Source organism: Sphingosinicella sp. (genome assembly GCF_041916975.1).
Taxonomy (GTDB): Bacteria; Pseudomonadota; Alphaproteobacteria; order Sphingomonadales; family Sphingomonadaceae; genus Sphingosinicella.
On sequence record NZ_JAYRYK010000001.1, the window covers coordinates 2,874,539 to 2,927,645 of the forward strand.

Annotated in this window: 63 protein-coding genes and 1 riboswitch (2 of these 64 cut by a window edge); of the genes, 45 read left to right on the plus strand and 18 right to left on the minus strand. The window is 65.5% G+C overall.

Going from position 1 to position 53,107, the window contains the following annotated elements:
- The 17 genes from rplP to ACE3TJ_RS13625 all read left to right on the plus strand — a co-directional run.
- Window positions 1-236: the 3' portion of a 50S ribosomal protein L16 gene (gene rplP / locus ACE3TJ_RS13545; protein ID WP_121047252.1), read on the plus strand. It extends 184 nt beyond the left edge of the window; 236 of the gene's 420 nt are visible here — the last part of the coding sequence; the start codon falls outside the window, past its left edge; its stop codon occupies window positions 234-236.
- Between the two features lie 15 nt (window positions 237-251).
- On the plus strand, window positions 252-461 hold the full coding sequence (gene rpmC / locus ACE3TJ_RS13550; RefSeq protein WP_374596989.1) for a 50S ribosomal protein L29: 210 nt from the start codon (window positions 252-254) through the stop codon (window positions 459-461).
- 11 nt (window positions 462-472) lie between these two features.
- Complete coding sequence (rpsQ, locus tag ACE3TJ_RS13555) at window positions 473-709, plus strand: 30S ribosomal protein S17 (protein WP_121047254.1); 237 nt, start codon at window positions 473-475, stop codon at window positions 707-709.
- Between the two features lies 1 nt (window position 710).
- A complete protein-coding gene (gene rplN, locus ACE3TJ_RS13560) occupies window positions 711-1,079 on the plus strand; it encodes a 50S ribosomal protein L14 (protein ID WP_374596992.1) in 369 nt (122 codons plus the stop codon).
- Complete coding sequence (gene rplX, locus ACE3TJ_RS13565; RefSeq protein WP_121047256.1) at window positions 1,080-1,403, plus strand: 50S ribosomal protein L24; 324 nt, start codon at window positions 1,080-1,082, stop codon at window positions 1,401-1,403.
- Entirely contained in the window at window positions 1,396-1,980 is a 585-nt protein-coding gene (gene rplE, locus ACE3TJ_RS13570; protein ID WP_374596994.1) for a 50S ribosomal protein L5, read from the plus strand. The genes rplX and rplE overlap by 8 nt, the downstream gene beginning before the upstream one ends.
- A 31-nt stretch (window positions 1,981-2,011) precedes the next feature.
- A complete protein-coding gene (gene rpsN / locus ACE3TJ_RS13575) occupies window positions 2,012-2,317 on the plus strand; it encodes a 30S ribosomal protein S14 (RefSeq protein ID WP_121047258.1) in 306 nt (101 codons plus the stop codon).
- A 16-nt stretch (window positions 2,318-2,333) separates the two neighbouring features.
- Window positions 2,334-2,732, plus strand: coding sequence for a 30S ribosomal protein S8 (gene rpsH, locus ACE3TJ_RS13580; protein WP_374596997.1), 399 nt, complete (start codon window positions 2,334-2,336; stop codon window positions 2,730-2,732).
- Window positions 2,733-2,743: 11 nt separating this feature from the next.
- Window positions 2,744-3,277: a 50S ribosomal protein L6 gene (rplF, locus tag ACE3TJ_RS13585; RefSeq protein WP_374596999.1), complete on the plus strand. Its 534-nt coding sequence runs from the start codon at window positions 2,744-2,746 to the stop codon at window positions 3,275-3,277.
- Window positions 3,278-3,279: 2 nt separating this feature from the next.
- Complete coding sequence (rplR, locus tag ACE3TJ_RS13590; protein ID WP_374597001.1) at window positions 3,280-3,636, plus strand: 50S ribosomal protein L18; 357 nt, start codon at window positions 3,280-3,282, stop codon at window positions 3,634-3,636.
- 1 nt (window position 3,637) lies between these two features.
- Window positions 3,638-4,339 carry a 30S ribosomal protein S5 gene (rpsE, locus tag ACE3TJ_RS13595; protein ID WP_121047262.1) on the plus strand — a complete coding sequence of 234 codons (702 nt, stop codon included), beginning with the start codon at window positions 3,638-3,640 and terminating at the stop codon, window positions 4,337-4,339.
- Window positions 4,340-4,345: 6 nt separating this feature from the next.
- A complete protein-coding gene (rpmD, locus tag ACE3TJ_RS13600) occupies window positions 4,346-4,522 on the plus strand; it encodes a 50S ribosomal protein L30 (protein WP_374597004.1) in 177 nt (58 codons plus the stop codon).
- Between the two features lie 79 nt (window positions 4,523-4,601).
- Window positions 4,602-5,081, plus strand: coding sequence for a 50S ribosomal protein L15 (gene rplO / locus ACE3TJ_RS13605; protein WP_374597006.1), 480 nt, complete (start codon window positions 4,602-4,604; stop codon window positions 5,079-5,081).
- Between the two features lie 108 nt (window positions 5,082-5,189).
- Entirely contained in the window at window positions 5,190-6,539 is a 1,350-nt protein-coding gene (gene secY / locus ACE3TJ_RS13610) for a preprotein translocase subunit SecY (RefSeq protein ID WP_374597008.1), read from the plus strand.
- Complete coding sequence (locus ACE3TJ_RS13615) at window positions 6,536-7,183, plus strand: adenylate kinase (RefSeq protein ID WP_374597010.1); 648 nt, start codon at window positions 6,536-6,538, stop codon at window positions 7,181-7,183. Before secY ends, ACE3TJ_RS13615 begins: the two co-directional genes overlap by 4 nt.
- Before the next feature lie 43 nt (window positions 7,184-7,226).
- Window positions 7,227-7,736 (plus strand): SRPBCC domain-containing protein, encoded by a 510-nt coding sequence (locus ACE3TJ_RS13620; RefSeq protein ID WP_374597012.1) that lies wholly within the window; start codon window positions 7,227-7,229, stop codon window positions 7,734-7,736.
- A 5-nt stretch (window positions 7,737-7,741) separates the two neighbouring features.
- Complete coding sequence (locus ACE3TJ_RS13625; RefSeq protein WP_374597014.1) at window positions 7,742-8,119, plus strand: winged helix-turn-helix domain-containing protein; 378 nt, start codon at window positions 7,742-7,744, stop codon at window positions 8,117-8,119.
- Window positions 8,120-8,126: 7 nt separating this feature from the next.
- On the opposite strand, the gene ACE3TJ_RS13630 is transcribed toward ACE3TJ_RS13625, so the two are convergent.
- A complete protein-coding gene (locus tag ACE3TJ_RS13630) occupies window positions 8,127-8,621 on the minus strand; it encodes a homogentisate 1,2-dioxygenase (protein ID WP_374597016.1) in 495 nt (164 codons plus the stop codon).
- Window positions 8,622-8,708: 87 nt separating this feature from the next.
- On the opposite strand from ACE3TJ_RS13630, the gene ACE3TJ_RS13635 reads away from it, so the two are divergent.
- On the plus strand, window positions 8,709-10,784 hold the full coding sequence (locus ACE3TJ_RS13635) for a TonB-dependent receptor plug domain-containing protein (protein ID WP_374597018.1): 2,076 nt from the start codon (window positions 8,709-8,711) through the stop codon (window positions 10,782-10,784).
- Here ACE3TJ_RS13635 and ACE3TJ_RS13640 read toward each other — a convergent pair.
- Window positions 10,768-12,042 carry an MFS transporter gene (locus tag ACE3TJ_RS13640; RefSeq protein ID WP_374597020.1) on the minus strand — a complete coding sequence of 425 codons (1,275 nt, stop codon included), beginning with the start codon at window positions 12,040-12,042 and terminating at the stop codon, window positions 10,768-10,770. The genes ACE3TJ_RS13635 and ACE3TJ_RS13640 overlap by 17 nt on opposite strands.
- A gap of 264 nt (window positions 12,043-12,306) precedes the next feature.
- Here ACE3TJ_RS13640 and rpsM point away from each other — a divergent pair, with 264 nt between their 5' ends.
- From rpsM to ACE3TJ_RS13680, 8 genes are all read left to right on the plus strand, one after another.
- On the plus strand, window positions 12,307-12,675 hold the full coding sequence (gene rpsM / locus ACE3TJ_RS13645; protein ID WP_271257745.1) for a 30S ribosomal protein S13: 369 nt from the start codon (window positions 12,307-12,309) through the stop codon (window positions 12,673-12,675).
- A gap of 24 nt (window positions 12,676-12,699) precedes the next feature.
- The gene (rpsK, locus tag ACE3TJ_RS13650; protein WP_121047270.1) at window positions 12,700-13,089 is read left to right on the plus strand and encodes a 30S ribosomal protein S11; all 390 of its coding nucleotides are present in this window, start codon (window positions 12,700-12,702) and stop codon (window positions 13,087-13,089) included.
- An 82-nt stretch (window positions 13,090-13,171) separates the two neighbouring features.
- Window positions 13,172-14,218 carry a DNA-directed RNA polymerase subunit alpha gene (locus tag ACE3TJ_RS13655; protein WP_374597023.1) on the plus strand — a complete coding sequence of 349 codons (1,047 nt, stop codon included), beginning with the start codon at window positions 13,172-13,174 and terminating at the stop codon, window positions 14,216-14,218.
- Window positions 14,219-14,323: 105 nt separating this feature from the next.
- A complete protein-coding gene (gene rplQ, locus ACE3TJ_RS13660) occupies window positions 14,324-14,743 on the plus strand; it encodes a 50S ribosomal protein L17 (protein WP_374597025.1) in 420 nt (139 codons plus the stop codon).
- Between the two features lie 84 nt (window positions 14,744-14,827).
- On the plus strand, window positions 14,828-15,964 hold the full coding sequence (locus tag ACE3TJ_RS13665; RefSeq protein ID WP_374597027.1) for an iron-containing alcohol dehydrogenase: 1,137 nt from the start codon (window positions 14,828-14,830) through the stop codon (window positions 15,962-15,964).
- Window positions 15,961-16,404 carry an acyl-CoA thioesterase gene (locus ACE3TJ_RS13670; protein ID WP_374597029.1) on the plus strand — a complete coding sequence of 148 codons (444 nt, stop codon included), beginning with the start codon at window positions 15,961-15,963 and terminating at the stop codon, window positions 16,402-16,404. The genes ACE3TJ_RS13665 and ACE3TJ_RS13670 overlap by 4 nt, the downstream gene beginning before the upstream one ends.
- A 48-nt stretch (window positions 16,405-16,452) precedes the next feature.
- Window positions 16,453-17,091, plus strand: coding sequence for a hypothetical protein (locus ACE3TJ_RS13675; RefSeq protein ID WP_374597031.1), 639 nt, complete (start codon window positions 16,453-16,455; stop codon window positions 17,089-17,091).
- A gap of 59 nt (window positions 17,092-17,150) precedes the next feature.
- On the plus strand, window positions 17,151-17,699 hold the full coding sequence (locus ACE3TJ_RS13680) for a DUF924 family protein (RefSeq protein WP_374597033.1): 549 nt from the start codon (window positions 17,151-17,153) through the stop codon (window positions 17,697-17,699).
- 5 nt (window positions 17,700-17,704) lie between these two features.
- Here ACE3TJ_RS13680 and metA read toward each other — a convergent pair whose 3' ends face one another.
- Both metA and ACE3TJ_RS13690 read right to left on the minus strand, forming a co-directional pair.
- Window positions 17,705-18,625 (minus strand): homoserine O-succinyltransferase, encoded by a 921-nt coding sequence (metA, locus tag ACE3TJ_RS13685; RefSeq protein WP_374597036.1) that lies wholly within the window; start codon window positions 18,623-18,625, stop codon window positions 17,705-17,707.
- A 43-nt stretch (window positions 18,626-18,668) separates the two neighbouring features.
- A riboswitch (SAM-I-IV-variant riboswitch) is annotated at window positions 18,669-18,774 on the minus strand.
- An 83-nt stretch (window positions 18,775-18,857) separates the two neighbouring features.
- Window positions 18,858-19,493 carry a discoidin domain-containing protein gene (locus ACE3TJ_RS13690; protein ID WP_374597038.1) on the minus strand — a complete coding sequence of 212 codons (636 nt, stop codon included), beginning with the start codon at window positions 19,491-19,493 and terminating at the stop codon, window positions 18,858-18,860.
- 164 nt (window positions 19,494-19,657) lie between these two features.
- Between ACE3TJ_RS13690 and ACE3TJ_RS13695 the strand changes: the two genes are divergently transcribed.
- The 9 genes from ACE3TJ_RS13695 (at window position 19,658) to der (ending at window position 28,629) form a co-directional block, all read left to right on the plus strand.
- Window positions 19,658-20,086, plus strand: a complete 429-nt coding sequence (locus ACE3TJ_RS13695; protein WP_374597040.1) for a hypothetical protein — start codon at window positions 19,658-19,660, stop codon at window positions 20,084-20,086.
- 91 nt (window positions 20,087-20,177) lie between these two features.
- Entirely contained in the window at window positions 20,178-21,737 is a 1,560-nt protein-coding gene (guaA, locus tag ACE3TJ_RS13700) for a glutamine-hydrolyzing GMP synthase (RefSeq protein ID WP_374597042.1), read from the plus strand.
- 73 nt (window positions 21,738-21,810) lie between these two features.
- Window positions 21,811-23,403, plus strand: coding sequence for an amidohydrolase (locus ACE3TJ_RS13705; protein WP_374597044.1), 1,593 nt, complete (start codon window positions 21,811-21,813; stop codon window positions 23,401-23,403).
- Entirely contained in the window at window positions 23,400-23,861 is a 462-nt protein-coding gene (locus tag ACE3TJ_RS13710) for an AAC(3)-I family aminoglycoside N-acetyltransferase (RefSeq protein ID WP_374597046.1), read from the plus strand. The genes ACE3TJ_RS13705 and ACE3TJ_RS13710 overlap by 4 nt, the downstream gene beginning before the upstream one ends.
- A gap of 17 nt (window positions 23,862-23,878) precedes the next feature.
- Complete coding sequence (locus ACE3TJ_RS13715) at window positions 23,879-24,223, plus strand: ArsC family reductase (RefSeq protein ID WP_374597048.1); 345 nt, start codon at window positions 23,879-23,881, stop codon at window positions 24,221-24,223.
- A gap of 38 nt (window positions 24,224-24,261) precedes the next feature.
- A complete protein-coding gene (gene panB, locus ACE3TJ_RS13720) occupies window positions 24,262-25,137 on the plus strand; it encodes a 3-methyl-2-oxobutanoate hydroxymethyltransferase (RefSeq protein ID WP_374597050.1) in 876 nt (291 codons plus the stop codon).
- 60 nt (window positions 25,138-25,197) lie between these two features.
- Window positions 25,198-25,941, plus strand: a complete 744-nt coding sequence (locus ACE3TJ_RS13725; RefSeq protein WP_374597052.1) for a tetratricopeptide repeat protein — start codon at window positions 25,198-25,200, stop codon at window positions 25,939-25,941.
- Window positions 25,941-27,266, plus strand: coding sequence for a PQQ-binding-like beta-propeller repeat protein (locus tag ACE3TJ_RS13730; protein WP_374597054.1), 1,326 nt, complete (start codon window positions 25,941-25,943; stop codon window positions 27,264-27,266). The genes ACE3TJ_RS13725 and ACE3TJ_RS13730 overlap by 1 nt, the downstream gene beginning before the upstream one ends.
- A gap of 4 nt (window positions 27,267-27,270) precedes the next feature.
- Entirely contained in the window at window positions 27,271-28,629 is a 1,359-nt protein-coding gene (gene der / locus ACE3TJ_RS13735) for a ribosome biogenesis GTPase Der (RefSeq protein WP_374597056.1), read from the plus strand.
- Here the strand turns inward: der and ACE3TJ_RS13740 are convergent.
- Together ACE3TJ_RS13740 and ACE3TJ_RS13745 are read right to left on the minus strand one after the other, a co-directional pair.
- Window positions 28,626-29,651: a glycerophosphodiester phosphodiesterase gene (locus tag ACE3TJ_RS13740; protein ID WP_374597058.1), complete on the minus strand. Its 1,026-nt coding sequence runs from the start codon at window positions 29,649-29,651 to the stop codon at window positions 28,626-28,628. The genes der and ACE3TJ_RS13740 overlap by 4 nt on opposite strands.
- 24 nt (window positions 29,652-29,675) lie before the next feature.
- Window positions 29,676-30,095: a PEP-CTERM sorting domain-containing protein gene (locus ACE3TJ_RS13745; RefSeq protein ID WP_374597060.1), complete on the minus strand. Its 420-nt coding sequence runs from the start codon at window positions 30,093-30,095 to the stop codon at window positions 29,676-29,678.
- Window positions 30,096-30,393: 298 nt separating this feature from the next.
- Here ACE3TJ_RS13745 and msrA point away from each other — a divergent pair, with 298 nt between their 5' ends.
- Complete coding sequence (gene msrA, locus ACE3TJ_RS13750; protein ID WP_374597062.1) at window positions 30,394-30,930, plus strand: peptide-methionine (S)-S-oxide reductase MsrA; 537 nt, start codon at window positions 30,394-30,396, stop codon at window positions 30,928-30,930.
- Between the two features lie 33 nt (window positions 30,931-30,963).
- A complete protein-coding gene (locus ACE3TJ_RS13755) occupies window positions 30,964-32,136 on the plus strand; it encodes an acyl-CoA dehydrogenase family protein (RefSeq protein ID WP_374597064.1) in 1,173 nt (390 codons plus the stop codon).
- A 3-nt stretch (window positions 32,137-32,139) separates the two neighbouring features.
- Here ACE3TJ_RS13755 and ACE3TJ_RS13760 read toward each other — a convergent pair whose 3' ends face one another.
- The 4 genes from ACE3TJ_RS13760 to ACE3TJ_RS13775 all read right to left on the minus strand — a co-directional run bounded on the left by ACE3TJ_RS13760 (window position 32,140) and on the right by ACE3TJ_RS13775 (window position 35,919).
- A complete protein-coding gene (locus ACE3TJ_RS13760) occupies window positions 32,140-33,648 on the minus strand; it encodes a flavin-containing monooxygenase (protein ID WP_374597066.1) in 1,509 nt (502 codons plus the stop codon).
- A 62-nt stretch (window positions 33,649-33,710) separates the two neighbouring features.
- Window positions 33,711-34,133 (minus strand): hypothetical protein, encoded by a 423-nt coding sequence (locus ACE3TJ_RS13765; protein ID WP_374597068.1) that lies wholly within the window; start codon window positions 34,131-34,133, stop codon window positions 33,711-33,713.
- Window positions 34,134-34,231: 98 nt separating this feature from the next.
- Window positions 34,232-34,918 carry an aquaporin Z gene (gene aqpZ, locus ACE3TJ_RS13770; protein WP_374597070.1) on the minus strand — a complete coding sequence of 229 codons (687 nt, stop codon included), beginning with the start codon at window positions 34,916-34,918 and terminating at the stop codon, window positions 34,232-34,234.
- A gap of 71 nt (window positions 34,919-34,989) precedes the next feature.
- Window positions 34,990-35,919 carry an L-threonylcarbamoyladenylate synthase gene (locus ACE3TJ_RS13775; protein ID WP_374597072.1) on the minus strand — a complete coding sequence of 310 codons (930 nt, stop codon included), beginning with the start codon at window positions 35,917-35,919 and terminating at the stop codon, window positions 34,990-34,992.
- A 74-nt stretch (window positions 35,920-35,993) separates the two neighbouring features.
- Here ACE3TJ_RS13775 and ACE3TJ_RS13780 point away from each other — a divergent pair, with 74 nt between their 5' ends.
- The gene (locus ACE3TJ_RS13780; protein ID WP_374597074.1) at window positions 35,994-37,739 is read left to right on the plus strand and encodes an acyl-CoA dehydrogenase; all 1,746 of its coding nucleotides are present in this window, start codon (window positions 35,994-35,996) and stop codon (window positions 37,737-37,739) included.
- A 205-nt stretch (window positions 37,740-37,944) separates the two neighbouring features.
- Window positions 37,945-38,553: an outer membrane protein gene (locus ACE3TJ_RS13785; RefSeq protein ID WP_374597076.1), complete on the plus strand. Its 609-nt coding sequence runs from the start codon at window positions 37,945-37,947 to the stop codon at window positions 38,551-38,553.
- A gap of 79 nt (window positions 38,554-38,632) precedes the next feature.
- Here ACE3TJ_RS13785 and ald read toward each other — a convergent pair whose 3' ends face one another.
- Window positions 38,633-39,736: an alanine dehydrogenase gene (gene ald, locus ACE3TJ_RS13790; protein WP_374597078.1), complete on the minus strand. Its 1,104-nt coding sequence runs from the start codon at window positions 39,734-39,736 to the stop codon at window positions 38,633-38,635.
- Between the two features lie 131 nt (window positions 39,737-39,867).
- On the opposite strand from ald, the gene ACE3TJ_RS13795 reads away from it, so the two are divergent.
- Both ACE3TJ_RS13795 and ACE3TJ_RS13800 read left to right on the plus strand, forming a co-directional pair.
- Window positions 39,868-40,314, plus strand: a complete 447-nt coding sequence (locus tag ACE3TJ_RS13795; RefSeq protein WP_374597080.1) for an Lrp/AsnC family transcriptional regulator — start codon at window positions 39,868-39,870, stop codon at window positions 40,312-40,314.
- A 163-nt stretch (window positions 40,315-40,477) separates the two neighbouring features.
- Window positions 40,478-42,388, plus strand: a complete 1,911-nt coding sequence (locus ACE3TJ_RS13800) for a potassium transporter Kup (protein ID WP_374597082.1) — start codon at window positions 40,478-40,480, stop codon at window positions 42,386-42,388.
- Here ACE3TJ_RS13800 and ACE3TJ_RS13805 read toward each other — a convergent pair.
- Entirely contained in the window at window positions 42,385-42,789 is a 405-nt protein-coding gene (locus ACE3TJ_RS13805) for a GFA family protein (protein WP_374597084.1), read from the minus strand. The two genes, ACE3TJ_RS13800 and ACE3TJ_RS13805, sit on opposite strands and share 4 nt — an antisense overlap.
- A gap of 81 nt (window positions 42,790-42,870) precedes the next feature.
- A complete protein-coding gene (locus ACE3TJ_RS13810; protein ID WP_374597086.1) occupies window positions 42,871-44,685 on the minus strand; it encodes a DUF885 family protein in 1,815 nt (604 codons plus the stop codon).
- A 28-nt stretch (window positions 44,686-44,713) separates the two neighbouring features.
- On the opposite strand from ACE3TJ_RS13810, the gene ACE3TJ_RS13815 reads away from it, so the two are divergent.
- Window positions 44,714-46,186, plus strand: a complete 1,473-nt coding sequence (locus tag ACE3TJ_RS13815; protein WP_374597088.1) for an MFS transporter — start codon at window positions 44,714-44,716, stop codon at window positions 46,184-46,186.
- Window positions 46,187-46,412: 226 nt separating this feature from the next.
- Window positions 46,413-47,186 carry a cold-shock protein gene (locus ACE3TJ_RS13820; protein WP_374597090.1) on the plus strand — a complete coding sequence of 258 codons (774 nt, stop codon included), beginning with the start codon at window positions 46,413-46,415 and terminating at the stop codon, window positions 47,184-47,186.
- Window positions 47,187-47,272: 86 nt separating this feature from the next.
- Here the strand turns inward: ACE3TJ_RS13820 and ACE3TJ_RS13825 are convergent, their stop codons facing one another.
- Entirely contained in the window at window positions 47,273-47,602 is a 330-nt protein-coding gene (locus tag ACE3TJ_RS13825; protein WP_374597092.1) for a YjhX family toxin, read from the minus strand.
- 208 nt (window positions 47,603-47,810) lie between these two features.
- Between ACE3TJ_RS13825 and ACE3TJ_RS13830 the strand changes: the two genes are divergently transcribed.
- A complete protein-coding gene (locus ACE3TJ_RS13830) occupies window positions 47,811-48,152 on the plus strand; it encodes an ArsR/SmtB family transcription factor (RefSeq protein WP_374597094.1) in 342 nt (113 codons plus the stop codon).
- Complete coding sequence (locus ACE3TJ_RS13835; protein ID WP_374597096.1) at window positions 48,149-49,045, plus strand: SRPBCC family protein; 897 nt, start codon at window positions 48,149-48,151, stop codon at window positions 49,043-49,045. The genes ACE3TJ_RS13830 and ACE3TJ_RS13835 overlap by 4 nt, the downstream gene beginning before the upstream one ends.
- Here the strand turns inward: ACE3TJ_RS13835 and ACE3TJ_RS13840 are convergent.
- The 4 genes from ACE3TJ_RS13840 to ACE3TJ_RS13855 form a co-directional block, all read right to left on the minus strand.
- Window positions 49,035-49,580 (minus strand): PAS domain-containing protein, encoded by a 546-nt coding sequence (locus ACE3TJ_RS13840; protein ID WP_374597098.1) that lies wholly within the window; start codon window positions 49,578-49,580, stop codon window positions 49,035-49,037. The two genes, ACE3TJ_RS13835 and ACE3TJ_RS13840, sit on opposite strands and share 11 nt — an antisense overlap.
- Before the next feature lie 75 nt (window positions 49,581-49,655).
- Window positions 49,656-50,663, minus strand: a complete 1,008-nt coding sequence (locus tag ACE3TJ_RS13845; RefSeq protein ID WP_374597100.1) for a fumarylacetoacetate hydrolase family protein — start codon at window positions 50,661-50,663, stop codon at window positions 49,656-49,658.
- Window positions 50,660-52,066 (minus strand): M20/M25/M40 family metallo-hydrolase, encoded by a 1,407-nt coding sequence (locus tag ACE3TJ_RS13850; protein ID WP_374597103.1) that lies wholly within the window; start codon window positions 52,064-52,066, stop codon window positions 50,660-50,662. Before ACE3TJ_RS13850 ends, ACE3TJ_RS13845 begins: the two co-directional genes overlap by 4 nt.
- Window positions 52,067-52,077: 11 nt before the next feature.
- Window positions 52,078-53,107 carry the 3' portion of a homogentisate 1,2-dioxygenase gene (locus ACE3TJ_RS13855; protein WP_374597105.1) on the minus strand. The gene runs 98 nt beyond the window's last position, so only the last 1,030 of its 1,128 coding nucleotides appear in the window; its start codon lies off the right edge, out of view; the stop codon is at window positions 52,078-52,080.

Sequence of the window (53,107 nt, forward strand, 5' to 3'; positions counted from 1 at the left end):
GCCGTCTCTGGATCCGCATTTTCCCGGACGTTCCGGTTTCCCGCAAGCCTGCCGAAGTCCGCATGGGCTCGGGCAAGGGCGCGCCGGAATACTGGGTTGCCCGCGTGAAGCCGGGCCGCGTGATGTTCGAGCTCGATGGCGTCAGCTACGAGGTCGCCGCCGGCGCCTTCGAACGCGCTGCCGCTAAGCTCCCGATCAAGACGAAGCTGATCGCTCGTCTTGGCGACCAGCACTAAGGAAGGGATGCAGCCATGAAGCACGCAGACCTCAAGACCAAGACTGACGACCAGCTCTCCGCTGATCTCGCACAGCTGAAGAAGGAGCAGTTCAACCTGCGCTTCCAGGCGGCGACCGGCCAGCTGGAAAAGGCGAGCCGCGTGCGCGAGGTGCGTCGCACCATCGCGCGTATTCGGACGCTGCAGAACGAACGCGGTCGCGTCAGCGCCGCTGCCGAAGCCTGAAGGGAATAACGATGCCGAAACGCGTCCTCGTCGGGCAGGTAGTCTCCGACAAGACCGACAAGACGGTGGTTGTGAAGGTCGAACGCCGGGTTCAGCACCCGCTGTACGGCAAGATCATCCGCCGCTCGAAGAAGTATCACGCGCACGATGAAGCCAATGCCTTCAAGGCCGGCGACACCGTGCGGATCGAGGAATGTGCGCCGATCTCCAAGCTGAAGACGTGGCGCGTCACGGAAAAGGTGAGCTGACATGATCCAGATGCAGACGAACCTCGACGTCGCGGACAACAGCGGCGCGAAAAGGGTGCAGTGCATCAAGGTGCTCGGCGGTTCGAAGCGCCGTTTCGCCACCGTCGGCGACGTGATCGTCGTCTCGGTGAAGGAAGCGACGCCGCGCGGCCGCGTGAAGAAGGGTGACGTGCACCGCGCCGTCATCGTTCGCACCGCGAAGGACATCCGCCGCGCCGATGGCACCGTGATCCGCTTCGATTCGAACGCAGCCGTGCTCATCAACAAGAGCGAGGAGCCGATCGGCACCCGCATCTTCGGGCCGGTGGTGCGTGAACTGCGCGCCAAGAAGCACATGAAGATCATCAGCCTTGCGCCGGAGGTCCTCTAAATGTCCGCAGCGAAGATCAAGAAGGGTGACCGCGTCGTCGTCCTGTCCGGCAAGGACAAGGGCAAGCATGGCGATGTCGTGAAGTCGCTCCCGAAGGACGGCAAGGTCGTCGTGTCGGGAATCAACATCGTGGTTCGCCACGTGAAGCCGAGCCAGGCCAATCCGCAGGGCGGGCTGGAGCGTCGCGAGGCGCCGATCCACGCGTCCAAGGTGGCGCTCGAGGATCCGAAGACCGGCAAGCCGACCCGCGTCGGTTTCCGTATCGAGAAAGACGGCAGCAAGGTGCGTGTCGCCAAGCGGTCGGGTGAGGTGATCAATGGCTAAGGCAGAACGCGTGAAGCCGCGCCTTCAGAAGGTGTATGAAGAGCAGGTGCGCGCCGCGCTCACCGAGCGCTTCGGCTACAAGAACGCGATGGAAGTCCCGGGCATCGAGAAGATCGTGCTCAACATGGGCGTGGGCGACGCGACGCAGGACAAGAAGCGCATCGATGCGGCGCTTGCCGAGATGATGCAGATCGCCGGCCAGCGTCCGGTGGTCACGAAGGCTCGCGTCTCGATCGCGCAGTTCAAGCTGCGCGAGGGGATGCCGATCGGCGTGAAGGTGACGCTGCGGTCCGACCGCATGTGGGAATTCCTCGATCGCCTGATCAACATCGCGCTGCCGCGCGTGCGCGACTTCAGGGGCGTGAATCCGAAGTCGTTCGACGGCCGTGGCAATTACGCGATGGGCGTCAAGGAACAGATCGTGTTCCCCGAGATCAACTATGACCAGGTCGAGAAGGTCCGGGGCATGGATGTGATCATCACCACCACCGCGAAGACGGACGAGGAAGGCCGCGAGCTGCTGCGTGCGCTCAACATGCCCTTCACCGACCGCGACGAAACCCAGAAGGCCGCGTAAGCGCGGTCGCTATAGGAGCTGAACTTAAGTCATGGCGAAACTGAGTTCGATCAACAAGAATGAGCGTCGGAAGAAGCTCGTTAAGCAATACGCGGGCAAATACGCCCGCCTGAAAGCGATCGCGAACGACGAGAGCAAGGATGAGACGGAGCGTCTGATGGCGCGCCTGAAGCTTGCCGAGATCCCGCGCAACGCAAACCCGACGCGCATCCGCAACCGGTGTGAACTCACCGGCCGTTCGCGTGCGTATTATCGCAAATTCCGCTTGAGCCGCATCATGCTCCGGGAACTGGCCAACAAGGGCCTGATCCCGGGTGTGACGAAGTCGAGCTGGTAAGGAAAGGATCGATCCCATGTCGATGACCGATCCGCTGGGCGATATGCTGACCCGCATCCGCAATGGTCAGCAGGCCCGCAAGGACTCTGTTCTCACCCCCGCCTCCAAGCTGCGCAGCCACGTTCTCGACGTGCTGCAGCGCGAAGGATTCATCCGTGGCTATGCTGCCGCCGACACCGGCCAAGCGATGCGCGAGATCCGTATCGATCTCAAGTATTTCGAAGGCCAGCCGGCGATCCAGCACGTGCAGCGCGTCTCGAAGCCGGGCCGCCGCGTCTATTCGGGCGCGAAGGATCTGCCGCGCGTCCGCAATGGCCTCGGCATCACCATCGTTTCGACGCCGAAGGGCGTTCTCTCCGACGCGGAAGCGCGTGAGCAGAACGTTGGCGGCGAAGTGCTCTGCCAGGTCTTCTAGGGGTATTCACGATGTCACGCATTGGAAAAAGACCCGTGAGCGTACCTGCAGGCGTCACCGCGACGCTGGCCGATGGCCGGCTGTCGGTGAAGGGTCCGAAGGGTGAGCTCAGCATCGTCACGCACGACGACATCAGCTACGCGGTCGAGGACGGACGCATCTCGGTGGGTCCGGCGAACAGCACGCGCCGCGCCCGCGACTTCTGGGGTATGCAGCGCACGCTCGTGCAGAACCTGGTGACCGGCGTCACCGAGGGCTTCACGAAGACGCTGGAGATCACCGGCGTCGGCTACCGCGCGAACGCGCAGGGCAGCACGCTGAAGCTGCAGCTCGGCTACAGCCACGATGTCGACTTCGCGATCCCCGAGGGGATCACGGTGAAGACGCCCGATCAGACCACGGTCGAGATCTCGGGCATCGATCGCCAGAAGGTCGGCCAGGTGGCTGCAGAGATCCGTCGCTGGCGGAAGCCGGAGCCCTACAAGGGCAAGGGCATCAAGTACCGCGGCGAGTTCATCTTCCGCAAAGAAGGCAAGAAGAAGTAGCGATGGGCAAGAAACTCACACCATTCGAACAGCGCCGCCGCCGCGTGCGGACGGGGCTTCGGCTGAAGGCCGGCACGCGTCCTCGCCTGTCGGTGCACCGCTCGTCGCAGCACATCTACGCGCAGATCATCGACGACGCCGCGGGCAAGACGATCGCTTCGGCCTCCACGCTCGACAAGGACGTGAAGGGCCAGGCCGGCGCGACCGTGTCGGCAGCGACCGACGTCGGCAAGCGTCTCGCCGAACGTGCGAAGGCAGCGGGCATCACGCAGGTTGTTTTCGATCGTGGCGGCTTCCTGTTCCACGGCCGGGTGAAGGCGCTCGCCGAGGCGGCGCGCGAAGGCGGATTGGAGTTCTAGTATGGCTGACGAAACCCAGATCGACGCCCCCGAGGCGGATACCGGCGAGACCGAAGGTCGTGGTCGTCGTGGCCGTGGCGGACAGGGCCGTGAAGGTGGTGGACGTGGACGTCGCGACGATCGCGGCGGTCGCGGCAATCGCCGTGAAGCGCGTCAGGAGCCGGGCGAGGAGCTGATCGAAAAGCTCGTCCACATCAACCGCGTCTCGAAGACGGTGAAGGGCGGCAAGCGCTTCGGCTTTGCTGCGCTCGTCGTCGTCGGCGACGGCAAGGGCCGCGTCGGCTTCGGCCACGGCAAGGCCCGCGAAGTGCCGGAAGCGATCTCGAAGGGCACCGCCGCCGCCAAGAAGGCGATGGTCCGCGTGCCGCTGCGCGATGGCCGCACGCTGCACCACGACGGCTTCGGCCACTTCGGCGCGGGCAAGGTCTACGTGCGCTCCGCGCCGCAGGGCACCGGCATCATCGCCGGCGGTCCGATGCGCGCCGTGTTCGAAAGCCTTGGCGTTGCCGACGTCGTCACGAAGTCGGTTGGCACCAACAACCCCTACAACATGATCCGCGCGACCTTCGAGGCGCTGAAGGAACAGGCTTCTCCGAAGGCTGTTGCCCAGCGCCGCGGCAAGAAGATCGCCGACCTCATCGGCCGTCGCGGCGATGTGTCCGGCGCTGCCGTGCAGGTCGAAGCCGACGCGGTCACGGAGTAAGTCATCATGGCGAAGATCAAGCTCAAGCAGGTGGGTTCGCCCATCCGCCGCACCAAGGACCAGCGCGCAACGCTCGTCGGGCTCGGCCTCAACAAGCTCCACCGCACGTCGGAGCTGGAGGATACCCCCGAGGTTCGCGGGATGCTCCGCAAGGTCCAGCACATGGTGCAGGTCATCAACTAGAACAGGTTCGATCGCCTTCTTTCTTCGCGAAAGAGGGCGTTCGAATTTGGCGCGACAATAGCGAAAGCGAGTGCACACAATGAAAATCAGCGATCTCAAGGATAACAAGGGCGCCCGCAAGAGCCGCACGCGCGTTGCGCGCGGCATCGGTTCGGGTCTCGGCAAGACCGCAGGCCGTGGCCAGAAGGGCCAGACCAGCCGTTCGGGCGTTGCCATCAACGGCTTCGAGGGCGGTCAGATGCCGCTCCACATGCGTCTGCCGAAGCGCGGGTTCAACAACCCGTTCGCCAAGGACTATGCCATCGTCAACGTAGGCACGATCCAGCGCGCGATCGACGAGAAGACGCTCGATGCGAAGGCTGCCATCGGCGCTGCCGAGCTGCTCGCCGCGAACCTCATCCGCAAGTCGAAGCACGGCGTCAGCCTGCTCGGCAAGGGTGAGCTGAAGGCGAAGCTCGACATCACCGTCGCGCGGGCCTCCAAGGGCGCGCTCGCGGCGGTCGAGAAGGCCGGCGGCAAAGTCACGACGACGGTTGCCGCTGAGTCCGCCGAGGGCTGACACGGATTTTTCGGGGCGTGGGCATGGCGCAAAGCCGTCCCGCGCCCTATCTAGTTCCGGTCGCCGGCCATATCGGGGGCAGGGCAGAGCTTTTTCCGGGGTAACGTGATGGCGTCAGCAGCCGAACAACTCGCAGCCAATCTCAATTGGGGCTCGTTCTCCAAGGCGACCGACCTCAAGAAGCGGCTGTGGTTCACGCTCGGCGCGCTCATCGTCTTCCGTCTGTGCTCGTTCGTGCCGTTGCCCGGCATCGATCCGGTTCAGCTTGAACTCCTGTTCGATCAGACGCGCGGCGGCGTGCTCGATTTTGTCAACATGTTCTCGGGCGGCGCGCTCGAGCGCATGTCGATCGTCGCGCTCAACATCATGCCGTACATCACGGCCTCGATCATCGTGCAGCTCATGACCTCGCTGTCGCCTTCGATGGCCCAGCTCAAGAAAGAGGGCGAGAGCGGTCGCAAGAAGATCAACCAGTACACGCGCTACGGCACCGTCGCGCTCACGCTGTTCCAGGGCTATGGCATCGCGGTCGGCCTCGAAGGCTGGGGGGCGGGGCAGGGCGCGTCGGCCGTGCTCGATCCGGGCTGGTTCTTCCGCATCACCACGATGATCACGCTGCTCGGCGGCACGATGTTCCTGATGTGGCTGGGCGAGCAGATCACCGCGCGCGGCATCGGCAACGGCATTTCGCTCATCATCATGGCGGGTATCGTCGCGACGCTTCCGGGCGCACTCGCCGGCCTCTTCGAGCAGGGCCGCACGGGCGCGATGTCGGGCATCGTCATCCTCGCGATCATTCTCGCGGTGATCCTCGTCATCGCGTTCATCTGCTTCATGGAGCGCGCGCAGCGACGCATCCTCGTGCAGTATCCAAAGCGCCAGGTGGGCAACCGCATGTCGCAGGGCGAAAGCTCGCACCTGCCGCTGAAGCTCAACACCGCGGGCGTCATTCCGCCGATCTTCGCCTCGTCGCTGCTGCTGATGCCGCTCACGGTGGCGCAGTTCGCCGGGCAGAATTCGCAGAACGAGTGGATGATTGCGGTCACCACCGCGCTGCAGCACGGCTCGCCGCTCTACATGTCGCTCTATGCGTTCGGCATCATCTTCTTCTGCTTCTTCTACACGGCTGTGGTCTTCAATCCCGAGGAGACGGCGGACAATCTGAAGCGGCAGGGCGGCTTCATCCCCGGCATCCGCCCGGGCGAGAAGACGACGCAGTATCTCGATTATGTGCTCACGCGCATCACGGTGGTCGGCGCGGCGTATCTCACGCTCATCTGCCTCATCCCCGAATTCCTGATCTCGTCGTTCGCGCTGCCGTTCTACTTTGGTGGCACTTCACTTCTGATCGTCGTCAACGTAACGATGGATACGGTCGCGCAGATTCAATCGCATCTGCTTGCGCACCAGTATGAGGGGCTCATCAAGAAGGCGAAGCTGAGGGGGAATCGGCGTTGAACATCATACTGCTCGGCCCGCCGGGGGCGGGTAAGGGCACGCAGGCCAGCAAGCTCGTCGAAGAGCGCGGCATGGTGCAGCTATCGACCGGCGACATGCTTCGCGCGGCGGTGAAGGCGGGAACGCCCGTTGGCCTCAAGGCGAAGGCCGTGATGGACGCGGGCCAGCTCGTCTCCGACGAGATCGTCTCCGACCTTATCGGCGACAAGCTCGACGAGATGGGCCCGGACAAGGGCGCGATCTTCGATGGCTATCCGCGCACCGCGGCGCAGGCGGAATCGCTCGACGCGATCCTCAGCGCGCGGGGCCGCAGCCTCGATCACGTTATCGAGCTCGATGTCGATGAAGATGCGCTCGTCGAGCGCATCACCGGCCGCTTCACCTGCGCGAAGTGCGGCGAGGGCTATCACGACACGTTCAAGCAGCCGAAGACGGAAGGCGTCTGCGATGTCTGCGGCGGCACCGAATTCAAGCGCCGTCCGGACGACAATGCCGAGACGGTCCGCACGCGCATGGCCGAATACCGCGCCAAGACCGCGCCGATTCTGCCGATCTACGAAGCGCGCGGACTCGTGAAGCGCGTCGATGGCATGGCGGACATGGGCGACGTCTCCGCCAGCATCGCCGCAATTCTGGACGTCTGACACGCTTCCGGGCACACTCCGCTCTGAACGAGGGGAGGGACTCATGCGCTTCATTCTGCCCGTGCTGATGCTCGCCGCAGCGCCTGCCGCTGCGGACGTGAAGGTCAGCGAAACCGGCTTTGTCGTAGAGAACAAGGCAGTCGCGTCCGCTGCGCCCGATGCGGTGTGGGCGGCGCTCGTCACGCCTGCGCGCTACTGGAATCCGGATCACAGCTATTCCGGCAAGGCGGAGAACTTCACGCTCGATGCGAAGGCAGGCGGCTGCTTCTGCGAAGCGTTGCCGAATGGCGGTTCGGTCGAGCACATGCGCGTCGTCTTCGTCATGCCCGGCAGCGCGCTGCGTCTGGTCGGCGGCCTCGGCCCCCTGCAATCCGAAGGCGTCGCCGCGACGCTCACATGGGCGCTGAAGTCCGTCCCGACAGGAACCGAGATCACGCAGACCTATGTCGTCGGCGGGCACATGCGCTTCGATGTTCCGGCGACCGCGCCTCTCGTGGGTCAGGTGCTGAACGAACAGCTCACGCGCCTCGCCGCGCTGTTTCCCAAAAACTGAACCCTGTGGCGATCATTGGCCCCCTCAAGCTCAAGGCGCAGATCTTCTGCGGCGGCGAACCCGCGATCGGGCCCGGCAAGGCGGATCTTCTCGAAGCCATCGACCGCGAGGGCTCGATCTCCGGCGCAGGCCGCGCGATGGGCATGAGCTATCGCCGCACATGGCTGCTCGTCGACAGCCTCAACCGCTGCTGGAAGGAACGCGTGGTCGAAACCACCGCAGGCGGCGGCTCGGACAAAGGCGCGCGGCTCACCCCGTTCGGACGCACTGTGCTCGAAACCTACCGTGCCTTCGAAGCGAGGCTCGCGGCGGTCACCGACGACCCCGTCTACCGCGATCTGCTGACGCTGCTGCGCGACAAACCCTTGCCTCCGCACGACTGAGAAGCGTTCAGGGCGCGCGCGTCACCATCACGTCGATGCTGTCCTCCGCCGCGCCGCTGATCTGCAGCGCATAGGTGCCGGCGGGCAGCGCGAAATCCACGATCTTGCGGATACCTGAGCACGCCGGGCCGTGACCGTGCGCGGCGGAGGGAACCACTTTCCCGTCCACGAGCACATCGATCCAGCCGGCTCCACTCAGCGCCACGCGCCATGTCCCGGCCTGCTGAACGTCGAAACCGATCACGCCGCCGAAACTGTCGGGCTTCGGCTCCCGTTCCGGCGGTGCGGCGAAGCGTACCGTCGAGACGGATTCCAGCGCCACGCGCGCCGGCGTTCCTGCCACAAGCATGGTGCCTTTCGAAAGCGCACCGGGGGCGGCAGACCACGCAGCAAGCGCGGGCGGCAGCGGCTCCGTACCTGCGGGGCAATCCGACTGCGCAAGGGCGGAACCTGAGATTAGGATCGCCATACCCGCACCCCAAACCCCTGAAAAACGAGCCATAACCGCCTCCTGCCTATTGCTATATTTCTTCGTATATAGCATTGCCGCGCCGCGCCTCAATCGGGTCATCGGCGAAAAGGGGAAATCATGCGCGCGCGCTTCATCATGCTCATCCTGCTTTCGGGCGCTGCGCCGGGTGCGCTTCACGCGGCGGAAGCGGAAACCGCGGAGCCCTTCACGCTCGGCCAGATCATCGTCACCGCGCCCGCGCAGGAAGGCATCGCCATCGCGTCCTCCACGCTCTCGTCGGAAGCGATCTACACGTTCAACCGCAACACGCTCGACGAGGCCGTGAGCCTGATGCCCGGCGTCTCCGCCTCGAACAGCGGGGGTTCGCGCAACGAGCGGCTGATCTTCGTACGCGGCTTCGATCGCTTTCAGGTGCCGCTGTCGATCGACGGCATCCGCGTCTATCTCCCCGCCGACAATCGCCTCGATTACGGTCGCTTCCTAACGCCCGACATCGCCGAGCTTCAGGTGGCGAAGGGCTATGTCTCGGTGCTTGACGGTCCCGGCGCGATGGGCGGAGCGGTCAACCTCGTTACCCGCAAGCCCACGAAGGCGCTGGAAGCCGAGGTGCGCGGCACGCTCGCGCTCGATCGGGGTGCCGACTACGCGGGCTATAACGTCTTCGCGGTGCTCGGTACGCGGCAGGAGAAATGGTACGCGCAGGGTTCCTACACGCGGAATTTCCAGGATCATTGGGATCTGCCCGGCGGCTATGAAGCTGCGGCAGGCTCGGTCGAAGACGGTGGCGAGCGTGAGTTCACCCGCACGGAGGATTGGCGCGTCAACGTGAAGCTCGGCTTCACGCCGAACGCCACGGACGAATATTCGATCAGCTACACGCGGCAGGAAGGCGCGAAGAACGCGCCGCTCCATGTCACCGACACGGCGACGCAGCGCAACTGGGCGTGGCCGCAGTGGGACGTGGAGAGCATCTATTTCCTCTCGACGACGGCGCTCGGCGATAACGCAACGCTGAAGACGCGCGCCTATCGCAACAAGCTCAAGAACCTGCTCAGTTCCTTCGACGACGCCACGCAGACCGCGCAGACGCGCCCGCGCGCGTTCAACAGCCCGTACAATGACACCGCATGGGGCGGCTCAGCGCAGCTCGATGTTGATCTCACCGACAGCTACGGCCTCAGCGTCGCTACACACTATCGCCGCGACAAGCACATCGAGTCGCAACAGGTCTTCCCGGCGGGAACGTGGGAGCCCGATCAGGAAAACCTCGAGGAGACGTGGAGCGTCGCGGTTGAGAACCGCCTCGCGCTGTCGCCGACGCTCACGTTCACGGCGGGCGCCAGCTATGATTGGCGCGACCTGAAGCGTGCGGAAGAATACGGCGCCGTCACCGGCCTTCCGGGCAATCGCCTGTTTTCCTACCCGATCCGCAACAGCAGCGCGCTCAATGGGCAGGGCCGGCTCGTCTGGACGCCGGACGAGGCGACGCGGGTCCACGCCAGCATCTCGTCACGTGCGCGTTTTCCCACCGTGTTCGAACGCTTCAGTTCGCGCTTCGGCGGCGCCACCTCGAACCCGGACCTGAAGGCGGAGCGCGCCACCAATTTCGAGATCGGCGGTAGCCGCCAGTATGGCGCTGTGCGCGTGGAAGGCGCGGCGTTCTACTCGCGCGTCACCGACGTTATCGTCGCGTTCCCGACCATCATCGAGGTCTGCAAGGCGCCCGGCGTCTGCGATCCGCAGGCCGTCACGCAAAGCCGCAACCTCGGCAAGGGCGACTATTACGGCGTCGAGATGTCGCTCGATGCACACCTCGGCGAAACGCTCGGTCTCGGCGCCAACTACACGTGGACGCAACGGAACCTCGATGATCCGTCGAATGCCGCGTTCCAGCCCACCGGCGTGCCGGAGCACAAGGCGTTTGTCTGGGCGGACTGGTCGCCGGTCTCGCGCCTCCACATCGTGCCGAACGTCGACATCGCCTCGAGCCGCTGGACGGTGAACACGGCCGGCACGCGCTACTACAAGACCGGCAGCCACGTGCTCGCCAACCTGCGCATCGATTTCGACGTGATGGAGAATGTCACGCTCGGCGTGGGCGCGCGCAACCTGTTCGACGAAAGCTACCAGCTCACCGACGGCTTCCCCGAGCCGGGCCGCAGCCTTTTCGCGAGCCTCAGGGCTCGGCTGTAGGCCGCACCATCAAGAGGCCGACAAAGCTCACCGTCGCCGCGCCCGCGAGATAGAGCCCGACCGGGGCCAGCCCGCCCCGGTCGGCGAGCGCCTGCGCGATGTTGGGCGCAAGGCCGCCGCCGAGGATGCCGCCGACGTTGAACGCCATCGAAGCACCCGTGTAGCGCACGCGCGCCGGAAACAGGCCGGGCAGGAACGCGCCGAGCGGCCCGTACACGAACCCCATCATCAAAAGCATGAGCGACAGGTAGACGAAGATCGGCAGAAGCGCGCCGCCCTCCATCATCGGTGCCATCAGCAGCGCGGTCGGCACCGTGCCGATGCAGCCCGCCATCAGGACGAGGCGCGGCGTCTTCACGTCCGAAAGCCAGCCAGCGATCAGGATGCCGATCGCCATGAACAGGATCGCGCCGAGCAGCAGCGAGAGGAACGTCTCGCGCGGGATGCCGAGCGTCGTCGTGCCGTAGCCGAGCGTGAAGGCGGTCGCGAGGTAGAAAATCGCGAAGCAGCAGACGACCGCAAGCGTGCCCGCCAGCGTCTCGCGCCAGTGGTCCTTCATCAGCTCCGCAAGCGGTACCTTGGGCGGCGGGCCCTGCTCCATCGCGGCGGCGAACGCAGGCGTTTCGGTCAGCTTCAGCCGCACCCACAGGCCTACACCCACCAGCACGGCGCTCGCAAGGAACGGCAGCCGCCAGCCCCACGCAAAGAACTGCTCCTGCGTCAGCGTCAGACCGAGGATCAGGAACAGACCGTTCGCCGCGATGAAGCCTACCGGCGCGCCGAGCTGCGGGAACATGCCGAAGCGCCCGCGCCAGCCCGGCGGCGCGTTCTCCACGGCAAGCAGCGCCGCGCCGCCCCATTCGCCGCCAAGCCCGAAGCCTTGCCCGAAGCGCAGGAGGCAGAGCAGCAGCGGCGCGATCCACCCCGCGGTCTGGTAGGTCGGCAGGAAGGCGATGGCGAGCGTCGAGCCGCCCATCAGCATCAGCGAGGCGACGAGCGTGGATTTGCGCCCGATGCGGTCCCCGAAGTGCCCGAACACGCTGGCGCCGAGCGGCCGCGCGAGAAACGCGATGCTGAAGCTCGCGTACGACATCATGAGCTGCACGGAAGGCGATTCAGCCGGGAAGAACAGCGGCCCGAAGACCAGCGCCGCCGCCGTCACGTAGATATAGAAGTCGTAGAACTCCACCGCCGTGCCGACGAGGCTCGCCGTCAGCACGCGCCGCGTCGATGGCGGCAGTTGTCCGGCTTCAGCCATGCGATCCCCCGTTCATGTTCTTGCAACCGCCGATGGCGATATGCGATGCACGCGTCAACTGTCTGCCGCGTTTCGTATCTTGACACCGGCTTCGCCCGCCCGCTTGACACAGGCCGATTCGGCTCCTATCTCCCCCGCATCCCGAGTGAATCGCATTCCGGCGGCGCATATTGCGTGCTCGCCGGTTTTGTGTGTTCATTGGGGTTTCACGCTTTGAGATAGGCCCGCGCGCCCACGCGGCCTGTGGAGCTAGGAGAACCGTCTGTGGCACGTATTGCGGGCGTTAACATCCCGACCAACAAGCGCGTCGTGATTGCCCTTACCTATATTCACGGCATCGGCCGTACCACCGCTGCGAAGATCTGCTCGACGCTTGGCTTCCCTGCCGAGCGCCGCGTTCAGGACCTCACCGATCAGGAAGTCATCCAGATCCGCGAGATGATCGACCGCGATCACACGGTAGAGGGTGACCTCCGCCGTGAGACCTCGATGAACATCAAGCGTCTGATGGACCTCGCTTCGTATCGCGGCCTTCGCCACCGCAAGGGCCTTCCGGTCCGCGGTCAGCGCACGCACACGAACGCCCGCACCCGCAAGGGCAAGGCGAAGCCGATCGCCGGCAAGAAGAAGTAAGCGAGCAAAAGGGAGCTATTCGAAATGGCACGGGAACCGGCTCGCATCAAACGGCGCGAGCGCAAGAACATCACGTCGGGCGTCGCGCATGTGAACGCCTCTTTCAACAACACCATGATCACCATCACGGACGCGCAGGGCAATGCGATTGCCTGGTCGTCGGCCGGCACGATGGGCTTCAAGGGCAGCCGCAAGTCGACGCCTTACGCCGCGCAGGTCGCAGCGGAAGACGCCGGCAAGAAGGCTGCCGAGCACGGCGTGCGCACGCTGGAAGTCGAAGTTCGGGGCCCCGGTTCGGGTCGCGAATCGGCGCTCCGCGCGCTGCAGGCGGTCGGCTTCCAGATCACCGCGATCCGCGATGTGACGCCGATCCCGCACAACGGCGTGCGTCCGCCGAAGCGCCGCCGCGTCTGACGCCCCGCGCGTTCGCCAAAGCGTTTCGTCCGAAAATCCTATGCGGCGGGCTTCGGCCCGCCAGCCCGCGAAGGGGAAGACAGTGGCCGTAATTGCAAAGAACTGGCAGGAACTGAAGAAACCCAACAGCCTCGAAGTGAAGGCCGGCGCGGACAAGGCGCGGAAGGCGACGTTCGTCGCCGAGCCGCTGGAGCGCGGCTTTGGCCTCACGCTCGGCAATGCGCTTCGCCGCGTGCTGCTCTCCTCGCTGCAGGGTGCGGCCGTCACCTCGATCAAGATCGACGGCGTGCTGCATGAGTTCTCTTCGCTCGCCGGCGTGCGTGAAGACGTCACCGACATCGTGCTCAATGTGAAGCAGGTTGCGGTGAAGATGCTCGACGAGATGCCGAAGCGTCTGCACCTCACCGCGTCGGGTCCGGGCGAAGTCACTGCCGGCCAGATCTCGGTGACGGGCGATATCGAGATCATGAACCCCGATCTCGTCATCTGCACGCTCGACGAGGGCGCGACGCTCAACATGGAACTGACGGTCGAGACCGGCAAGGGCTACGTGCCCGCGTCGCAGAACCGTCCGGCGGACGCGCCGATCGGCCTCGTGCCGGTCGATGCGCTCTACTCGCCGGTGCGTCAGGTCGCCTACAAGGTGGAAAACACCCGCGTCGGCCAGGAACTCGACTACGACAAGCTGACGCTGACGGTCGAAACCGACGGCACGGTGACCCCGGACGATGCGCTCGCTTATTCGGCGCGCATCCTTCAGGACCAGCTGGCGCTCTTCATCAACTTCGACGAGCCGACCGCGATCGCCGCCGTTCCCTCCGCCGCTGCTGCGGCGCAGGAGGACGAAGGCGCCATCAACCGCTACCTCCTCAAAAAGGTGGACGAGCTGGAGCTTTCGGTCCGCAGCGCGAACTGCCTGAAGAACGACAACATCATCTACATCGGCGACCTCGTTCAGAAGACCGAGGCCGAGATGCTCCGCACGCCGAACTTCGGCCGCAAGAGCCTCAACGAGATCAAGGAAGTCCTCTCGCAGATGGGCCTCCGCCTCGGCATGGAAATCCCCGGCTGGCCGCCGGAGAACATCGAGGAACTCGCCAAGAAGCTCGAACAGGAAATCATGGGCTAAAGGCTTCGGCCTTACCCAGCACGGGTTTGGGCGGCGCCCGGTTCTGCCGCCTGGTCCGGAGTACCTTGCACGGCTCCGTGAACAAACGAGAAGGAAGTTTGAGACATGCGTCACCGCGTAGGACACCGTAAGCTCGGCCGTACCACGAGCCACCGTCAGGCGATGTTCCGCAACATGGCCGCCGCGCTGATCAAGCACGAGCAGATCACGACCACGCTGCCGAAGGCGAAGGAACTTCGCCCGTACGTGGAAAAGCTGGTCACGCTCGCCAAGAAGGGCGGCCTTGCCAATCGCCGTCTCGCGCAGTCGCGCCTGATGGACGAGACGCAGCTGAAGAAGCTCTTCGAGGTGCTCGGCCCGCGCTACGAAGGTCGCCCCGGCGGCTACATCCGCGTGCTGAAGGCCGGCATCCGCGCCGACGACGCCGCGCCGATGGCGATCATCGAGTTCGTCGATCGCGACACCAGCGCCAAGGGTCAGGATTCGGGTCCGGTGCAGTCGTTCGACGACGCCGAAGCCGCCTGATCAGGCGCTTTCGCTGAAAGAACAGGGGCCGTGCCTTCGGGTGCGGCCCTTTTCTTTTCCGGCGCACCCAATAGGGTGCCGCCTATGACCGACTTCCGCTTTGACTACGGTCCCCGCGTGCTTTCGGGCACTGGGCGCAGCACGTCCGTTTCCGATCTCGTGCCCGAAGGCCCCGTGCTTGTCGTCACCGACAAGGGCGTGCGCGGCCTCGGCCTTACCGATCCGATGCTCGGCGCGCTCGGCGACCGGGCGCTGGTGTTCGATGCGGTCGAAGCCGACCCCTCCGCGGCGACGGCGCTTGCCGCCGTAGCGGCCGGGCGCGAGGCGGGGGTCACGTCGGTCATCGGCTTCGGCGGCGGCAGTCCGATGGATGTTGCGAAGGTCGTCGCCTACCTGCTCGGCTCGGGCGATGATCTGGATGGCATTTACGGCGTCGATCAGGCGAAGGGTGCGCGCCTGCCGCTCGTGCTCATCCCCACCACCGCCGGCACCGGTTCCGAAGCCACGCCGATCGCGATCCTCACCGTCGGCGGTGCGGAGAAGAAGGGCGTCGTCGCCCGGCCGCTGTATGCGGACTGGGCGATCCTCGATGCATCGCTCACCTTCGGTCTGCCGCGCGGCGTCACCGCCGCCACCGGCATCGACGCGATGGTCCACGCCATTGAGGCGTTCACGACGAAGCGCCTCAAGAACCCGCTGTCGGACGCGCTTGCGAAGGAAGCGCTTCGCCTCCTCGGCGCCAACATCCGCCGCGCCTGCGATGATCCCGCCAACCCCGAAGTGCGCGGTGCGATGCTGCTCGGTTCGCATCTCGCGGGTGTGGCCTTCGCCAATGCGCCCGTGGGTGGCGTCCATGCGCTCGCCTATCCGCTAGGCGGGCATTTCCATGTGCCGCACGGGCTGTCGAACGCGCTGATGCTGCCGCATGTGCTCGGCCACAACATGGCCGCCGCGCTGCCGCTCTATGCCGACCTTGCACCGATCCTCGATCCGTCGCTGGCGCCCCTCGGTCGTCAGGCACAGGCGCAGGGCCTCGTCGAGGCGCTCGTCGCCATCGCCGCCGATTGCGGCGTACCAGCGCGTCTCCGCGATGTCGGCGTGGAGGCGGGCGATCTCGATCTTCTCGCGTCGGAGGCGATGAAGCAGCAGCGCCTGCTCATCAACAACCCGTGCGAGATCGACCTCGCCGATGCCCGCCGTCTCTACGAGGCCGCGCTTTGAGCCGCGAACCCTTCCGCACCCTCGCCGACTACGCCGCCTTTCGCAGCATCACCACGCGCTGGGCAGACAACGACGTCTACGGCCACGTCAACAATGTCGTCTATTACAGTTGGTTCGATACGGCAGTGAACGCGCACCTGATCGAGGCGGGCGTGCTCGACATCCACGGCGGCGCGGTCATCGGCCTCGTCGTCGAGACCGGCTGCCGCTACGCCGCGCCGCTCGCCTTCCCGCAAGTCATAGACGCGGGCATCCGTGCCGCCCACATCGGCACGTCGTCCGTCCGGTACGAGGTCGGCCTGTTCGCCGAGGGCGAGACAGAGGCCGCTGCCGAGGGCTTCTTCATCCATGTCTACGTGGACCGCGAAACCCGCCGCCCCGTACCGCTTCCCGCCCCCTTGCGCGCCGCGCTGGAGGCGATTTCGGTTCATCGCGGATAAAGCTCGTCCGGCGCATACCTGTCCCGTATCATCGGCGGGGTAAGTCCTATGCGTAAGGTCATGAGTTTCGGCGTCGCCACGGCTATCGTGGTCTCTTCCATGGCGGGGATTCCCGGGTTCGCGAACACGCTGCTCGGCGTGTCTGAAGCCCATGCCGATGGGCGCTACGGGCGCCGCCATCACCGTCGCGGCGACGGCTTCGATCTCGGCGACGCGATCGTTGGCGCCGTGGTCGCCGGCGGCCTCATCGCGGTCCTCTCCGGCGCGTCCAAAAAGAAGAAGGAAGAGGAGCAGGAGCGTCCGCTTGATTCGGGCTGGGAGCCGGAAGGCGACTGGAACCGCGACGGCACCTATGGGCGCCCCGGCAACAGCGCAAGTGACAGCGATTGGGGTTGGCAGGACCGCGACTGGAAGAACCGCACGAGCGAGGAACGCGCCGCCATCTCGACCTGCGCGCGCGAAGCCGAAGACCTCGGCGGCCGCTATGGCCGCGAGGCGCGCGTGAACGATATCCGGGGTCTGGACCGGCAGGGCGGCGAATACCGCGTCTCGGGCCGCGTCGAGATGCGCGGCAGCGACCGGAACGACAGCCGCGACGACGATCGCCGCGACGAGAGCTTCACCTGCTACGTCCGCGGCGACCGCATCACCGACTTCCGCTTCGAAAGCGCCTACGCGGGCCGCTGAGTGGCCTCGCGCGCAAGGCGCAGCTAGGCTGGTCTCCTGCCCCCTACAGGAGACCAGCCTTGTCCGTTCACGAAGATGCCGCCGCCGTTCTCGCCTTCTGGTTCGATGAGTTGACGCCCGAGCAGCACTGGACGAAGTCGTCCGATCTCGATGCCGAGATCGCGCGCCGCTTCGGTCCGATGCGCGACCGTGCGCTTGCCGACACGTCGCCGTGGACGCGCGACGCCGATACGCTGCTCGCTGCGGTCATCCTGCTCGATCAGTTTTCGCGCAACATCCACCGCGATACGCCGCGCGCGTTCGAGGCGGATGCTGCCGCGCTCGATCTCACGCTCTTCGGCATCGGCGAGGGTTGGCACCGGCAGATGAAGCCCGTCCGGCGCGGCTTCTTCTACATGCCGCTGATGCACGCCGAGGATCGCGGCGTGCAGCGGTTCGCGCTGCGCTGTTTCGCGGAAGCGGGCCTCGACCATCAACTCGACTTCGCGCGCGATCACGCGGTGGTCATCGAACGCTTCGGCCGCTATCCGACGCGCAACATCCTTCTCGGGCGCACGTCCACGCCGGAGGAGCTGGAATACCTCGCGCAACCCGACGTCGGCTGGTAGCCGGCTCAGCCCCGGCTGATGTCCGCCATGTCGAAAGGCGTCGTCTGGTAGATCTGGTTGATCCAGTTGCCGAACAGCAGGTGCGCGTGGCTGCGCCAGCGGTTTTGGGGCGTTGCGGCGGGGTCGTCGCCGGGGAAGTAGTTCTTCGGCACGTCGATCGGTTTTCCGGCGTCGCGGTCGCGGAAATATTCCTCGGCGAGCGACGTGGAATCATATTCGACATGGTTGAACATGTGCAGCGATCGGTGCTGCGGGTCTTCGAGCAGGCAGAGGCCCGTCTCCGCGCTTTCGGCGAGCACGGTGATGCCGTGGTCCCCCGGCAGATCCTCGCGCCGCACTTCGGTCCAGCGCGAGACGGGGATCGCGAAATCGTCCGAAAAGCCGCGCAGGTAGGGCGAGGCGGGGGCGAGGTTGTGGTGCTCGAAAACGCCGAACGCCTTCTTGTCGAGCGCATGCTTCGGCACGCCGTGGAAGTGATGCACCGCCGCCTGCGCCCCCCAGCAGATGTTGAAGCTGCCGTGGACGTTGATCTGCGTCCAGTCGAACACGCGGCGCAGCTCGTCCCAGTAGCCCACCTCTTCGAACGGCAGCAGCTCCACGGGCGCGCCCGTGGTGATGAAGCCGTCGAAATACTCGTCCTGAATGTCGCTCCACGGCCGGTAGAAAGACAGCATGTGATCGGCCGATGTGTTGCGCGGAATGTGGTCGCTCATCCGGACCAGCGTCAGCTCCACCTGCAGCGGTGTCGCGCCGATCAGCCGCGCGATCTGTGTTTCGGTGCGGATCTTGTTGGGCATCAGGTTCAGAAGCCCGATGCGCAGCGGCCGGATATCCTGCCGCACGGCATCCGCTTCGCCCAGGATCATCACGCCCTCGCGCTCCAGCGTGCTGCGGGCGGGCAGGTCGTCGGGAATCTTGATCGGCATCGACGCGTCTATCCTCGGTTGCTTTCCGGGTAAGACGCGGTGGCTTGATCCGTTTGGTTGCCGGCTCGGCCACATCCTCCCCGAAGGGAGCGCCACCTTGCCCGGAAAGCAGGTTGGCGTTGGGCTGAACCCAACTCTTGATGTGATGCCGTATCTAGGCGGCTTTGTGTCCGCCCTCAAGAGGGAAGGCGCATCCCCGCCGCGCACATGCCCGGCGGGGACGGCAAGACCCTTAGATCGCGCGGCGACGACGGCGCGCGAAGCCGAGCGCGCCGAGGCTCATCGCGACGAGCGCGAGGCTGGCCGGTTCCGGCACGTCGGCGCTGTTGAAGCGCACTTCCGAAAGGCCCGAGGCTTCCCAGGCTTCGTAGATGGTGCCGTAGGTATAGTTGCTGAGGATATCGAACTGCACGAAGCGCGCGGCGCCCGAAAGCGCGATGGTCTGCGCGGTGATCGGTGAACCGTCGGGCGCACGGTCCAGCGTGCCCGTGAAGATCTCGGTGAAGCTCGCGCCGTCGAGCGAAACGAGCACGCGGAAGTCCTTGATGCCGCGGTCGAGCGTGGAGATCACCGGCGTGTTGGTGCCGAAGTTGAACTGCCAGATGTCTGCGCTCGCAAGATTGAAGAGCCCGCCGAGGTCGAACGTCACCTGCGCCTTGCTCGCGCCGAGGTCGGTCATCCACATGTTGGCGAAGTTGGAATCGTGCTGATCGCCCGAAAGGCCGCTGCCGTCGATCAGGTTTTCGGCGTTGTAGAAGCCGTTGTTGAACGTGCTGCTGGCGGTGGCGGAAACCGGCGTGATCACCGCCGCGTGCGCGGACGCGGCAAGAACGGAGGCCGAAGCGGCGCCGAGGAGAAGCTTGAGCATACGAATACCCCTGTGTGGACGGTTGGCGATGCACTGGCGCTTGCCGCCAGCGTTAACCATGTCTCGCGGCGGCGCCTGACAGCGCGATGACGATTCGGGGAAGCTTTTGTGAGGGGCGTGCGAAGGATTTTCCTACACGCGCTTTTTCTGCTTCAAGCTTGTGGATGAAAGACACGCCGCCCTTCGAACCCGTTCCCACCCGTGCGCGCCGGGATGGCTGGACGCCCGATCGCCAGTCCGCCTTTATCGCCGCGCTTGCCGAAAGCGGGCGCGTCGCGGTCGCGGCCCGCGCCCTCGGCATGACCCGCGAAACCGCGTACCGCCTGCGCGCCCGCCCGGGTGCCGAGGGGTTCGTCGCGGCATGGGATGCGGCGGTTGCCCGGCATTCGCGCGGCCCCACACCGCTCGACAGTCTCTGGCACCGCGCCGTCCATGGTCTGATCCGGCGTTTCCAGGCGCCGGACGGCAGCACGGTCACGCATGTGCGGCCGGATAACGCCGCGCTTTTGCGCGTGATGCGCCGCGTCGATGCCGCGCACCGAACCTCGGAACGTCACACTGTAAGAAAAACGCGTTTCGAACAAACTTCGTGACCTTCCGCCGCCTTCAAAGCGATGGCTGGACACGCCCCGCTGCCAGCGTTAACCCCACCGGATTCCCACGTTCTGACTCTCGAGGCCCCGCGTGACCGTTCCCCACGGCGATTCCATCCTCATTCTCGATTTCGGCAGCCAGGTGACGCAGCTCATCGCCCGGCGCGTGCGCGAGGCGGGGGTTTATTGCGAGATCGTGCCGTTCTCCGGCGGCGAGGCGGCGGTCGAACGCCTGAAGCCCAAAGGCATCATCCTCTCGGGCGGTCCCGCCTCGGTGACGGAAGGGGCGAGCCCCAAGGCGCCGATGGCCGTGTTCGAAGCCGGCGTGCCGGTGCTCGGCATCTGCTACGGCGAGCAGACCATGTGCGCCGAGCTCGGCGGCCGGGTGACGCCCTCCGATCATCGTGAATTCGGCCGCGCGTTCATCGAGATCGTGCGCGATTGCCATCTGTTTGATGGTCTTTGGAACACGGGCGAGAAGCATCAGGTCTGGATGAGCCACGGCGACCGCGTGGAGGCGATTCCGCAGGGCTTCGAGGTCGTGGCAAAGTCGGACGGCGCGCCCTTCGCGGCGATCGCCGACGACGTGCGCCGCTTCTATGCCGTGCAGTTCCACCCCGAGGTCGTGCACACGCCGGACGGAGCGAAGCTGCTGTCGAACTTCGTGCGCCATGTCGCGGGCTGCACCGGGGACTGGTCGATGGCGGGTTACCGCGACGCGAAGATCGCCGACATCCGCAAGCAGGTCGGTACGGGCAAGGTGATCTGCGGCCTTTCGGGCGGCGTCGATTCGGCGGTGGCAGCGGTGCTGATCCACGAAGCGATCGGCGATCAGCTCACCTGCGTGTTCGTCGATCACGGTCTGATGCGCTCGCAGGAAGCCGAGGAGGTCGTCTCGCTCTTCCGCGGCGCCTACAACATCCCGCTCGTGCACGTGGACGCCGAAGAGCTGTTCCTCTCCGGCCTCGCGGGCGTCTCCGATCCCGAAGCCAAGCGCAAGTTCATCGGCAAGACCTTCATCGACGTGTTCGAGGCCGAGGCGAAGAAGATCGGCGGCGCCGATTTCCTCGCGCAGGGCACGCTCTATCCGGACGTCATCGAAAGCGTCTCCTTCACCGGCGGGCCTTCGGTGACGATCAAGAGCCACCACAATGTCGGCGGCCTGCCCGAGCGCATGAACATGCAGCTCGTCGAACCCCTGCGCGAACTCTTCAAGGACGAAGTGCGCGCGCTCGGCCGCGAACTCGGCCTTCCCGAGGCGTTCGTGGGCCGCCACCCGTTTCCCGGCCCGGGCCTCGCCATCCGCATCCCCGGAGAGGTCGACAAGGAGAAGTGCGACACGCTGCGCAAAGCGGACCGCATTTATCTCGAAGAAATCCGCAAGGCGGGTCTCTATGATGCGATCTGGCAGGCGTTCGCCGTGTTGCTCCCCGTGCGCACCGTCGGTGTGATGGGGGACGGCCGCACCTACGACCGCGTCTGCGCGCTCCGCGCCGTCACCTCGGTCGACGGCATGACCGCCGACGTCTACCCCTTCGATGCCGCCTTCCTCAGCGCCGTCGCCACGCGCATCGTGAACGAAGTGAACGGCATCAACCGCGTCGTCTACGACTACACCTCGAAGCCGCCCGGCACGATCGAGTGGGAATAGCACCCCGATAGGCATTGGCGTTCCCGTTCGCCCGGTGGCAGGTTCGCCGTGCAATGTTCGAGGGAGTGCGGAGATGAAGCAGGGATTTCGCGGTACGGCGCTTTTTGGTGTGGCGGCGTGCCTCGCGCTTCTTTCGGGTGCGGCGGCTGCCGCTGAAAACGCCGCGCTCAAAACCGAGGTCGTCAAGGCCGTCGATGCCCGCGCGAAGCTCGCGCAGCAGATGACCGACTCGATCTTCAGCTTCGGCGAGATCGGCTTCGAGGAATCCGAAACCAGCCGCTACGTCACCGACATTCTCGAAAAGAACGGGTTCAAGGTCACGCGCGGCGTCGCCGGGCTCCCGACCGGCTGGACCGCGACATGGGGTAGCGGGGGTCCGCTCATCGCGCTCGGCAGCGATATCGATGGCGTGCCGCAGGCCTCGCAGAAGCCGGGCGTGCCGTACCACGATCCGATCGTGCCGGGCGCGCCGGGCCACGGTGAGGGGCACAACAGCGGCATCCCGCTCGTGGTCGTGGCTGCGCTCGCCGCCAAAGAGGTGATGCAGCGCGAAGGGATTCCGGGCCGCCTGATGATCTGGCCGGGCGTCGCCGAGGAGCTTTTGAGCGGCAAGGCATGGTTCGTCCGTGCGGGCGTGTTCAAGGATGCAGACGCGGTCCTCTTCGCCCATGTGTCGAGCGGCTTCACGACGAGCTGGGGCGAGGCCGCAGGCACCGGGATGATCTCGGCGTCCTATACGTTCGACGGCAAGGCCGCGCATTCGGGTGCCTCGCCGTGGTTCGGCCGCAGTGCGCTCGATGCCGTCGAACTCATGAACATGGGCTGGAACATGCGGCGGGAGCATCTGCGCCTGCAGCAGCGTTCGCACTACGTCATCACCAACGGCGGCGATCAGCCCAACGTCGTGCCGCCGCAGGCGTCGGTCTGGTATTATTTCCGCGAGCAGAGCTTCGATCGCATTCTCGAAAATTTCGCCATCGGCAACCGCATCGCCGATGCCGCCGCGGCCATGACCGACACGAAGGTGACGCGGCGCACTCTGGGCGTCGCGGCGCCGCGACACTTCAACAAGCCACTCGCCGAGGCGGCGTGGGCGAACATAGAAACCGTGGGCATGCCCGCATGGAACGCCGACGACCGGGCGTTTGCGAAAACCGTGCAGCATAATCTCGGCGCACCGGAAGATGGGCTCAAGGACAAGGTCGATGCGCTCCGCCCGCCCCCCGAAGAGAATTACATCGGCGGATCGGACGACATCGGCGACATTTCGTGGACGGTGCCGACGATCACGCTCACCTATCCCTCGAACATTCCCGGCATCCCCGCGCATCACTGGGGTTCGGCGATCGCGATGGCGACGCCGATCGCGCACAAGGGTGTCGTGAACGGCGCGAAGGCGATGGCGATGACCGTCGTCGACCTGATGACGAAGCCCGCGCTCCTTGCCGAGGCGAAGGCTTATTTCACCGATGTGCAGACGAAGGACCAGAAATACGTTCCCTTCCTGTCGGCGGAGGACACGCCGCCGATCCTGCTCAACCGCAAGCGGATGGACGAATTCCGGCCAGAGCTGAGGAAGCATTATTACAACCCGGCCCGCTACGGCACGTATCTGGAGCAGCTCGGCGTTCGCTATCCGAATACGGAACGGCGCACGCCCGAATGATCACTGTTCGGGCGCTCGGTGCGGGGGATCTTGCGGGCCTGCGCGCCATGAACGCGCTGTTCGCAACCGTGTTTGGCGATGCCCAAAGCTATGCGTCAAAGCCGCCCGGCGATGCATGGCTCCAGCGTTTGCTGGCGAGAGACACGTTCATCGCGCTTGTTGCCGAGCGGAATGGTGTCGTTGTCGGCGGTCTTGCGGCCTATGTGCTGGAAAAGTTCGAGCAGGAGCGGTCGGAGGTCTACATCTACGATCTTGCCGTTGCGGAAGCGCACCAGAGGCAGGGCATTGCGACCGCGCTCATCCGGCAGCTTCAGGCCATTGCTTCAGAGCGCGGCGCGTGGGTCATCTACGTTCAGGCCGACTATGGTGACGATCCAGCCGTCGCGCTCTACACGGGGCTCGGCGCGCGCGAGGATGTGATGCACTTCGACATCCCCGTAAGGCGCATCAGCCCGTAAACAGCAATGAGGTATCAATGGTCACGCTCTACGGCATCCCCAACTGCGACACGGTGAAGAAGGCGCGCACCTGGCTTGAAGCCAGCGGCGTCGAATACGCCTTCCACGACTATAAGAAGGCAGGCATCGATCGCCCCCGCCTGGAAGCGTGGGTGAAGGAACTCGGCTGGGAAACCGTGCTCAACCGCGCCGGAACCACCTTCCGCAAGCTGCCGGATGCGGACCGCGAAAACCTTGACGCAAAGAAGGCGGTCGATCTGATGCTGGCGCAGCCTTCTATGATCAAGCGCCCCATTCTGGATGACGGCGAGACCCGGCTGGCCGGCTTCAAGCCCGAGGTTTACGCCGCCGCGCTCCGCTGAGCTTTCCACCTCTGCACGGAGGCGTTACAAGCCGCCCCATGTCTACGACCTCGATGACGCTCACGCTCGACACCTCGACGAGCCGTGCCAACCCCACCCCGGCGCCGATGAAGCGCCTGACCGTGCCGCGTATCCGGCAGCGCAAGGGCGGCGAGCCGCTCGTGATGCTGACCGCCTACACGGTGCGCATGGCGCAGATCATGGACCCGCATTGCGACATGCTGCTCGTCGGCGATTCGCTGGGGCAGGTGATCTACGGCCTTCCGCACACGGTGGCGGTGACGATGGAGATGATGTGCGCGCACGGCGCCGCCGTCGTGCGCGGCAGCTACCATGCCGCCGTCATCGTCGACATGCCGTTCGGCAGCTACGAGGCCTCGCCCGAGCAGGCGTTCACCAACGCCTCGCGGCTTTTGAAGGAAACCGGGGCTGCCGCCGTGAAGCTCGAAGGCGGCAAGGTGCTCGCGCCGACCGTGGAATTCCTCACCTCGCGCGGCATCCCGGTGATGGCACATGTCGGTTTGACGCCGCAGGCGGTGAACATCCTCGGCGGCTACGGCGTTCGCGGCAAGAGCGACGTGGAGGCGCGCTCGATCGTCGCCGATGCCACCGCGATGGCCGATGCGGGCGCCTTCTCGATCGTCATCGAAGGCGTGATGGAGCCGATCGCCATCGAGATCACCAAGGCCGTGGCCTGTCCCACCATCGGCATCGGTGCCTCGGCGCAGTGCGATGGGCAGGTGCTCGTCACGGAAGACATGCTCGGCCTGTTCGATCGGACGCCCAAGTTCGTGAAGCGCTATGGCGCGATGTCGAAGGTCGTGGCCGACGCCGTGAAGGACTACGCGGCCGATGTGCGTGCGCGGACCTTCCCCACGGAAGACAACCTCTACCGGGCCGACGAGGAAAAATAGGGTTTTGCGTGCGCGCGCGGCCATCGCTATGGTCCCGCGCACAATTTGAGAGGCACGACATTGGCCAGGGAACCATCGGGCACAGCGCCCGAAGACGCCTTCATCCGCGAGGTTGACGAGGAATATCGCCGGGATCAGCTCACCGGCTTCTGGAACCGCTATGGGCGCTGGATCGTCATTGCCGTCGGCATCGGTCTCGTCGCGCTTGCCGGGTTCCTTTGGTGGCGCGAGGAGCAGGTCCGCAATGTCGGCGTGCTCAGCGAGGAATTCTCGTCGGCACAGCAGGGGCTGGAGCTTGGCAATGCCAAGGCGGTGGCGGATATCGAGCGTTTTGCAGCCGGCAACCACGGCGGCTACACGACGCTCGCGCGCTTCACCAAAGCGTCGCGCGCTGTCGAAAACGGCGACAATGCCGCTGCGCTTGCGGAGTATCAGGCGCTCGCCGCCGACACGAAGCTGCCGCAGCCGCTGCGCGATCTTGCGACGATCACCGCCGTGCGTGTCGAATATGATACGCTCGCACCCGCCGAGGTCGTGAAGCGTCTGAAGCCGCTCGCGCAGCCCGGCGCACCGTGGTTCGGCGTTGCCGGAGAGATGCTTGCGGTCGCCTACATGGCCGAAGGCAAACCCGAACTCGCGGGGCCGATCTTTGCCGCGATCTCGTCAGACGAAACCATCGCACCGTCGCTGCGCCAGCGCGCACAGCAGCTCGCCGCCTCGCTCGGCAGTCTCCCCGACGTTGCCCCCGACTCTGCCCCCGCGGCGGATGCTCCGGCAGCCGAAGCGACAACCGGAAAGAATTGATGCGTAAATCGCTAATCGTCGTCGTGCCGCTGGTCGTGGCGCTTGCCAGCTGCGGAATCTTCCGCGGCGGCGGAGACAAGAACAAGTCGAAGATCGCCGGAGAGCGCCTTGCCGTGCTCACTTACGAGGCGCGGACGACTGCCGACCCCGACCTTGCGAACACCACGGTCTCGCTCCCTCTGCCGGTCGTCAATGCGGAGTGGACACAGCCGGGCGGCAGCGCGGCGAAGGCGCTCGGGCATCTCAGCCTGCGGGCCAATCCCTCGCGGGCGTGGTCGGTCTCGATCGGCAGCGGCAGTGATCGGACACGGCGGCTGACGTCGGGCCCGGTGGTTTCCGGCGGGCGCGTCTACACGATCGATACCGAGGCAGTGGTTCGCGCGTTCAGTGCCGCGAACGGCGGCCAGCTCTGGTCGGCGACGCTCCGCAAGGAGGGCGAATCCCAGAACGTCGCGTTCGGCGGCGGCGTCGCCACCGATGGCGCCCGTGTCTACGCGACCTCGGGCTATGGCCTCGTTGCCGCCTACGACGCAGCGACGGGCGCGCAGGCGTGGCGCGTCGATATTGGTATGCCCCTGCGCGGTGCGCCTGCTGTCGAGGGCTCGCAGCTTTTCGTGATGACGCAGGACAACCAGTTGCAGGTGCTCTCCACCGCGACCGGAGAAACGCTGTGGGAAAACGCCGCGACGGTCGAGCCCGCCGGTCTGCTCGGCACGGCGGCGCCTGCCGTTGCGCTCGGCACCGCCGTCGTCGGCTTCTCGAGCGGCGAGCTCATTGCGCTGCGCGTCGAAAATGGCCGCAGCGTCTGGCAGGATGCGCTGAACCGCACCGGCTCCACCACGTCGCTCGCCGCGCTCAGCGACATCGATGCCTCGGCGGTGATCAGCGACGGCCGGGTCTACGCGATCGGGCACGGCGGCCGCATGGTGGCGCTCGACCTGTCGACCGGCCAGCGCGTCTGGGAACGCAACCTCGCGGGCACCTCGATGCCGTGGGTTGCGGGCGAATACATCTTCGCCGTGACCGTGGAAGGCGAACTCGTAGCGGTGCAGCGTGCCGACGGGCGCGTGCGCTGGGTGACGCAGCTCCCACGCTGGCGCAACGTCAAGAAGCGCAAGAACCCGATCATCTGGCAGGGGCCGGTGCTCGCGTCGGATCGCCTGTATCTCGTGAACAGCGAGGGCGATCTCGTTGCCGTGTCGCCCGCGGACGGCACCGTGCTCTCCACGAGCGAAGTGGCGGATGGGATTTTCCTTGAGCCGGCGGTCGCCGACAACACGCTCTACATCCTCTCCGAAGACGGCCGCCTGAGCGCCTACCGTTAGAGCCATGACCAGCAAAAAGCCCAAGGTCGTCATCATTGGGCGCCCGAACGTCGGCAAGTCGACGCTCTTCAACCGGCTCGTCGGCAAGCGCATCGCGCTTGTCGATGATACGCCGGGCGTGACGCGCGACCGCCGTGAGGGCGAGGCGAAGCTGTTCGATCTCGATTTCATCGCCGTCGACACGGCGGGGCTTGAGGATGCGGGCCCCGAGACGCTCTCTGGCCGGATGCGCGCGCAGACCGAAGCCGCGCTCGAAGACGCATCCGCTGCGCTGCTCGTCATCGATTCGCGCGCCGGCCTCACGCCGATGGACCGGCATTTCGCGGATTGGCTGCGCACCGCGAAGGTGCCGGTGGTGCTCGTCGCCAACAAGGCGGAAGGCCGCTCGGGCGATGCGGGCATCCTCGAAGCCTACGAACTCGGCTTCGGCGAACCGGTCGGCATCTCCGCCGAGCATGGCGAGGGTCTCGCCGATCTGTTCGAAGCGCTGGCGCCGCATGTCGATGCGGCCGTGGCCGCGGCGGGCGACGATTATGAGGGCGACGAAGAGGCGGTAGGCCCGCTCAAGCTCGCCATCGTTGGGCGCCCGAACGCCGGCAAGTCCACGCTCATCAACACGCTGCTCGGGCAGGACCGGCTGGTCACGGGCCCGGAAGCGGGGATCACGCGCGACAGCATCGAGATCGAGTGGAACTGGGAAGGCCGCCCTGTCCGCCTCATCGATACGGCCGGGGTCCGCAAGAAGGCGAAGGTGCACGAGAAGCTGGAAAAGCTCTCGGTCGCCGATACGCGCCGCGCGATCGATTTCGCCGAGGTCGTCGTGCTGCTGCTCGATGCGACGCTCGGCCTTGAAGCGCAGGACCTGCGCATCGCCGACATGGTGATCGAGGAAGGCCGCGCGCTCGTCATCGCGCTCAACAAGTGGGACGCGGCGGAGGATCAGTCCCGCCTGTTCCAGGGCGTCCGCAAGGCGCTCGACGAAGGGCTCGCGCAGATCAAGGGCGTGCCGCTGCTCGCGGTTTCGGGGATGACCGGCAAGGGCCTCGATACGCTGCTCAAGGCCGCCTTCGAGCAGCGCGAGGCATGGAGCCAGCGCGTGCCGACCAGCCGCCTCAACCGCTGGTTCGAAGGCGCGCTCGCGCGCAATCCTCCCCCCGCGCCGGACGGCAAGCGCCTGAAGCTGCGCTACGTCACGCAGGTGAAGTCGCGGCCGCCGTCCTTCGTGATCTTCGGCAACCGCCTCACGGAGCTTCCCGAAAGCTATCGTCGGTATCTGGCGAATTCGCTCCGCGACGATCTCGGCTTCACCGGCGTACCGATCCGGCTCACGCTGCGAGGCGGCAAGAACCCCTTCGATCGTTAGCGCGCCGCCACGGCTTCGGCCGTGAAATCGCTGAATACGCCGTCGACGCCCGCAGCGAGATAGGCCCTGATTTCCGCGCCGAGATCGCCGTGCGCGCGCGGGTCGCTACCCTTTCGATGGTCTGCGGGGAGAAAGTAATTTTCCGCGCGGAATGTCCACGGATGGACCTTGAGCCCCGCCGCGTGCGCGTCCGCCACAAGCCGGGTTGGCACACCGAGGCGCATGTCCGGTCCGCGCGGGATGACCAGCGTCTTTTCGGGGCCGATGCCGTCTGCATAGGTCGCGACCGCTTTCAGCCCCTTTGGGGTCAGCATCTCGGCATAGGTTTCGTGCGCACCGTCCGCCGGTCCGCCGTCCGCCGCGACGAGCTGGATGAGGCGCACGCCCGTCATCGCATCCAGCCGCTTCAGATTGTTGACCTCGAACGACTGGATGAAGACCGGCGCCTCGGCATCGCGCCATCCGGCGGCATCAAGCGCGGCGACGAGCTTCGCCTCGAGCGGCAGGCCGATCGCCGCGAAATAGGACGGGTGCTTGGTCTCAGGGTAGATGCCGACCCCGCGCGCCTTCGCGAGCGCGATGATCTCGCCCAGCGTCGGAATCTCGAACCGGCCGTCGTTCGCGGTGCCGCGCAGCTCGGGCAGGCGCTCGCGGGCGCGCAGGGTCTTCAGTTCGGCGAGCGTGAAGTCTTCGGTGAACCAGCCGGTGACGGACGCGCCGTCGATGATCTTGGTTGTCTTGCGATCCGCGAACTCTGCACGCGAAGCCACATCGGTGGTGCCTGAAATCTCGTTCTCGTGCCGTGCCACCAGCGCGCCGTCGCGTGTCGGAACGAGGTCGGGTTCGATGAAATCCGCGCCGTCATCGATCGCGCGCGTGTAGGCGGCGATCGTGTGTTCGGGAAGAAGGCCGCTAGCGCCGCGATGTGCGATCACGATGGGGCGGTCGGCAGGGCGATCGGCAGCCTGGGTCACGCCGGAAGCAAGCATGAGCGAGAGCGAAAGGGCAAGGAAAAGTCTCATGCCCCTCAGCTAACGTCTTTGTGTTCAGCTTTTGCGACGAAGCAGATACTTGCGGCCGCCGACGAGGCCTGCCGCGCCGAGCCCGAAGAGCGCGAGCATGGCCGGCTCGGGCACCGGATTCGTGCCGCCGCCGCCATCGCCGTCATCGCCGCCGCCGTCACCATCGTCGCCGCCACCGCCACCGCCACCCGGCAGGATCAGCTCGGCGTATTCGGGAAGGTCGGTCGCTTCGAAGTCGCTCGGGATCTGCGCATCGCGCATCATCTGATCCTGCACGATGTAGGGTTCGCACGGGAACTGCACGACCTTGCGGGCAGGATTCTTCGAAGCCGTCTTCACGGCCTTCGGCTTGTCGGCATTATGACGGGCTTCGTTCACCCCGGCACCAACCACGGCGCCGGTGCAGATGCACAGCGCCAGCTTCCCAGCAGCAGCGATATTCATAACCAAACCTGCCCTATCCTCGCCGCGCAACGCGTCGGCGGGCCCCGTTGATATTCTGTTGTCATTCCGCTCGCGACATGGCCCCGCTGCGAGCGTTGATTGGTTACTATAGTGTTATGGATTAATCCCGCATTTACAAGTCCGGCCTGGCTCTGGCGCGGTTTCAATCCGCAAGAATTTGTATTCTGTTGCGGCGAATATACATAATGTTGGTGGTTAATCGCCAGAGCGGCCGCTTGCGACATGCCGCCGCAGCGGCGGTCGGAAGCGCAGCGAAATCGAACGGAGCGAATGCAACATGCCGATGGAAACCGCGATCCTCGCAGGCGGGTGCTTCTGGTGCGTGGAAGCAATTTATGACGATCTTCAAGGGGTGGAGGCGGTCGAATCCGGCTATATCGGCGGACGCACGACGAACCCGACCTACAAGGAGATATGCGGCGGCGACACCGGCCACGCCGAAGCGATCCTGATCCGCTTCGATCCGGCAGTCGTGAGCTATGAAGAGCTGCTCGACATCTTCTTCCACATTCACGACCCGACGACGCTCAATCGGCAGGGTAATGACGTGGGCACTCAGTACCGCTCGGCGATCTTCCCGCAGGATGATGCGCAGCGGGCGGCGGCGGAAGCGGCGATCGTGAAGGCCGGCGCGCTGTGGCCGGACCCGGTGGTGACGACCATCGAGACCGGAACATGGTATCCCGCCGAGGACTATCACCAGGAATATTATGCGCGGACCGGCGACACGACGCCCTACTGTAACTTTGTCGTCGGCCCCAAGGTCCGGAAGTTCCAGGAAAAATACGCGGACCGCCTTAAAAGCCGAGGTTGACCCGCACGGCCGCCGGGGCCGAGCATCACAGGCATGACGCTTTTCGACGACTGGCGGGCGCGCTCGCCGTTCTACAACGAAACGCACGAGGCGGTGGCGGCAAGCGTGCGCCGATTCGTGGAGCGCGAGATCGCGCCTCATGTCGATGCGTGGGAGGAGGCGCGCGCCATCCCCCGCGCACTCCACCGCAAGGCCGCGGAGGCGGGCATCCTCGGGCTCGGCTATCCCGAGGAATATGGCGGCCACACCGCGGGCTTCGACGTGTTCCACAACCTCACCCAGTCCGATGAACTGGCGCGGCCGGGCGCAGGCGGGCTCACCGCCAGCCTGATGACGCACGGCATCGGCCTGCCGCCGATCCTCGCCATGGGCAGCGAGGAGATGAAACGCCGCGTCGTGCCTGCGGTGCTCGCGGGGGAGAAGATCATCGCGCTCAGCATCACGGAGGCGTCCGGCGGCTCGGATGTCGCAAGCCTCCGTACGCGTGCCGAGCGCGTGGGGAACAAATATGTCGTGAACGGCGGCAAGATGTTCATCACCAGCGGGATGCGCGCGGATTATCTGACAGTCGCGGTGCGCACCGGCGGTGCAGGCATGGGCGGCATCTCGCTGATGCTGATCGAAGCGGACATGCCGGGCTTCACGCGTACGCCGCTCGAAAAGATGGGCTGGCACTGTTCGGATACTGCCGCGCTCCATTTCGACAATGTCGAGGTGCCGCCAGAGAACCTGATCGGCCCCGAGAATGCGGGTTTCATGGGCATCATGCGCAATTTCAACAGCGAGCGGCTCGGCATGGCGCATGGCTGCTGCGCCTACGCGCGCGTCTGCCTCGAGGAGGCCGCGGCGTGGGCGCGCGAGCGCGAGACGTTCGGAAAGCCGCTCGTCGGGCACCAGTCGATCCGCATCAAGCTCGCCGATATGGCGCGGCAGGTGAATGCGACGCAGGCGTGGGTCGATCAGTGCGCGTGGCAGGTGCGCGAAGGCAAAACGGAGCCCGCCGACTTCGCGATGCTGAAGGTGCAGGCAACGCGGATGCTCGAAGCCGTCGCCCGCGATGCCGCGCAGGTGCTGGGCGGCGCCAGCTACCTCAAGGGTTCCAAGGTCGAACGCATCTACCGCGAGGTGCGCGTTAACGCGATCGGCGGCGGATCGGAGGAAATCCTGCTCGATCTCGCCGGCCGGCAGCTCTTTGCCGGGCGGTAGGTCTTATTCCGCCGCGATCGCCTCCGGCGCGCGCTGCGCCGACGCATCCGCCGCCTTGCTGAAGCGCAGCACGCCGTCGTCGACGGGCGCGTGGCGGAACATCTTCACGTCACCGGCATAGTTCTGGTTGAGCCGCCACGGCACTGCCTTGCCCTGTTTCGGGAACTGGTGAAGCCCGCGCTGGAAATAGCCCGAGGAGAAGTCGATCCACGGTTCCGCTTCCATGTTCGGGTCGACGAGCGTCGGTGTGACCGTGTCTGTGCCGGTTTCCTTCATGTGATTGAGCACGCGGCAAAGATATTCGCTGGTGAGGTCCGCCTTCAGCGTCCACGAAGCGTTGGTGTAGCCGAACGCCACCGCGAGGTTCGGCACGCCCGAGAACATGATGCCCTTGTAGCCGTAGGTCTTCGGGAAATCGACCTTGCGGCCGTCGAGCGTCACGTCGATCCCGGCCATGAAGAGGAGGTCGAGGCCGGTTGCGGTCACGACGATGTCCGCGTCCAGCGTCTTGCCCGATTTCAGGAGAATTCCGGTTTCGGTGAAGCGGTCGATGTGGTCGGTCGCGACCTCGGCGCGGCCTTCGCGGATCGCATCGAACAGGTCGTCGTCGGGAACGAGGCAGAGCCGCTGTTCCCACGGGTTATACGTCGGCGTGAAGTGCGTCTTCACGTCGTAGCCGGGGCCGAGCAGGTCGCGGACGCCGCCGAGCAGGCGTTTCTTCAGCTTTTCGGGCTTGCTCCGCGCCAGCCGGAACAGCCACTGCTGCATGGCGACGTTGCGCCAGCGCACGATATTGTAGGCGGCCATCGGCGGCAGCCAGCGCCGCAGCCAGTTCGCGAAGCGGTCTTCGGCAGGCCGGGAGATCATGTAGGTCGGCGAGCGCTGCAGCATGGTGACGTGCGCTGTCTTCGCGATTTCGGGGACGAGCGTGACGGCGGTCGCGCCCGAACCGATCACGACGACGCGTTTCCCCGCATAGTCGAGGTCCTGCGGCCAGTGCTGCGGGTGGATGATGCGGCCGCGGAAGCTCTCCGCACCCTCGAACTGCGGCGTGTAGCCGGCCTCGTAGCGGTAGTAGCCCGAGCACATGTAGAGGAAATTGCAGGTGAACTGCACGGGCTTGCCGTCGGCGCGCGCCGTCACCGTCCAGCGTGCGGTGCGCGAATCCCATGCTGCGGCCTCGACATGATGGCCGAAGCGGATCTTCTCGTAGAGGTCGTATTCGCGCGCCGTCTCATCGAGATAGCGCAGGATGGAATCGCCGTCGGCGATGGCCTTCTGGTCCGTCCACGGTTTGAAGTTGAAGCCGAGCGTGTACATGTCGCTGTCGGACCGGATGCCGGGATAGCGGAACAGGTCCCACGTGCCGCCGATGTTCGGGCGGCCTTCGAGGATCATATAGCTGCGATCCGGGCAGTGCTTTTTCAGATGCACACCGGCGCCGATGCCCGAGATGCCGGCGCCCACGATGATCATGTCGAAATGTTCGATCATGTCGAAATGTTCGGTCATGCGGTCCCTCTTCCGCTGATTTGAGCGGAACATAAATCAGGACGGCCCCGACGGAAACTCTTCTAATGCGCAGCGCCGATATGCGCGTCGGCCACCGCTGCGCTGATGCCCGCGGCGAGCACCGAAAGCTGGGCCGCCGCGGGATTGTCGCAAAGCCGGACGAGCGCGGAGGGATCGGATTCGGCGCCGTCGAGCCCGATGGCTTCCAGCAGCTCGGCCTCGTGCGGCAGCAGCGCCACGCAGCACGGCGCGCCGATCTCCAGCCGCCGCGTGCCGTGCATGGCGATGCCCGTCAGCAGGCAGCGCAGCAGGTGTTCGATCCCGCAGGCGTTGTCGCCGTAGGCCTCGATCAGTGCGGCGTGGAGACAGGGCGGGCGCGGCCATCCGATCACGAGCCGCCGCAGCGCCCACAGGATCGTCTGGCTGTCAGGCGGCAGGTTCAGCCAAGGCCCGCGGTATTCGGCTGTTTCGGCAATCGTCGCCATGGTGCGATCCTTCTTGCGAGAGAATGATAATGATTCGCAATAAGGAGTCTGTCAATGAACAATCGGGAGGGAAGCCGCAACTCCCCTCCCGCACCGTATCACTCGTCCCACATGAACTTGTACACGAAGCCCGCGATGAGTCCGCCCACGATCGGGTAAACCCAGAAGAACCAGAGCTGCTGCAGAGCAATACCGCCCTCGATCAGCGCCGGCCCCGTGGAACGCGCCGGGTTCACCGACGTATTCGTCACCGGGATACTGATGAGGTGGATGAGCGTGAGCGCAAGCCCGATCGCGATCGGGGCGAACTCAGGCGAGGCACGCTTCGCCGTCGCACCGAGGATGACGATCAGGAACCCGAAGGTCATCACGATCTCGGTCCACAGCGCCGATGTCATCGAATAGCCGCCCGGCGAATGTTCGCCAAAGCCGTTGGAGGCCAGACCGCCCGCGTAGCCGGCCTTGCCGCTCGCGATCGTGTAAAGCACGAGCGCTGCGAGGATGGCGCCGACGACCTGCGCGACGATGTAGCCCGGAGCGTCCTTCCACGCGAAGCGCCCGCCCGCGGCGAGACCGAGCGTGACGGCGGGATTGAAGTGCCCGCCCGAGATCGGACCCAAAGCAAAGGCCATCGTGAGCACGGTGAGGCCGAACGCGAGACTGACCCCGGCAAGACCGATGCCGACATCGGGAAACGCAGCGGCGAGCACGGCGCTGCCGCAGCCGCCGAGAACGAGCCAGAAGGTACCGAAGAGTTCCGCTGTGAGCTTCTTGAGATCGAACATGCCATACCCTCCCCTGAAGGGCCGCGTCATGCGCGGCGGGGCTGCATAACACATTCTGGACGCAAGGAGAATCAGCGCGGCGCGGCGGCGCGGCGCAGCCTGTCGTTGATCGCAGCGCCGAGACCTTCATGGGGGACGGGGGCGACGGCGATGGCACCTGCACCGCTCACGTCGGCGGCGTGCAGGCAGTCGAACAGGCGGGCTGCAGCTTCGACGGGATCGCCCGCGGGGGACAGGCTGATGTCGCCTGTGACGGGTCCGAAGCCGATCAGGAACTCGTCATCGCGCTCGCTCTCGGCTTCGAGCCTGAGCGGCTTCGTGGGCGCATAGTGACTTTCCATCATGCCCGGTGCCTCGATGCCGCTGCTGCCAAGAGAGACGGGGGCGAACGCTTCCAGCGCCTCGCGCGGGATGCCGCCTGGGCGCAGCAGGCGGAGACTCTCGCCGTCCACGGCGACGATTGTCGATTCGATGCCGCCCTTGCAGGAGCCGCCGTCGATGATGAGCGGGATGCGGCCGCCGAGGGTTTTCAGGACATGTTCGGCGCGTGTCGCGCTGATCTGCCCGGAGGCGTTCGCGGACGGGGCGGCGAGCGGGCGGCCAAGCGCCGCGATCAGTGCTTGCGGGACGGGGTGATCGGGGCAGCGCACGGCGAGCGTCGGGAGGCCGGCGGTGACGATGGCGGCGATCGGGCTTTCGGGTTTGCGTGGCAGGACGAGCGTCAGCGGGCCCGGCCAGAACGCGTCGATGAGGCCGCGGGCGAGGGGGGATATCTCGACGTGCTCAGCCGCCATCTCTGCGCCGCTGACGTGGGCGATGAGGGGGTTGAAGGACGGGCGGCCCTTGGCGGCGTAGATGCGGGCGACGGCGGCTGGGTTCGTTGCGTCGGCGGCGAGGCCGTAGACGGTTTCGGTGGGGACCGCGACGACCGATCCGGTGCGTAGGAGCGTTGCGGCGAGCGAGACGCCTGCGGGGTCCGGCGCCACGGTTTCGGTGCTCAAAAGATCAGGTTGCCCAGTCACAGCCCCCCGCTATACCCGCGCCGTTTCCTCTCACAAGCGATAGATGGCCTCCCATGACCTACACCGCCCCGATCACCGAACAGCGCTTCGTCCTCGAAACCATCGCAGACCTGCCCGGCCTTGCGCAGCTTCCGCACTTCGAAGCGGCGACGGCGGATCTGGTCGATGCGATTCTGGAAGAAGCTGGAAAGCTCTCCGCGGGAGTCTTCGCGCCGCTGAACCGGGTCGGCGATACAGAGGGCGCGAAACTGGCGAACGGCGTGGTTACGCTGCCCGCAGGCGTTCGCGAGGCATATGCGGCTTACGTCGAAGGCGGCTGGATGACGCTCGGCGCCGATCCGGCGTGGGGCGGGCAGGGGCTGCCCTTCGTGCTGGCGACCGCCGTTCAGGAGCAGACGACGAGCGCCAACATGGCGCTGTCGCTGTGCCCGATGCTGTCGCAGGGCGCGATCGAGGCGCTGACGGCGCACGGCACCGAAGACCAGAAGCAGACCTACCTCACCAAGATCATCTCGGGCGAATGGACGGGCACGATGAACCTCACCGAGCCGCAGGCCGGGACGGACGTCGGTGCGCTTCGCACTGTCGCGACGCCCGCCGAGGACGGCACGTGGCGCATCAAGGGCTCCAAGATCTTCATCACGTGGGGCGAGCACGATGTTGCGGACAACATCATCCACCTAGTGCTTGCGCGCACGCCGGGTTCGCCGAAGGGCACCAAGGGCATTTCGCTGTTCATCGTGCCCAAGTTCCTTGTGAACGCGGACGGCTCTCTAGGTGCGCGCAACGACCTGCGCTGCGTTTCGATCGAGCACAAGCTCGGCATCCATTCCTCGCCGACCTGCACGATGAGCTACGGCGACAACGACGCGTGCGTCGGCTACATGATCGGCGGCGAGAACGCCGGCATGCGCGCCATGTTCACGATGATGAACCACGCCCGCATCAACGTGGGGCTGCAGGGCGTTTCCATCGCCGAGCGCGCCTACCAGCACGCGCTCGCCTACGCGAAGGAACGCGTGCAGGTGCGCCGCATCATCGAGTTCGCCGACGTGCGGCGGATGCTGATGACGATGCGCGGCCTCACCGAAGCGGCGCGGGCGCTCACCTATCTGAACGCCGCCGCCGTCGACCGCGCGCACGCCGAAACCGACGAACCGGCGCAGCGCGAGGCGCAGGCGCTTGCCGACCTGTTGACGCCTGTGACGAAGGCGTTCTCGACCGATGTTGGCGTCGAGGTCGCGAGCCTCGGCGTGCAGATTTTCGGGGGCATGGGCTTCATCGAGGAGACGGGCGCAGCGCAGCACTACCGCGATGCGCGCATCGCTCCGATCTACGAGGGAACGAACGGCATCCAGGCGATGGACCTTGTCGGACGCAAGCTGCCGCAGGGCCGCTGGAAGAGCCTGTTCGCAGACATGCGCGCGGATTTCGCGCTGCTCACGGGCGAAACAGCCGGGCTGGCGCCTTATCTCGAAGATGCGCTCGCAGCGCTCGAAAGCGCGACGACGTGGCTCGCCGAAGGCGGCGCGGCGGGTGGTGCCGATGACAATGCGGCGGGCGCGTCGCCGTACCTGCGCATGTTCGGCCTTACCGTCGGCGGCTGGCTGCTTGCAAAGCAGGCGGCGGCAGCGGTGCAGCGCCTTGCGGCGGGCGAAGGCGATCCGGCGTTCCTGAGGGCGAAGATCGTGACCGCGCGCTTCTTCGCCGAGCAGTTCCTGCCGCAGGCGACGGCACTGCTCGGCCCGGTGACGCGCGGCGCAGAAACGCTGTTCACGATACCCGAAGAGGCCTTCTAAGGGCCTCTTTTTCCACCCGATATGACAGTTTAACGTGCGCTGAACGTCGTTCGTCGAAGCCTGTCTGTCGTTCGTCCTGTTTCCGACAGTCGTTCGCCGAAGCATGGCCGCCGCGCCTTTTCTCGGCCGCAATTCGCCACCACCTGTGCCGCCGTCCGCAAGGCTCTCCCCTCGCGGGCAGTGCAATCTTTGTAGAGGTGAGTTCATGAAAAAGCTTATTCTTGCCGCGCTCGCGACTGCCCTCCTCCCGGCGTCCGCGCTTGCTCAGGACGCGGGCGCCATCGGCGGCGCGTTCGTCGGCGGCCAGATCGGCTGGGGCAAACGGTCGGTCGATCTCGACTTCGGCCTGCCCGGCGTTGAGGATTTCGACAAGAGCCGTAGCGGCATCGATTACGGCGTCTTCGCCGGCTACGATTACGGCGTCGGCCAGAATTTCCTCGTCGGCGTTGAAGCCGGCCTTGGCTTCGGCGGCAAGACGCTGCGCGATACGCCGATCGCGGGTCTGACCGCAGAGATCGATCCCAAGTGGAATTACGACGTGAGCGCGCGCGCGGGCTTCCTCGCGACGCCGAATCTGCTCGTATACGGCCGGGTCGGCTACGGCGCCGAGAAGACGCGCGTCTCGACGGTCTCCACGATCACGGGCGTCGATTCCACGAGTGAAAAGGGCTGGTCGGACGGCCTCCTCTATGGCGGCGGTCTCGAATACGGTCTCAACGAGTCGGCGAGCATCCGCACCGAATACCGCCACCGCGACATGGACGGCGGCTATGCGGCCGATCAGGTTCTGGCGGGCCTCGCGTTCCGCTTCTAACGACTGTCGGTCCGAAAACAGTTGGGCCGGAGGCATCGCCTCCGGCCCTTCTTTTTTGGCTTCGCTCAGGTGAAGCGCTTTATTCCCAGGCGCGGTAGGCGAGACCGAGATCGTCGGCGACCGCCTTGTAGGTGATGAAGCCGCCCGCGACGTTGAGGCCATTGCGAAGGTGCGGATCGGCACGCATCGCGCCCTCGGCGCCCAGCTTCGCCAGCTTCACGATGAACGGCAGCGTCGCATTGTTGAGCGCGAAGGTGGACGTACGCGCCACGGCGCCGGGCATGTTGGCGACGCAATAGTGGATGACGCCCTCGACCGTGTAGACTGGGTCGCTGTGTGTCGTCGCGTGCGAGGTCTCGAAGCAGCCGCCCTGATCGATGGCGACGTCGACGAGCACGGAGCCGCGCTTCATCGTCTTCAGCATTTCGCGCGTGACGAGCTTCGGTGCCGCTGCACCCGGGATCAGCACGCAGCCGATGATGAGGTGCGAGTTCTCCGCCGCGCGCGCCACGGCGGCGCCGCTCGCGTAGACGGTCTTGATGCGGTTCTGGAACAGCGCGTCGAGCTCTGCGAGGCGGGTGGACGAGACGTCGTAGATCGTCACGTCGGCGCCGAGTCCCACCGCCATCTGCGCGGCGTTGAAGCCGGAGACGCCGCCGCCGAGGATCGAGACCTTGGCGGGCGCGACGCCGGGTACGCCGCCGAGCAGGATGCCGCGGCCGCCCTGTTCCTTTTCAAGATAGTGCGCGCCGACCTGCACGGCCATGCGGCCCGCGACCTCGGACATCGGCTGGAGGAGCGGCAGGCGGCCCTGCGCGTTCGTGACCGTCTCGTAGGCGATGCAGGTCGCGCCGGACTTCATCAGTGCTTCGGCCTGCGGCTTGTCGGCGGCGAGGTGCAGGTAGGTGAACAGCGTGTGGCGCGACTCCAGCCACGCGATCTCGTGGAGCTGAGGCTCCTTCACCTTCACGATCATGTCGGCGGCTGCGAAGACTTCCTGCGGCGTCGCGAGGATTTTCGCGCCGACCGCCGTATAGGCGTCGTCGCCGAAATCGATGCCGCTGCCCGCGCCCGTTTCGACGAAAACCTCGTGGCCAGCCTGCGTAAGCTCGGCGACCGAGGCCGGCGTCATGCCGACGCGATATTCATGAACCTTGATTTCCTTGGGCACCCCGACGCGCATGACCTGTTCTCCCTCGTCCTTATGCAATGGAGGGAATTTACCGGAAATCGCGTCGGAAAAGTTTGTGAAGTTGTCAGATGGAAGGGGAATCGTGTAGAGAATATTCGAATATCGTTGGAGATTTCGGGAAATTGTCCGATCTTGATCAGATAGACCGCAAGATTATCGCCCAGCTTGCAATCGACTCGGGATTGACCAGCGAGCAGCTCGGCAGCCGGGTCGGGCTCTCGGCGTCTGCGGCGCACCGGCGGGTGAAGCTTTTGGAAGAAGCGGGGTACATCCGCGGCTATCGGGCCGTGCTGTCGCCCGAAGCGCGGGGCAATCCCTCCGCCGTGTACGTCGCGGTCACGCTCACTGACCAGCGCAAGGAAACGCTTTCCGCCTTCGAAACCGCCGTGGCGCGCGCGGCCGAAATTGCCGAGGGACACCTGATCACCGGTGATTCGGATTACATGCTGAAAATCCTGGTGAAGGAAGGCGACAGCTTCGAGCGCGTGCACCGCGAACTGCTTGCCGCGCTCCCCGGCGTGCAGCGGCTGGTGACGCAGGTGAGCATCCGCAAGATCGTGGGTGAGTGAGCGGCTTCGCACGCCTGTTGTGCGCTGCGGCACGCTATGCTAGTCGCCGCCGCCATTTCGGTTCTGGACAAAACAGCTTGAGGCATGAGTCGCATGACCCGGCAGAACAAGGGTAACAGGGGCGCGGGCCGCTAAGCGCGGTGCCGTCGCCCCGCATCTGTCCATGACCGGACCCCACAACCCGCACGGGCCGTCGTCAGACCGCCATGACGGCATCGCGAAGCTCGCGGTCGCCGCCATCGGTATCGTTTTCGGCGATATCGGCACGTCGCCGCTCTACGCGTTTCGCGAGACGTTCGCGGGCCATCACCCGCTCGCGCTCGACGCGGTTCACGTCTACGGCGTCGTCAGCCTCATCTTCTGGTCGATGATGCTGGTGGTGACGCTGAAATACGTCACCATCATCATGCGCGCCGATAACAAGGGGCAAGGCGGCAGCCTGGCGCTGCTCGCGCTCATTTCGCGCAGGACCGCGCACGCGAGGCTTGGCGTCGTGATCGTGATGCTCGGCGTTTTCGCCACAGCGCTATTCTACGGCGACAGCATGATCACCCCGGCAATCTCGGTGCTTTCTGCGGTCGAGGGTCTCGTGGTGGTGAACGACGGGTTCGAGCCGCTCGTGCTGCCGATCGCGGTGTTCATCCTTGTCTTCCTGTTCCTGATCCAGTCCCGCGGCACCGCCAAGGTCGGCGCGCTGTTCGGGCCGATCATGGTGCTCTACTTCCTCGTGCTCGCCGTGCTCGGGATCGTGAACATCGCGAAAGACCCGCAGATTCTGACGGCGCTCAACCCCTGGTATGCGTTCCAGTTCTTCCTGCTCGACGGCTGGCTCGCGTTCCTCGCGCTCGGCTCCGTCGTCCTCGCCGTGACCGGCGCGGAGGCGCTTTACGCCGACATGGGGCACTTCGGGCGGCGCCCGATCCGCTTCTCGTGGCTGTGGTTCGTGATGCCGGGGCTGATGCTCAACTACATGGGGCAGGGCGCCATGATCGTGAGCATGACGCCCGCCGAAGCCGAGGTGGCGATCCGCAATCCGTTCTTCATGCTCGCCCCTGAAACCCTGCGCCTGCCGCTCGTTGGCCTTGCGACGCTCGCCACCGTGATCGCGAGCCAAGCGGTGATCTCGGGCGCGTTTTCGGTGACGCATCAGGCGATCCAGCTAGGCTTCATGCCGCGCCTCACCATCAAGCACACCAGCGCCTCGACACAGGGGCAGATCTACATCCCGGTCATCAACTGGCTGCTGATGTCGGCGGTGATCCTGCTCGTGCTGATGTTCCAGAATTCGAGCAACCTTGCCGCCGCCTATGGCATTGCCGTGACAGGCGCGATGCTGATCGACACGTGCCTGCTCGGCGTGGTGCTGTTTTCGCTTTGGAAATGGAAGTCTTGGCTCGCCATTCCGCTGCTCGCGGTGTTCTTCATCGTCGACGGCGCCTATTTCGCCGCGAACCTCACCAAGGTTCCCGATGGCGGCTGGTTCCCGCTGCTGATCGGCGTCGTCGCGTTCACGATGCTGACGACATGGTCGAAGGGCCGGCTGCTGATGCGCCAGCGTATGCAGGAAGCCGCGATGCCGATGGAAATCTTCGTGAAGTCGGCAGCGAACAGCGCCATCCGCGTGCCCGGCACGGCGATCTTCATGTCGTCCGAACCGACCGGCGTGCCGCACGCGCTGCTCCACAACATGAAGCACAACAAGGTGCTGCACGAACGCGTGATCGTGCTCACCGTGGCGATCGAGGATATTCCCTATGTCGAGACGTGCGACGTGGTGGAGACGCAGGATCTGGGGCAGGGCTTCTATCGGATGAAGCTGCGCTACGGCTTCATGCAGGAAACCGATATTCCGAAGGCGCTTTCGCCGGTGAACGCCTGCGGGCCGAAGTTCGACATGATGCAGACGAGCTTCTTCCTTTCCCGCCAGACTCTGATCGCGGCGCCGAAGCCCGGCATGGCGATCTGGCGCGAAAAGCTGTTCGCATGGATGCTGCGCAACGCGGCGACGGCGATGGAATTCTTCAAGCTGCCGACGAACCGCGTGGTGGAACTGGGCAGCCAGGTCGAAATCTAGCCGAGAATGCGTGCCTCGCGCACGTAACTGAAATCGCCTGCACCCGACCAGGCGCGTCCGTCAGGATAACGCAGTTCGACGCCGGCGAGGTGCTTCTCGTCCGCCAGCCACATGTTGACGCCCATCATGCTGTTTCCGAACTTTGCCACGGCGCCCGGAGTCAGGGTGAAATGCGTTGTCGCGCCGCATGTGAGGCAGAAATGGATTTCCGCGGCCGGATCGTCCTTGTCTTGCCGGGAATAGGTTTTCGTGGCGCCCTCGACGCTGACTTCCGACGGATGATAATAGGCCCAGCGCGCGCCCGATTTGCTGCACAGTGTGCAGTTGCATTCGTGGATGTAGTCCGGCTGTTTCTCGGTCGCGATGCGGATCTGGCCGCAGAGGCAGGAAAGCTTCACCATGGGCCGAGCCTATAATGATCAGGTCGGCGGGCCGATAGCCGTCATTCCTGCCGAGACCGGAATGACGGCACGTTCGGACGCTTATTTCTTCGACGCGATCCAGTCGTCGATTTTCTTTTCGAGGACGGCGAGCGGCAGGGCGCCGGTCATCAGCACCTGCGCGTGGAAATCGCGGATGTCGAACTTTTTCCCGAGTGCCTTTTCGGCGCGGGCGCGGAGTTCCTGGATCTTCATCGCGCCGACCTTGTAGGCGAGCGCCTGGCTGGGGATGGCGATGTAGCGCTCGACCTCCGCCGTGGCATCGGTGCGGCCCATGTCGCTGTTCGCGAGCATGTATTCGATCGCCTGATCGCGGGTCCAACCCTTCGAATGGAGACCCGTGTCGACGACGAGGCGCATGGCGCGCAGCATCTCGTCCGAGAGCGTGCCGAAACGCTGATAGGGATCGTTGAAGAAGCCCATCGGGTAGCCGAGCGTTTCGGCATAGAGCGCCCAGCCTTCGATGTAGGCGGTGTTGCCGCCGAAGCGCATGAAGCTTGGCAGGGCGGCGTTCTCCTGCGCGAGGCTGATCTGGAAATGATGCCCGGGCGCGCCTTCGTGGAGGTAGAGCGTCGTCATGCCCGGCGTGGTGCGCGAGGGTAGATCATAGGCGTTGAAATAGAAGATGCCGGGGCGTGTGCCGTCGGGCGTACCCTGCTGATAGGAGCCGCCCGCCTGCTGCTTCTCGCGGAACGGCTCGTAGGGGCGGATATCGAGCGGGGACTTCGGCACCGTGGAGAAATACGCGGGCACCTTGGCGTCCACCGCCTTGCCGATTTCGAAATACTTCTGGGTGAGCCACTCGCGCGACTGCGGCTTGAACTGAGGATCATTGCGCAGATAATCGAAGAATTCGGGAAGCGTGCCTTTGAAGCCGACCTCGGCCTTCACCTTTTCCATTTCGGTCTTGATGCGCTTCACTTCGGCAAGGCCGATGGCGTGAATGTCCGCGGCTTTCAGCGGCAGCGTCGTCGTGTTTTCGATGAGCTGCGCGTAGAGTACGGGCCCGCCCTTCATCGCGGAGAGACCGACCTGCTCGCGGGCGACGGGGAGGTATTCGGCTTTCAGGAAATCATGCAGCCGCTGGTACGTTGGGTAGATCTTGTCCGTGATGATCGCGCGGTATTCGGCCTTGAGGCGCGCCTGATCCGCGGCGGAGATGCCTTCGGGGAATTTGGTGACGGGGCTGTAGAAGGGCGACTCTTCGGGCGCCTGCGCGAGCTGGGTCGCGAGCTGCTCGATGACGTTGTTGATCGTGAGCTTCGTTTCGACGACGCCTGACGCCATGCCTTCACGGAACCGGCCGACCGAGCGATCGAGCAGCGTGACATAGTCCTGGTGGCGCTTCAGGTTGTTCTCGTAGTCGGCGAGCGTCGCGAAAGGCGCGCCGCCGGTGGCCGATGCGAACGACGGGTAGAAGGTGTGGAAGCCGCTGAAGTGGTTGACCGGGCGCACGACGGTGAGCGCGAGGATTTCGGGGGTGAGGCCCTTGAGCGTCTCTTCGGTCTGCCACTTGAAGACATCGTAGGCGATGCGGTCGGTGGCATCGAGCGCGCTGCGGTCGATCGCCTTCAGGCGCGCGAGGTCGCTTTCGCCGGCGGCACGCTCGGCATTGTAGTAAGCATCGGTGATATAGTCGCCGAGCTGGTCCGCGTAGCGCATGTCCCCGCGAAACAGGGCATTGATCGGATTGCGCTTGAGGTTCGCCTCGTCCGAATCCTGGAAGAGCTGCCAGAGCGCCTGATGCGCGGGGTTCTGGACTGCGGTGGAGGCTGCCGGCGCCGTTTGGGCCGAGACGGGGGCGGCGAGCGTAAGCGAAAGTGCAATGGCGAAAGCCGACGCAAGGCTGCGCATCATCGATGAAGTCCTTTCGGGAAAAGCGAGCATGGCTGGGTTCATACGCTGCGCCGCCGGGACTTGCTATACGCCCGTCGAACAGGGTGCGCGGTTCGTCGAAGCCCGGAGCGATCCTCCCAGCATCGCTAGTGAGGCGGCGGCGGCGCTGCCGATAAGCTCCCGCCCCGTGACCCGGCTTCCGACGCGCACGCTTGCCGCCTATGCGGGCCCCGGCCTTCCCGTCGCCGCGCTCGGGCTGCCGCTCGTCATCTATCTACCGCCTTACTACGCGGGCACGCTGGGGCTCGATCTTGCCGCGGTGGGCTTCGTTTTCTTCCTCGTGCGGATGCTCGACATGCCGCTCGATCCGCTGCTCGGGCATTTCATGGACGGCACGCGCAGCCGCTGGGGCCGGTTCCGGCCGTGGCTGGTGGCGGGCGGGTTGACGCTCCTTGTCGCCACGGTCACGGTGTTCTTCGCCGTGCCGGGCATTACCGTGTGGTATCTGTTCGGCTGGTTGATGCTGCTGTTCACTGGCCATTCGATGCTGAACGTGTCGCATATCGCGTGGGGCGCGACGCTTTCCGGCGATTATCATGAACGTTCGCGCGTCTACGGCTGGTGGATCGGCGGGCATCTGGTGGGGCTGATCACCGTGCTCGTGCTCCCCGCCGTGCTCGGGCAGATGATGGGCGCGGACGCGCCGAAGCCGGTGCACCTGATGGGCGCATTCATCCTCGCCATCATTCCGCTCACGGTGATCGGTGCGATCGTCGGCGCGCGCGAGGGCGCGGCACAGGCGGAGCACCCGCGCATTACGTGGGCGGATATCCGCCGGCTATTTTCAAACCGGGCGCTGGCGATGCTGCTTCTCGCCGATGTGCTGGTGAATCTTGCGCCGGGCGTGACGGGCGCGCTCTTCGAGTTCGTGTTCGTGCGCCTGCTCGGCTTCACGCAGGCCGGGGCGGCGGTGATGCTGCTGATCTATTTCGGCAGCGGCCTCCTTGCGCTGCCGCTGTGGCTGCGCCTTGCCGTGCGCTTCGGCAAACAGCGCGCCGCCGCCGCTGCGTGCGTGAGCGGCGCGGCGCTGCACGTCGCGGCGTTTCTCGTTTTCGATCCCGCGCAGGCGTGGCTTTCGTATCTTGCCATCGGGCTCGCCGGAACGCCCTATGCCGCGCCCGGCTTCCTGCTCCGCGCGATGCTTGCCGATGTCGGCGACGAGGAGCGGCTGGTGAGCGGCGCGGACCGGATCGGGCTGCTGAATGCCGTGCTGACGACGGCGATGAAGCTCGGCTACGCGCTGCCGGTGGGGATATTGTTTCCGATTCTCGCACTTGTCGGGTTCAGCGCCGAAGCGGCTGCGGCGAGCGCGCCGGGGTCGCTGCTGTGGGTCGAGGGCTTCTGGATCGTGCTGCCGCCGGTGATCCTGCTTCCCGCCGCTTTCGTGCTCGTTCGGCTGCCGCTCAGCGCCGCGCGGCACGCCGAAGTGCAGGCTGCACTCGCGCGTGCCGGAAAGAATTGAGAACACGTCTTTTTTGCTCGCAGGTTTTGCGAATCTCCTGTAGGCTGGCGAAGTTCATGTCAGTTTCAGACTGGTGTGGACGTTCGTCATGAATGTCCGTGGGCGCACGGATTTTGTTTTGGGATCAGCAGGCTGTCGACCGCCGCGAATAGAATTGGGCCGAGAACGACAGTGCTGTGGCGGCAGGCGCCCGGCTGCCGACGTTATTCAGACTGGATATCACGACATGGGTTTTGATGGCCGCAAGCGCGGTGGGGACCGTGGCTATGACCGCCGCGGCGGAGGACGCGATTCGTTCGGCGGTGGCGACGATTTTTACGACTCCGGTCGCAGCTTCGGCGGTGGTGACCGCTTCGGTGGCGGCGGTGGCGGCTTCGGCGGCGGTGATCGCTTCGGCGGTGGCGGCGGTGGTGGCGGCGGTGGTTTCCGCGGCGGCGGCGGTGGCGGCGGCTTCGGTGGTGGCGGCGCTAGCCGTGACCCCGGCACGTCGCTCGGCACGGCTTCAGGCACCGTCAAGTGGTTCAACGCGACGAAGGGATTCGGCTTCATCGCTCGCGACAGCGGCGAAGACGTGTTCGTGCACATCAGCGCGGTCGAACGCGCTGGCCGCACGACGCTTGATGAAGGCCAGCCGGTCACGTTCTCCATCTTCGACCGTGGCGGACGCCTCTCGGCTTCCGATCTCGTCGTCGATGGCGAGGCGCCCGAGCGTCCCGATCGCCCCGAACGTCCGGCCCGCGACCGCGGTCCGTCGGGCGGTGGCGCCATGGACGACGACTTCACGCCCGGAGAGCGCATCGAAGGTACGGTCAAGTTCTTCAACACGATGAAGGGCTTCGGCTTCATTTCGCGCGGCGACGGCAAGCAGGATGCGTTCGTGCACATCAGTGCGCTCGAGCGCGCCGGTCTCACCAGCCTCGCCGAAGGCCAGCGGGTCAGCTTCGAGCTGGCGCGCGACCGCCGCGGCAAGGTGGCTGCAGGCAATATCGAACTGCTCTAACGAAGCAGCCGCAATCGATTCGGGGAGGATCGAACGCAGGAGGGGCCGGCGCGTATTCGCGCCGGCCCTTTTCGTTGGGCAGCATGTCATGCCCCCTGATTGTCGAGCTGCGCGCGGACCGAGATGCGGCCGCGCTTCGAGATTCGATAGGGGCTGCCCGACCGGGATTCGATCAGACGTTTCCGCCGCAACTGGTTGAAAACCATCAGATCGAAGCCGGCAAGGAACATCCCTTCGCGTGTGACACACGCGACGGACGTGATTTTGGCGCCGTCGCCGCGCTCATGCAGAATGCGGCCGCCAAGGGCCAGAACGTGCAGCGCACGCTGTTCGTTTCGTGAGATATTCATGGAAGTCTCGTAAGATAGACGTGAAAAATACCCCGAGCGCATTGCGCCCGGCGGCTTTGAGTTCACGAGGCTCTCTGAGATTCAGAGAGCCCTATCGTACAAGCTCAGACATCCACTCTCCGGTTACCGCGACGCGAACCGTGTCGCCGCGTATCCCGCCAATATAGGGATCGCGCGTTACCGCTGACAAACAAAATTCTGGCCACGGGGAAAACTTAGCTGATCGGCGAAGTTTTTGCTTGCACGACCGGTGAGCGGCGAATTACTTAGCAATATGACTAAGCATGATCCCGAGCTTTCGCGGCTGTTCCATGCATTGGCGGACCCGACCCGGCGGTCGATCCTCTCGCGGCTCGCGGCGACACCGGCGGGCGTGACGGATCTGGCCGATCCGACGGGGCTGCGGCTGCCCACGGTGATGCGGCACCTTTCGGTGCTCGAGGACGCGGGATTGATCACCACGTCCAAGGACGGGCGGGTGCGCACCTGCGCGCTCGTGCCCGAGGCGCTGGAGCCGGCGCGGACGTGGCTCGATGAACATCGTGCGATCTGGGAAGACCGGCTGGATCGGCTGGATGCATTCGTGATGACCGTGATAAAGGAGAGCAAGGAATGACACAGGCCTTCGCCGCGGAGGGTGCAAGTCCCTTCGCGACACTCAGCTTCGAACGGAGCATCGCCGCGCCGCCCGCCGTGCTGTGGGAAGCGTGGACGGCGCCCGCCGCGCGCGCGATCTGGGCCTCGCCGTCGCCCTCGGTCACGGTCGAAATCCTCGAAAGCGACACAAGGGTCGGCGGCCGCGAGATTTCGCTCTGCAAGGTGGACGGCGAGCCCGACATTCGCTGCGAGAACGGCTGGCTCGTGCTGGAGCCGGCGGCGCGCAGCGTGAATTACGAGCTGATCTCGTGCGAAGGCGAGATCCTATCGGCGGCGCTGGTGACGGCCCGGATCGAAGAGACGGACGGGCACAGCCGGCTCGCTGTGACGGTGCAGCTTTCCTCGCTCGCACAGGACATGGCGGGCGGCTACCGGGAGGGCTTCGGCGCCGGTCTCGATAATCTTGCCGTGGTCGCCGAGCGCACCATGATTTTGCAGCGGGTGATCAAGGCGCCGAAAGCCATCGTGTGGGGCGCATGGATGAACCCCGAAACGCTGCCGCAATGGTGGGGGCCGGACGGATTTTCGTGCCGCACGAAGCGGATCGATCTGCGCGCGGGCGGCGAGTGGGTGTTCGACATGATCGCGCCTGACGGCACCGTGTTCCCGAACCATCATCTCTATCACGAGGTCCGCCACGAGGAGCGGTTCGGCTATTCGCTGCTGTGGGGCGAGAACGGCCCCAAACATGCCGACGCATGGGCCGCGTTCGAGGAGCAGGGCGGGGTGACGAAAGTGACGCTAGGCATGGTGTTCAGCACGGCCGCAGAATTTCAGGAGGCGAAGGGCTTCGGTGCCGTGGAACTGGGTCAGCAAACCCTGGGCAAGCTGGAACGCTTCGTCAGCCCCTGATGGGAACGATGCGCGCCGCGGCCGGCCGTTCGCTTTCGCGCGCGGTTTCGCGCCAGCTTACGACGCCGAACACAACGTCGATCACGCCGCCGTTGGTGGTGAACGGCATCAGTAGCGCGCGGTAGATGCCGGGGTGGCCCGTGGCGGTTTCGTAGGGCGCCTCGACCGACAGCGGCACGGCGCGGCTGAGAAGTTCGGGCAAGTAGCTGCTGATACGCATGAGGAGCGAGCCCGGCGGCGCGTCGGCAAGCCCGATGACATCGGTGTCGACGCCGCCTTCTGCCTGCAGCGCCTCACCAATGAGGCGGAGGTGCGGGCCTTCGTTTTCATCGAGATCGATGACGAAGCTCTGCGTGCAGCGATCTTCGATCAGCATCGGATCGAAATCGCTCCAGCTGGGCACGCTGCCGGCGCGCGGCAGTGTCGCCCAATAATTGTGCGCCTGCATATGCAGGCGCCGTTCCTGCGCACCCGTGCTGACCGGCGGCAACGCCTTTGCGCGGCGAAGCGCTGAAACCTTGCTGCCGAGTGTCATGTACGCGCTCCCTGAATACAGTGCGCGCGACCCTGCCCCAGCAGGCGTTAACAGCTTGGAAACAAGCGCGCCCGCTCAGCTTGCCGCGACGGTCTGCTCGATCGCGCCGAAAATGCTGTGGCCGGTGCTGTCGTCGACCCAGATGCGGACGCTGTCGCCGTACTTGAGGAACGGCGTTTCCGGCTTCCCCGACAGGATCGTCTCGACCATCCGCACTTCGGCGAGGCAGGAGTAGCCAAGGCCGCCCTGCGCGATGGGCTTACCCGGCCCGCCGCCTGCGTCACGGTTCGAAACCGTGCCCGAGCCGACGATCGAGCCGGCTTCGAGATCGCGCGTCTTTGCGAGGTGCGCGATCAGCACGCCGAAATCGAAGGTCATGTCGACATGCGTTTCGGCGCGGCCGAACGGCTGGCCGTTGAGATCGACCTTGAGCGTGCCGAGAAGCTTGCCGCCGTCCCACGCGGCGCCGAGCTCGTCGGGCGTCACGAACACCGGCGAGAAGGCGCTTGCAGGCTTGGACTGGAGGAAGCCGAAGCCCTTGGCGAGCTCGGCGGGGATAAGATTGCGCAGGGAAACGTCGTTGACGATGCCGACGAGGCGGATGTGCTGCCGCGCGTCTGCGGCCGAAACGCCCTGCGGGACATCGCCGGTGACGACGACGACTTCGGCTTCGAGATCGCAGCCCCAGCTTTCATCGGCGAGAACGATCGGGTCACGCGGGCCGACGAACGAATCGCTGCCGCCCTGATACATCAGCGGATCGGTCCAGAAGCTTTCGGGGAGCTCTGCGCCGCGCGCTTTCCGCACCAGCTCGACGTGGTTCACGTAGGCCGAGCCGTCCGCCCACTGGAAGGCGCGCGGGAGCGGGGAATGCGCCTCGCGCTCGTGGAAGCGCATCATGGGGATCACTTCGTGCGCGAGATCGGTGGCGAGAGCTTCGAGCTTCGGCGCCGCCACGTCCCAGTCGTCGAGCGCCGCTTGCAAGGTCGGTGCGATGGCGGACGCGTCCGCGCACCACGCAAGATCCTTCGACACGACGACCAGACGGCCGTCGCGGCCACCCTTCAGGCTGGCAAGCTTCATTTCTTCCCTCCGGCAAGCGTTTTGATGAGGTGCGGCCAGTAATCGAGGCCGTTGTAGAAGGAGGCGACGGGCGCGTTCTCGTCGAGCCCGTGCGCGCGCATTTTCTTCATGTCCATGAAGATCGGCGACACGGCAAAGGTGGGCACGCCCGCGATGCGGAACCACATGCCATCAGTGCCGCCCGACTCCTGATAGGGCGTGATCGCGACGCCGGGATAGTGCAGCGCGAGCGCCGATTTCACGGCGGCGGTTACGTCGGGGCGCGGCTCCGAAACCGGGCTTGCTGTCGGCGTGCCGCGCACCTTCCATTCGGCCTTCGGATTGCCGCCCGCCTGTTCGAGCGCGGCCTGCACGGTCGCCACCTCGACACCGGGGAAGATGCGGCAGTTCACCGTACCGATCGCGCGCTGCGGCAATGCGTTTTCAGCATGGCCTGCGCTCAGCATCGTGGCGACGCAGGTGGTGCGCATCTCGGGCTCGAATTCCTCGCTCGACGCGAGCGCGGCGGCGGCTTCGGCGTCGTTCGGGTTTTCGGAGAAACGGCGCAGCATCTCCGCGACCTGCGGCTGCGAGGCTTTCAGTTCCTTCGCCATCGCGCCGAACGAGGCGCGCGTGACGCTGTTCGCCTGAATCGGGAATTTGAGCGTCTCGACATTCTTGAGGAGCGCGGCGAGATCGTAGATCGCATTGTCCTTGCGCGGACGGCTGGAATGGCCGCCTTCGTTGCGGATCGTCACGTCGAACGTGGCGAAGGTCTTCTCGGCGACCTGCATCCCGTAGCCGAAGGCCTTTCCGTCCGGGGTGAGCGCACCGCCGCCCGCGTCGGAATTGAGCGCATATTCGAGCTTCACGGGCTTCAGCGCGTCGACGAGCGCGCGCGTCGTCACCATGCCGGTTTCCTCGTCGCCGGAGAAGCCGAGGTAGAGGTCGCGGTCCGGCACGAAGCCGCTCGCCTTCAGGTCGGCGAAGGCGCGCGTCAGGTGGGCGACGCCCATCTTGTTGTCGAGCGTGCCGCGGCCGAGGAAATCGCCGTTCTTCTCGCGCAGCACGAAGGGATCGAACGACCAGTCTTCGGGCTTCGCATCGACGACGTCCATGTGGGCGAGAAAGGCGACGGGCTGCTTCTTGCTGCCCGCCTTCCCCGGATAGCGGGCGATAAGGTACACGGTCTCGCCCATCGGCACGACCTTAATGTCCGCGTCCGCGAAGCCCGCCGCTTTCAGATCCTTGACGACGCGCGCCGCGACTTCGGGCACCTTGCCGTGACCCGCGGCGGAGCGAATCTCGACGATGTCCTTGTAGAGGCTGAGCGCCGCGGTGCCCTGCGGCGAACCCGGTGCGGCGGCATTCGCCATCGGTGCGGCGAGGCACAGCACCGCCGCGGACAGGATCATGGGCTTCATATGGACCCCCTTCAGGATTTGCTTTTCCAGCTATCCTTGTAACCGGTCCATTCCACAGCGGAAGCCGCTTCACCGATTTCGAGCGGATCGCGCGTGTCGATCATCACGGCGTATTCGTCGGTCATCGCCTTGGGCTGCTCGAACATGCGGGTGAGCGCCTTGGGGTGCGGGCCGTGCGTGAAGCCGGTGGGGTGCAGCGTCATCATGCCGGGGTGGATGTTGTCGCGGCTGAAGAAGTCGCCGTCGTGGTAGAAGAGCACTTCGTCGTAGTCGTCGTTGTTGTGGAAGAACGGCACCTTCAGTGCCTTCGGGTCCGTTTCGAACGGGCGCGGCGCGAACGTGCAGATCACGAAGCGGTCGGCCAGGAAGGTCGTGTGCGCCGAGGGCGGCACATGATAGCGATGGCTCATGATCGGGCGGATGTCCCGCACATTGAGCCGTGCGACCGAAAGCTCGCCGTGCCAGCCCACGGCGTCGAGCGGGTTGAACGGATAGGTCATCCACGACACCTGCCCACGCTTCTTCACCGCGACGCGCGTTTCGATGTCGCCCTGCTGGGCGCGGAAGGCGTCGTCGATCTCGGGCGTGTCCATCACCGCCGGATCGAAGATCGCGTGCGGGCCCAGAAGTCCCTTGTCGGGCAGCGTGTAGCTGCTGTTGGTCGCCTCGACGGCGAGGATCTGCATCGGCTCGGTCGGCGCGATGCGCCACATCGTGCCGCGCGGGATGACGACATAATCGCCCTGCCCGATCGCGAGATGGCCGAAATCGCAGAAGAAATCGCCTGCGCCGCGATGCACGAAGAGAATCTGGTCGCCGTCGCCGTTGCGGTCGAGGCTCGACATGGCCTCTGCAAGACGCCACAGGCGGATTTCAGTGGCCTTGTTGTGGAGTACGACGGGCGCGGACCAGAGCGAATTCGGTGCTTCGTTGATCTGCGTGAGATCGAAGGCGCGCGGTGCGAGGGGACCGTCGAAGTCGCTCCAGCCCGTGGGCGGATTGCGGTGATAGAAGAAGGCGGCTGGGCCGAAGAAGCCTTCC

Excerpts from the sequence above, each read along its gene's own strand:
- ACE3TJ_RS13640 (WP_374597020.1), bottom strand. The coding sequence starts at position 12,042 with ATGGCTGAAGCCGGACAACTGCCGCCATCGACGCGGCGCGTGCTGACG.
- ACE3TJ_RS13755 (WP_374597064.1), top strand. The coding sequence starts at position 30,964 with ATGACGCTTTTCGACGACTGGCGGGCGCGCTCGCCGTTCTACAACGAA.
- rpmD (WP_374597004.1), top strand. The coding sequence starts at position 4,346 with ATGGCGAAGATCAAGCTCAAGCAGGTGGGTTCGCCCATCCGCCGCACC.
- ACE3TJ_RS13665 (WP_374597027.1), top strand. The coding sequence starts at position 14,828 with ATGACCGACTTCCGCTTTGACTACGGTCCCCGCGTGCTTTCGGGCACT.
- ACE3TJ_RS13715 (WP_374597048.1), top strand. The coding sequence starts at position 23,879 with ATGGTCACGCTCTACGGCATCCCCAACTGCGACACGGTGAAGAAGGCG.
- rpsK (WP_121047270.1), top strand. The coding sequence starts at position 12,700 with ATGGCACGGGAACCGGCTCGCATCAAACGGCGCGAGCGCAAGAACATC.
- ACE3TJ_RS13705 (WP_374597044.1), top strand. The coding sequence starts at position 21,811 with ATGAAGCAGGGATTTCGCGGTACGGCGCTTTTTGGTGTGGCGGCGTGC.
- rplX (WP_121047256.1), top strand. The coding sequence starts at position 1,080 with ATGTCCGCAGCGAAGATCAAGAAGGGTGACCGCGTCGTCGTCCTGTCC.
- ACE3TJ_RS13805 (WP_374597084.1), bottom strand. The coding sequence starts at position 42,789 with ATGGTGAAGCTTTCCTGCCTCTGCGGCCAGATCCGCATCGCGACCGAG.
- ACE3TJ_RS13740 (WP_374597058.1), bottom strand. The coding sequence starts at position 29,651 with ATGAGACTTTTCCTTGCCCTTTCGCTCTCGCTCATGCTTGCTTCCGGC.
- secY (WP_374597008.1), top strand. The coding sequence starts at position 5,190 with ATGGCGTCAGCAGCCGAACAACTCGCAGCCAATCTCAATTGGGGCTCG.
- rpsN (WP_121047258.1), top strand. The coding sequence starts at position 2,012 with ATGGCGAAACTGAGTTCGATCAACAAGAATGAGCGTCGGAAGAAGCTC.
- rplN (WP_374596992.1), top strand. The coding sequence starts at position 711 with ATGATCCAGATGCAGACGAACCTCGACGTCGCGGACAACAGCGGCGCG.
- ACE3TJ_RS13730 (WP_374597054.1), top strand. The coding sequence starts at position 25,941 with ATGCGTAAATCGCTAATCGTCGTCGTGCCGCTGGTCGTGGCGCTTGCC.
- ACE3TJ_RS13695 (WP_374597040.1), top strand. The coding sequence starts at position 19,658 with ATGAAAGACACGCCGCCCTTCGAACCCGTTCCCACCCGTGCGCGCCGG.
- ACE3TJ_RS13675 (WP_374597031.1), top strand. The coding sequence starts at position 16,453 with ATGCGTAAGGTCATGAGTTTCGGCGTCGCCACGGCTATCGTGGTCTCT.
- metA (WP_374597036.1), bottom strand. The coding sequence starts at position 18,625 with ATGCCGATCAAGATTCCCGACGACCTGCCCGCCCGCAGCACGCTGGAG.
- msrA (WP_374597062.1), top strand. The coding sequence starts at position 30,394 with ATGCCGATGGAAACCGCGATCCTCGCAGGCGGGTGCTTCTGGTGCGTG.
- ACE3TJ_RS13820 (WP_374597090.1), top strand. The coding sequence starts at position 46,413 with ATGGGTTTTGATGGCCGCAAGCGCGGTGGGGACCGTGGCTATGACCGC.
- ACE3TJ_RS13845 (WP_374597100.1), bottom strand. The coding sequence starts at position 50,663 with ATGAAGCTTGCCAGCCTGAAGGGTGGCCGCGACGGCCGTCTGGTCGTC.
- panB (WP_374597050.1), top strand. The coding sequence starts at position 24,262 with ATGTCTACGACCTCGATGACGCTCACGCTCGACACCTCGACGAGCCGT.
- ACE3TJ_RS13840 (WP_374597098.1), bottom strand. The coding sequence starts at position 49,580 with ATGACACTCGGCAGCAAGGTTTCAGCGCTTCGCCGCGCAAAGGCGTTG.
- rplO (WP_374597006.1), top strand. The coding sequence starts at position 4,602 with ATGAAAATCAGCGATCTCAAGGATAACAAGGGCGCCCGCAAGAGCCGC.
- rpsQ (WP_121047254.1), top strand. The coding sequence starts at position 473 with ATGCCGAAACGCGTCCTCGTCGGGCAGGTAGTCTCCGACAAGACCGAC.
- aqpZ (WP_374597070.1), bottom strand. The coding sequence starts at position 34,918 with ATGTTCGATCTCAAGAAGCTCACAGCGGAACTCTTCGGTACCTTCTGG.
- ald (WP_374597078.1), bottom strand. The coding sequence starts at position 39,736 with ATGCGCGTCGGGGTGCCCAAGGAAATCAAGGTTCATGAATATCGCGTC.
- ACE3TJ_RS13815 (WP_374597088.1), top strand. The coding sequence starts at position 44,714 with ATGGCTGGGTTCATACGCTGCGCCGCCGGGACTTGCTATACGCCCGTC.
- ACE3TJ_RS13620 (WP_374597012.1), top strand. The coding sequence starts at position 7,227 with ATGCGCTTCATTCTGCCCGTGCTGATGCTCGCCGCAGCGCCTGCCGCT.
- ACE3TJ_RS13785 (WP_374597076.1), top strand. The coding sequence starts at position 37,945 with ATGAAAAAGCTTATTCTTGCCGCGCTCGCGACTGCCCTCCTCCCGGCG.
- ACE3TJ_RS13850 (WP_374597103.1), bottom strand. The coding sequence starts at position 52,066 with ATGAAGCCCATGATCCTGTCCGCGGCGGTGCTGTGCCTCGCCGCACCG.
- ACE3TJ_RS13800 (WP_374597082.1), top strand. The coding sequence starts at position 40,478 with ATGACCGGACCCCACAACCCGCACGGGCCGTCGTCAGACCGCCATGAC.
- ACE3TJ_RS13745 (WP_374597060.1), bottom strand. The coding sequence starts at position 30,095 with ATGAATATCGCTGCTGCTGGGAAGCTGGCGCTGTGCATCTGCACCGGC.
- ACE3TJ_RS13765 (WP_374597068.1), bottom strand. The coding sequence starts at position 34,133 with ATGGCGACGATTGCCGAAACAGCCGAATACCGCGGGCCTTGGCTGAAC.
- der (WP_374597056.1), top strand. The coding sequence starts at position 27,271 with ATGACCAGCAAAAAGCCCAAGGTCGTCATCATTGGGCGCCCGAACGTC.
- ACE3TJ_RS13830 (WP_374597094.1), top strand. The coding sequence starts at position 47,811 with ATGACTAAGCATGATCCCGAGCTTTCGCGGCTGTTCCATGCATTGGCG.
- rplF (WP_374596999.1), top strand. The coding sequence starts at position 2,744 with ATGTCACGCATTGGAAAAAGACCCGTGAGCGTACCTGCAGGCGTCACC.
- ACE3TJ_RS13810 (WP_374597086.1), bottom strand. The coding sequence starts at position 44,685 with ATGATGCGCAGCCTTGCGTCGGCTTTCGCCATTGCACTTTCGCTTACG.
- rpsH (WP_374596997.1), top strand. The coding sequence starts at position 2,334 with ATGTCGATGACCGATCCGCTGGGCGATATGCTGACCCGCATCCGCAAT.
- ACE3TJ_RS13780 (WP_374597074.1), top strand. The coding sequence starts at position 35,994 with ATGACCTACACCGCCCCGATCACCGAACAGCGCTTCGTCCTCGAAACC.
- ACE3TJ_RS13630 (WP_374597016.1), bottom strand. The coding sequence starts at position 8,621 with ATGGCTCGTTTTTCAGGGGTTTGGGGTGCGGGTATGGCGATCCTAATC.
- ACE3TJ_RS13690 (WP_374597038.1), bottom strand. The coding sequence starts at position 19,493 with ATGCTCAAGCTTCTCCTCGGCGCCGCTTCGGCCTCCGTTCTTGCCGCG.
- ACE3TJ_RS13835 (WP_374597096.1), top strand. The coding sequence starts at position 48,149 with ATGACACAGGCCTTCGCCGCGGAGGGTGCAAGTCCCTTCGCGACACTC.
- rplR (WP_374597001.1), top strand. The coding sequence starts at position 3,280 with ATGGGCAAGAAACTCACACCATTCGAACAGCGCCGCCGCCGCGTGCGG.
- ACE3TJ_RS13710 (WP_374597046.1), top strand. The coding sequence starts at position 23,400 with ATGATCACTGTTCGGGCGCTCGGTGCGGGGGATCTTGCGGGCCTGCGC.
- rpsE (WP_121047262.1), top strand. The coding sequence starts at position 3,638 with ATGGCTGACGAAACCCAGATCGACGCCCCCGAGGCGGATACCGGCGAG.
- rpmC (WP_374596989.1), top strand. The coding sequence starts at position 252 with ATGAAGCACGCAGACCTCAAGACCAAGACTGACGACCAGCTCTCCGCT.
- ACE3TJ_RS13760 (WP_374597066.1), bottom strand. The coding sequence starts at position 33,648 with ATGACCGAACATTTCGACATGATCGAACATTTCGACATGATCATCGTG.
- rplQ (WP_374597025.1), top strand. The coding sequence starts at position 14,324 with ATGCGTCACCGCGTAGGACACCGTAAGCTCGGCCGTACCACGAGCCAC.
- rplE (WP_374596994.1), top strand. The coding sequence starts at position 1,396 with ATGGCTAAGGCAGAACGCGTGAAGCCGCGCCTTCAGAAGGTGTATGAA.
- ACE3TJ_RS13635 (WP_374597018.1), top strand. The coding sequence starts at position 8,709 with ATGCGCGCGCGCTTCATCATGCTCATCCTGCTTTCGGGCGCTGCGCCG.